40 protein-coding genes are annotated in these 46512 nt (G+C 63.5%); 12 read left to right on the top strand and 28 right to left on the bottom strand.

The genetic code is table 11. The features are described from left to right. The first annotated feature begins 191 nt into the window (after positions 1-191). Together pdxY and ACVOLS_RS15090 are read left to right on the top strand one after the other, a co-directional pair. Positions 192-1100 (top strand): pyridoxal kinase, encoded by a 909-nt coding sequence (gene pdxY, locus ACVOLS_RS15085; protein ID WP_303746656.1) that lies wholly within the window; start codon positions 192-194, stop codon positions 1098-1100. Beyond that, entirely contained in the window at positions 1097-2212 is a 1116-nt protein-coding gene (locus ACVOLS_RS15090; RefSeq protein WP_481546273.1) for a prephenate dehydrogenase, read from the top strand. The genes pdxY and ACVOLS_RS15090 overlap by 4 nt, the downstream gene beginning before the upstream one ends. 419 nt (positions 2213-2631) lie before the next feature. Here the strand turns inward: ACVOLS_RS15090 and ACVOLS_RS15095 are convergent, their stop codons facing one another. The 5 genes from ACVOLS_RS15095 to ACVOLS_RS15115 form a co-directional block, all read right to left on the bottom strand. After that, a complete protein-coding gene (locus ACVOLS_RS15095; protein ID WP_481546274.1) occupies positions 2632-2844 on the bottom strand; it encodes a hypothetical protein in 213 nt (70 codons plus the stop codon). 99 nt (positions 2845-2943) lie between these two features. After that, positions 2944-4713 (bottom strand): ABC transporter transmembrane domain-containing protein, encoded by a 1770-nt coding sequence (locus ACVOLS_RS15100; protein ID WP_481546275.1) that lies wholly within the window; start codon positions 4711-4713, stop codon positions 2944-2946. Then, positions 4706-5302, bottom strand: a complete 597-nt coding sequence (locus ACVOLS_RS15105) for an IMPACT family protein (protein ID WP_481546276.1) — start codon at positions 5300-5302, stop codon at positions 4706-4708. The genes ACVOLS_RS15100 and ACVOLS_RS15105 overlap by 8 nt, the downstream gene beginning before the upstream one ends. Before the next feature lie 46 nt (positions 5303-5348). After that, positions 5349-6410 (bottom strand): hypothetical protein, encoded by a 1062-nt coding sequence (locus ACVOLS_RS15110; protein ID WP_481546277.1) that lies wholly within the window; start codon positions 6408-6410, stop codon positions 5349-5351. Then, positions 6407-6964: an RNA polymerase sigma factor gene (locus ACVOLS_RS15115; RefSeq protein WP_481546278.1), complete on the bottom strand. Its 558-nt coding sequence runs from the start codon at positions 6962-6964 to the stop codon at positions 6407-6409. Before ACVOLS_RS15115 ends, ACVOLS_RS15110 begins: the two co-directional genes overlap by 4 nt. Before the next feature lie 181 nt (positions 6965-7145). Here ACVOLS_RS15115 and ACVOLS_RS15120 point away from each other — a divergent pair, with 181 nt between their 5' ends. Then, positions 7146-10046: a bifunctional diguanylate cyclase/phosphodiesterase gene (locus ACVOLS_RS15120; RefSeq protein ID WP_481546279.1), complete on the top strand. Its 2901-nt coding sequence runs from the start codon at positions 7146-7148 to the stop codon at positions 10044-10046. 181 nt (positions 10047-10227) lie between these two features. Here the strand turns inward: ACVOLS_RS15120 and ACVOLS_RS15125 are convergent, their stop codons facing one another. The 7 genes from ACVOLS_RS15125 to purB all read right to left on the bottom strand — a co-directional run bounded on the left by ACVOLS_RS15125 (position 10228) and on the right by purB (position 20998). Beyond that, the gene (locus tag ACVOLS_RS15125; protein WP_481546280.1) at positions 10228-10821 is read right to left on the bottom strand and encodes an LOG family protein; all 594 of its coding nucleotides are present in this window, start codon (positions 10819-10821) and stop codon (positions 10228-10230) included. Positions 10822-10946: 125 nt separating this feature from the next. Next, positions 10947-12371: a dihydrolipoyl dehydrogenase gene (lpdA, locus tag ACVOLS_RS15130; protein ID WP_481546281.1), complete on the bottom strand. Its 1425-nt coding sequence runs from the start codon at positions 12369-12371 to the stop codon at positions 10947-10949. Positions 12372-12500: 129 nt separating this feature from the next. Next, the gene (gene sucB, locus ACVOLS_RS15135; protein WP_282272073.1) at positions 12501-13700 is read right to left on the bottom strand and encodes a dihydrolipoyllysine-residue succinyltransferase; all 1200 of its coding nucleotides are present in this window, start codon (positions 13698-13700) and stop codon (positions 12501-12503) included. Positions 13701-13742: 42 nt separating this feature from the next. Beyond that, the gene (locus ACVOLS_RS15140; protein ID WP_481546282.1) at positions 13743-16574 is read right to left on the bottom strand and encodes a 2-oxoglutarate dehydrogenase E1 component; all 2832 of its coding nucleotides are present in this window, start codon (positions 16572-16574) and stop codon (positions 13743-13745) included. A gap of 174 nt (positions 16575-16748) precedes the next feature. Beyond that, complete coding sequence (locus ACVOLS_RS15145; RefSeq protein ID WP_481546307.1) at positions 16749-17630, bottom strand: GNAT family N-acetyltransferase; 882 nt, start codon at positions 17628-17630, stop codon at positions 16749-16751. 11 nt (positions 17631-17641) lie between these two features. Beyond that, positions 17642-19120: a ribosomal protein uL16 3-hydroxylase gene (locus ACVOLS_RS15150; RefSeq protein ID WP_481546283.1), complete on the bottom strand. Its 1479-nt coding sequence runs from the start codon at positions 19118-19120 to the stop codon at positions 17642-17644. 495 nt (positions 19121-19615) lie between these two features. Then, entirely contained in the window at positions 19616-20998 is a 1383-nt protein-coding gene (gene purB, locus ACVOLS_RS15155) for an adenylosuccinate lyase (protein ID WP_481546284.1), read from the bottom strand. 202 nt (positions 20999-21200) lie between these two features. Between purB and ACVOLS_RS15160 the strand changes: the two genes are divergently transcribed. Beyond that, positions 21201-22610 (top strand): class II fumarate hydratase, encoded by a 1410-nt coding sequence (locus tag ACVOLS_RS15160; protein ID WP_481546285.1) that lies wholly within the window; start codon positions 21201-21203, stop codon positions 22608-22610. Positions 22611-22745: 135 nt separating this feature from the next. Here ACVOLS_RS15160 and ACVOLS_RS15165 read toward each other — a convergent pair whose 3' ends face one another. The 7 genes from ACVOLS_RS15165 to ACVOLS_RS15195 all read right to left on the bottom strand — a co-directional run bounded on the left by ACVOLS_RS15165 (position 22746) and on the right by ACVOLS_RS15195 (position 27166). After that, positions 22746-23162 (bottom strand): hypothetical protein, encoded by a 417-nt coding sequence (locus ACVOLS_RS15165; RefSeq protein WP_481546286.1) that lies wholly within the window; start codon positions 23160-23162, stop codon positions 22746-22748. Between the two features lie 83 nt (positions 23163-23245). Further along, positions 23246-23836: a DUF2884 family protein gene (locus ACVOLS_RS15170; RefSeq protein WP_481546287.1), complete on the bottom strand. Its 591-nt coding sequence runs from the start codon at positions 23834-23836 to the stop codon at positions 23246-23248. Between the two features lie 29 nt (positions 23837-23865). Beyond that, on the bottom strand, positions 23866-24690 hold the full coding sequence (locus ACVOLS_RS15175; RefSeq protein WP_481546288.1) for a DUF4097 family beta strand repeat-containing protein: 825 nt from the start codon (positions 24688-24690) through the stop codon (positions 23866-23868). Between the two features lie 21 nt (positions 24691-24711). Beyond that, positions 24712-25692, bottom strand: a complete 981-nt coding sequence (locus ACVOLS_RS15180; protein ID WP_481546289.1) for an ABC transporter permease — start codon at positions 25690-25692, stop codon at positions 24712-24714. Continuing rightward, positions 25689-26561, bottom strand: a complete 873-nt coding sequence (locus ACVOLS_RS15185; RefSeq protein ID WP_481546290.1) for an ABC transporter ATP-binding protein — start codon at positions 26559-26561, stop codon at positions 25689-25691. Before ACVOLS_RS15185 ends, ACVOLS_RS15180 begins: the two co-directional genes overlap by 4 nt. Next, positions 26558-26920, bottom strand: coding sequence for a GntR family transcriptional regulator (locus ACVOLS_RS15190; protein WP_282269510.1), 363 nt, complete (start codon positions 26918-26920; stop codon positions 26558-26560). The genes ACVOLS_RS15185 and ACVOLS_RS15190 overlap by 4 nt, the downstream gene beginning before the upstream one ends. A gap of 3 nt (positions 26921-26923) precedes the next feature. Beyond that, the gene (locus ACVOLS_RS15195; RefSeq protein WP_481546291.1) at positions 26924-27166 is read right to left on the bottom strand and encodes a hypothetical protein; all 243 of its coding nucleotides are present in this window, start codon (positions 27164-27166) and stop codon (positions 26924-26926) included. 149 nt (positions 27167-27315) lie between these two features. Between ACVOLS_RS15195 and ACVOLS_RS15200 the strand changes: the two genes are divergently transcribed. The 6 genes from ACVOLS_RS15200 (at position 27316) to ACVOLS_RS15225 (ending at position 33335) form a co-directional block, all read left to right on the top strand. Beyond that, positions 27316-27861 (top strand): glutathione peroxidase, encoded by a 546-nt coding sequence (locus ACVOLS_RS15200; RefSeq protein WP_481546308.1) that lies wholly within the window; start codon positions 27316-27318, stop codon positions 27859-27861. An 85-nt stretch (positions 27862-27946) separates the two neighbouring features. After that, entirely contained in the window at positions 27947-28927 is a 981-nt protein-coding gene (locus tag ACVOLS_RS15205; RefSeq protein WP_481546292.1) for an FKBP-type peptidyl-prolyl cis-trans isomerase N-terminal domain-containing protein, read from the top strand. Positions 28928-28953: 26 nt separating this feature from the next. Beyond that, a complete protein-coding gene (locus tag ACVOLS_RS15210; RefSeq protein ID WP_481546293.1) occupies positions 28954-30303 on the top strand; it encodes a UDP-glucose dehydrogenase family protein in 1350 nt (449 codons plus the stop codon). Beyond that, complete coding sequence (locus tag ACVOLS_RS15215; protein WP_481546294.1) at positions 30296-30535, top strand: SlyX family protein; 240 nt, start codon at positions 30296-30298, stop codon at positions 30533-30535. Before ACVOLS_RS15210 ends, ACVOLS_RS15215 begins: the two co-directional genes overlap by 8 nt. A gap of 8 nt (positions 30536-30543) precedes the next feature. Then, positions 30544-31209 carry a DUF2058 domain-containing protein gene (locus tag ACVOLS_RS15220; protein WP_481546295.1) on the top strand — a complete coding sequence of 222 codons (666 nt, stop codon included), beginning with the start codon at positions 30544-30546 and terminating at the stop codon, positions 31207-31209. Positions 31210-31271: 62 nt separating this feature from the next. After that, positions 31272-33335 carry an acyltransferase family protein gene (locus ACVOLS_RS15225; RefSeq protein ID WP_481546296.1) on the top strand — a complete coding sequence of 688 codons (2064 nt, stop codon included), beginning with the start codon at positions 31272-31274 and terminating at the stop codon, positions 33333-33335. Between the two features lie 173 nt (positions 33336-33508). On the opposite strand, the gene ACVOLS_RS15230 is transcribed toward ACVOLS_RS15225, so the two are convergent. From ACVOLS_RS15230 to ACVOLS_RS15245, 4 genes are all read right to left on the bottom strand, one after another. Further along, positions 33509-34051: an NMCC_0638 family (lipo)protein gene (locus ACVOLS_RS15230; RefSeq protein ID WP_481546297.1), complete on the bottom strand. Its 543-nt coding sequence runs from the start codon at positions 34049-34051 to the stop codon at positions 33509-33511. A 63-nt stretch (positions 34052-34114) separates the two neighbouring features. Further along, a complete protein-coding gene (locus ACVOLS_RS15235; RefSeq protein ID WP_481546298.1) occupies positions 34115-35299 on the bottom strand; it encodes an MFS transporter in 1185 nt (394 codons plus the stop codon). 420 nt (positions 35300-35719) lie between these two features. Continuing rightward, the gene (locus ACVOLS_RS15240; RefSeq protein ID WP_481546309.1) at positions 35720-37177 is read right to left on the bottom strand and encodes an amidohydrolase family protein; all 1458 of its coding nucleotides are present in this window, start codon (positions 37175-37177) and stop codon (positions 35720-35722) included. Between the two features lie 52 nt (positions 37178-37229). Continuing rightward, positions 37230-37901, bottom strand: a complete 672-nt coding sequence (locus ACVOLS_RS15245; protein WP_481546299.1) for an ankyrin repeat domain-containing protein — start codon at positions 37899-37901, stop codon at positions 37230-37232. A 91-nt stretch (positions 37902-37992) separates the two neighbouring features. On the opposite strand from ACVOLS_RS15245, the gene ACVOLS_RS15250 reads away from it, so the two are divergent. After that, entirely contained in the window at positions 37993-38892 is a 900-nt protein-coding gene (locus ACVOLS_RS15250) for a LysR substrate-binding domain-containing protein (RefSeq protein WP_481546300.1), read from the top strand. Between the two features lie 39 nt (positions 38893-38931). Here the strand turns inward: ACVOLS_RS15250 and ACVOLS_RS15255 are convergent, their stop codons facing one another. The 5 genes from ACVOLS_RS15255 to ACVOLS_RS15275 form a co-directional block, all read right to left on the bottom strand. Continuing rightward, the gene (locus ACVOLS_RS15255) at positions 38932-39615 is read right to left on the bottom strand and encodes a hypothetical protein (RefSeq protein ID WP_481546301.1); all 684 of its coding nucleotides are present in this window, start codon (positions 39613-39615) and stop codon (positions 38932-38934) included. Between the two features lie 72 nt (positions 39616-39687). After that, complete coding sequence (gene metH, locus ACVOLS_RS15260) at positions 39688-42495, bottom strand: methionine synthase (RefSeq protein WP_481546302.1); 2808 nt, start codon at positions 42493-42495, stop codon at positions 39688-39690. Then, entirely contained in the window at positions 42495-43097 is a 603-nt protein-coding gene (locus tag ACVOLS_RS15265) for a short chain dehydrogenase (RefSeq protein ID WP_481546303.1), read from the bottom strand. The genes metH and ACVOLS_RS15265 overlap by 1 nt, the downstream gene beginning before the upstream one ends. 10 nt (positions 43098-43107) lie before the next feature. Further along, entirely contained in the window at positions 43108-44187 is a 1080-nt protein-coding gene (locus ACVOLS_RS15270) for a homocysteine S-methyltransferase family protein (protein WP_481546304.1), read from the bottom strand. Between the two features lie 21 nt (positions 44188-44208). After that, the gene (locus ACVOLS_RS15275) at positions 44209-45138 is read right to left on the bottom strand and encodes an ArsR/SmtB family transcription factor (protein ID WP_481546305.1); all 930 of its coding nucleotides are present in this window, start codon (positions 45136-45138) and stop codon (positions 44209-44211) included. 127 nt (positions 45139-45265) lie between these two features. Here ACVOLS_RS15275 and ACVOLS_RS15280 point away from each other — a divergent pair, with 127 nt between their 5' ends. Then, positions 45266-46414 carry an acyl-CoA dehydrogenase family protein gene (locus ACVOLS_RS15280; RefSeq protein WP_481546306.1) on the top strand — a complete coding sequence of 383 codons (1149 nt, stop codon included), beginning with the start codon at positions 45266-45268 and terminating at the stop codon, positions 46412-46414. Positions 46415-46512: the final 98 nt, after the last annotated feature.

Below are 46512 nucleotides of genomic sequence, written 5' to 3' on the forward strand. Positions count from 1 at the left end.
GGTTAATGTCCTGTGTGTCCCCATTGATGGCGTGTGGGGCCGCCGTGTGGCGGCGGCCTGGGTCGTCCTCGCCGTGCGGCTATACGCCCCGCCGCCCCCTGGCGGGGCACTACCTCGTTATGCCATCTGCTATTGGTTGCGCGCGCAAGCGTATGCAGTCGCGCCTTGTCCTGCGGACGTAGAATAGGGCGATGAACGAAGTCGACCATAGCCATCTCGTGCACGGTCGTCGGCAACGCCCGGATGGGCCGTCGCCGGTGGACGTGATTTCCGTGCAATCCCAGCTTGTGTACGGCCATGCCGGCAACAGCGCGGCAGTACCGCCGCTGCGCGCCCTGGGCCTGCGCGTCGCCGAAATTCCCACCACGCTGCTCAGCAACGCGCCGTTCTACGCGACGTTGCGCGGCCGTGTGCTGCCTGCAGACTGGTTCGCGGAACTGCTGCAGGGCGCAACCGAACGGGGCCTGCCGCAACGCGCCGGTGCCTTGGTTTCCGGTTACTTCGGCAGCGTCGCCAATGGCGCCGCGTTTGCTGATTGGCTGGACGAAGTACTGCCGCAATCGCCGAACCTGCGCTACTGCCTGGATCCAGTCATCGGTGATACCCATACCGGCCCTTACGTTGAGCCGGGGCTGGAAAAGATCTTCATCGAGCGCCTGTTGCCGCATGCCTGGTTGGTAACGCCCAATGCCTTCGAGCTGGGCCGGCTGACCGGCATGCCTGCATTGGAGCAGGACGATGCCATCGCCGCCTCGCGCAAGCTGCTGGAACGCGGCCCGGAATGGGTGATCGCGCATTCGGTGTCCGGTGATCCGGGCGAGTTGGTGACCTTGGCCATCGGCCGGGAACAGATCTGGCGTTGGACCTCGCCGCATCTACCGGTGGATGTGGCCGGTACCGGTGATGTGCTGATGTCGCTGCTGGTCGCCTTCCTGCTCAAGGGCCATAGCTTCGAGGACGGCGTGAGTCGCGCTATCGCTGGCGTGCACGCTGCGCTGGAAGCAACACTGGCTACTGGCGTGGAAGAGTTTGACGTGTTGGCGGCTGCACCAGCTGCATTGGGTACCCCCTACCGCTTCCGCGCCGAGCGTCTGGCGTGAGTCTGCGTCCGGTCATTGGCATCGTCGGTAGCGGCGGTGCCTTTGGACGTTGGCTGCGCGGTTTCTTCGAAACGCGCATGGGCTTGCAGGTGATCGGTCATGATCCGGTCGATGTGGACTCGCAGACGCCGGAGCAGTTGCTGGAACAGGCCGATGTGCTGCTGTTCTCGGCACCGATCCGACATACGCCTGCGTTGATCCGCGACTACATCCGGCAATCGGCCGGGCGTGAGCGCGGCAAGCTGTGGCTGGATGTCACCTCGATCAAAGCCGAGCCGGTCGCGGCGATGCTGGAATCGCAGGCGTCGGTCGCCGGCCTGCATCCGATGACTGCGCCGCCCAAGGCACCGACCTTGAAGGGCAGGGTGATGGTGGTCTGCGAAGCGCGGTTGGATGCGCATTGGCAGGCATGGCTGGATGAACTGTGCATCGCCTTGCAGGCCGAGTGTGTGCGTGGCACTGCCGAGCACCACGACCGGGTAATGGCGCTGGTGCAGGCGATGGTGCATGCCACGCACCTGGCCCAGGCCGGCGTGCTGCGCGAATACGCGCCGATGCTGGGCTCGCTGAGTGAATTGATGCCGTACCGCTCGGCCGCATTTGAACTGGATACGGCGGTGATCTCGCGCATCCTGTCGTTGAACCCGGCCATCTATGAAGACATCCAGTTCGGCAATCCCCATGCCGGCGAGGTATTGGATCACCTGTTGCAGCAACTGCAGCAGCTGCGCGGTCTGGTGGGGCAGGGCGATGATGCCGCGCGTGCGGCATTCCGTACGCAGTATCTGGCCGATAACAAGGCCGCGGTGGATGAGCAGACCCTGCGCGATGGCAACTACAGCTTCGAGCGGGTCGGTTACCTGCTTGCGGATCTGACCGACCAAAGTGCGATGAGCGTGCATCTGCCTGAAGACCGAGCGGGTTCATTGCGTGAGCTGCTGCATGTGTTCGAACGCCATGGCATCAGCCTGGCCTCGATTCATTCCTCGCGTACGCCGAGTGGGGAGGTCCACTTCCGCATGGGCTTCGTGCAGGCCTACGCGGCTGAGGTGATTTCAGCGGCAAGCGACGAGATCAACAGCAGCGGCATAGGCAGGGTGCTGGAGCGCTAAGCCTGCAGCAATGGTGGGAGCTGTGGGAATTGTGGGAGCGGCGTAAGCCGCGAAGCCAGATCACTGGCTGAAGCCGGTAGCGCACTGCAGTTGCCAAGGTGCCATAGTGGTTCAGGATCACCAGCTTCGCGGCTTACGCCGCTCCCACAAAAGCCGAGGTGGCCAGAACACCCAAGAGGGAAGGGGCTCCACCCCCATCTGCGTCTCACCAGCTGCGACTTAATCCACAGCGGCGTGTGTGCAAGCATGTGGATAATCGCTTGCATCCCTTGGGGCACAAGGCTGTCAAGATGGTTGGTGAAAAATTGATCAGCCGCAGGCCGGATCGGCAAAGCGTATTCAGAATTATCCGGCCAGCCGGCAGCGGGGCTTCCTGATGCGCGCCGGTAATGATCACGGCGCGCTGCAGAAGCTGGGAATCAGGCCCGGTAGGGCTGGTTCATCGACAGGCTGACCTCGCCATCGGCACTGAACAGGTTGCTGCCACGACGCAGCAGCGGCCGGCCATCGGCAAGCTCATAACGCGGCGGACGGTTGGTGTTGGCTTCGGTGCTGCCGGGCTCATCTAGAAACTCGATGACGATGCAGCTTTCGCCATCGCGGGTGGTCGCTGGAAATTGTCGGAATGCCATAGCTCGGCTCCAATGCTGGGAAGGTGGTCGCAGTGCATCAGTACGACCACCCCGTGAGCTTGCCGCCGGCGTTGTTAGCGATGCGTTACCGCAGTGTTCTCAATCTATGAATTGCAGCCGCGCCAGCTCGGCATACAAGCCGTCCTGTGCCAACAGTTCAGCATGCGTGCCCTGCGCAACGATCCGGCCATGGTCCATCACCACAATGCGGTCGGCCTTGAGCACGGTTGCCAGGCGATGCGCGATGACCAGCGTCGTGCGCCCAGCCATCAGCCGTTCCAGTGCCTGTTGCACCGCGCGTTCGCTCTGTGCGTCGAGTGCACTGGTGGCTTCGTCCAGCAGCAATACCGGCGCGTCCTTGAGCAGGGCGCGAGCGATCGCCACGCGCTGCTGCTGGCCGCCAGACAGGCGCGCGCCACGTTCGCCCAAGTCGCTGGCATAGCCTTCTGGTAGCTGCATCAGGAAGTCATCGGCCTCGGCAGACCGGGCAGCTGCACGAACTTCCTCGTCGCTGGCTTCCAGTCGGCCGTAACGGATGTTGTCGGCGGCGCTGGCGGCAAACAGTGCTGGCTGTTGCGGTACCAAGGCAATGCTTTGACGCAGCTGCGCTGGGTCCAGCTCGCGCAGATCAATGCCGTCCAGACGCAGGCTGCCACTGTCCGGGTCATGGAAGCGCAGTAGCAGCGACAGCACCGTACTTTTGCCGGCACCTGAGGGGCCGACCAGAGCCACGGTTTCGCCCGGCGCCACCGTCAGGCTGAAATCATCCAGCGCCGGATGATCCGGCCGTTGCGGGTAATGGAACGACACCTGCTCGAAGCGGATCTCGCCGCGGACCGGCGAGGGCAGGGGGTGTGGCTGCGCCGGTGCGGTGATCTGCGGGCGCTCGGCCAACAGTTCACCAATACGGCCCATGCCGCCGGAAGCACGCTGTAGTTCGTTCCAAACTTCGGCCAAGGCACCGACCGAGCCGCCGCCGATCAAGGCGTACAGCACGAACTGGCCCAGCGTACCTGCCGTCATGCGGCCGTCGACGACGTCGTGTGCGCCAGACCACAGCACCGCCACGATGGCGCCGAACACCAGCACGATGGCGATGGCGGTGACGAAGGACTGGGTGCGGATGCGGCGCTTTGCGGTGGCCACGGAGATGTCCAGCGCGGCCTCGAAGCGGCCACGCTCGTAGGGCTCGCGGGCATGCGCCTGCACCGTGCGTACCGCGCCCAATGTTTCGGAAGCCAATGCATTGGCATCGGCGACACGGTCCTGGCTGGCGCGCGAGATCTTCTGCAGCTGGCGGGCACCCAACACGATGGGTAGCACTGCCAGCGGGATGCCGATCAAGGAGTACACCGCCAGCCGCGGACTGGTGACGAACAGCATCACCATCGCACCAATCACGGTGACGCTGCTGCGCAGCGCGACTGACATGGTCGAGCCGATCACGCTGCGCAGTAGTTCGCTGTCGGCAGTCAGCCGCGATACCAGCTCGCCGCTGCGGGTGCGGTCGTGGAAGCCGGCATCCAGGCCTATCAGGTGCGCATACAGCTTGCCGCGCAGGTCGGCGACGACTTTCTCACCCAGCAAGGACACGAAGAAGAAGCGCGCGGCAGTCGCCAATGCCAGTACCACCGCGACGATGAACAACAGCATGAAGGCCCGGTTGATTTCGCCACCACCGGAGAAGCCGTGGTCGATCATCTGCTTGACCGCCATCGGCAGACTCAAGGTCGCCGTCGAGGACACTGCCAGTGCGACCAGCCAGGCGCTGAACAGGCCGGCGTGACGGCGTACGAATGGCCACAGGGTTTTCAGGCTGCCGAGTTTCTGCAGCTTGCGTTGCGGCGGTGTGGAAGGGGCTTCAGTCATGGTCGACGGGTTCGCTCAGGCGTAGGCGGTCGCGGGTGGCGTCGCGCAGGCGCAGGGCCAGCGCATCGATCTGGTCTGCCGGCAGGCGCACATGCAGGCGCAGGCCTTCGGGCAGGAAGTGTTCTTCAAGTTTCTCGGCACAGGCAGTGCCGAGCAGGGTATGCACGATGCCCATGTCTTCAAAGCCGCATTGCAGGATGCGCTCGGTCATCGGTACCAGCGGACTGCGTTGGGCCAGCCGCAGGCATTCGGCAGCTGCGCCGCCGTAAGCCCGTACCAGGCCGCCTGCGCCGAGTTTGATGCCGCCATACCAACGCGTGACCACCACGGCGATACGGTCGTAGCCCTGGCCATCAATGGCGGCCAGAATCGGCCTGCCGGCGGTGCCTGCCGGCTCGCCGTCGTCGCTGGAGCGGTAGTCATTGCCATGCCGGTAGGCCCAGCAGTTGTGGGTGGCATCAACATCCGAGACCGACTGGATGAACGCCAGCGCTGCGCCGGCATCGCTGATCGGCGCCGCCTGCGCGAGGAAGCGGCTGTGTTTGATCTCCAGCTCGTGGCTGGCGGGTGCGGCGAGAGTGTCGAGCATTGCCGTCATTCTAGTGGCAGCGCTGCAAAGCGGTAGCCGATGTAGCTCAATCCTTGAGCAGTGGGCGCAGATCGCGCGGAATGCGTGCTTCCGGGTAGTCGTGGGCAAAGCGCCGCAGGCTGGCCTTCGCACCTTCCAGATCACCGGCCTCGTGGCGTTCGCGGATGCGCTTGATCCATTGGTGGCGTGACAGCGTGGCGTCGGCCTCGATATCGGGAGTGCTGTCCGCAGCAATGGCTTCGGCACGTTGGCGCCGCGCTTCGGCGGCCTTGCTTACCGCCTTGGTACCAGCATGCGGAATCGGCGTGGAACCAGAAGATGTCGGGCGTGGCGCTGCGGCGCGGGCTGGCGCGGCTTCGCTGCGATAGAGGTCAGGTTGCGCGCCAGCAGTACTGATGGTCTGCTCGGCTTGAACCGGGGCAGCCATCGGTGCCGGAGCCATCATCGGCATCGGCGGAGCGGGAGGCGCGGGCGGTGCCGGCGGCGTAACCGGCGCATTGGAGAAGGCGCGTGGCGATTGCCCTGTTTGGCTGGTGCTGGGTTTTTCGATGACGTTCGCCTCGTCATTGCCCGCAACATTTGCCTGCGCAGCTTGCGGCGCATCGGCACGACGTTCCTTCGCGCTTGCCATGGACTGGGCTTGCGGCGCTGCGGGTGCCGAGGCAGCGGCAGCATCCGCATCCTCGGCTGTCTGGCTTGGCATTGGCGCTGCAGCCGGAACAGCCGCTACTTCTGCGGCTGCCATATCGGCAGCAGGTGTTTCCACTTCGGCCTGCTGCATTGCTGGCTGGGGCGGCAGCGGGCGCAGCTGCCAGGCAAGGCCAACCACCAGCACCAGCGAGGCGGCCACGGCGAACGAAGATACCAGCCCACGGCGGCGACCCCAGCCGCGATTCCGCGGTGCTGGGGGCAAGTTCGCTGTGGGCGCTTCGCGATGCGCAGCCTGTGTCTCCAATTGGGGCTGAACCGGTGCCTGCGGGGTGCCGTGGGCCATGGCCAGGATCCGGGCGTCCAACTGCGCGCTGGGCCCGGCGACACCAGCGCCAGGGCGGCCGAGCAGACGGGCCAGCTCTCGCTCTTCGGGAGTCAGCATGTCTGGGATGTTCATTCGCTCAACCTCGCGCGCAGCTTGTCCATCGCATAGCGCAGCCGCGACTTGACGGTTTCCCGGCCAACGCCGGTGATCTGCCCGATCTCCTCCAGGCTCAGTTCCTGTTCCAGTCGCAGGATCACGACTTCCTGTTGTTCCGGCGGCAATTCGGCCAAGGCCTGGCGTAGCTGCAGGCGCTGGGCTTGTTCGTCGGCCAACAGCTCGGGGGTGCGGTTGTCGGCCAGGCGTGCGGTGCGCTCGTCGGCATCTTCCGGCGCTGCCGGACGATGGCGGGCGGCTCGCCAATGGTCGTTGAGGCGGTTGTGGGCAATGCGGAACAGCCAGGTGGCGAAGGCCGCGTCGGGCTTCCAGCCGGCACGGGCGTTGATCATCTTCTGCCAGACGTCCTGGAACAGCTCCTCGGCCAAGGGCCGATCGCGCAGCTGCCCCAGCAGATAGTGGAACAACCGCGCGCGATGCCGGGCATAGAGCTCGGAGAACGCGTCGCTGTCGCCGTCGGCATAGGCCAACATCAACACTTCATCGGTAGGGGTTTGGACAGCGGTATCCACCTGCCAAGCGTAGTGGTTGGGGTGGGTTCTGCCTAGCTCGGCGCTCTGACGGAATGCCGCTCATTCATAATCATGAAAGACAATCTTTTTTTTGCGACCCACTGCTCTTGACCGCTGCTGAAGGTATGCTGCGGGATCAGGGGGGAGTTCCGGGAGACCGGAACCCAGAGAGAACGGATACATGTCGCATAGCGAGTTTGACGCGAAGGCCGAAACCCAGCGCGCCGATACATTTTCGCCGGTCACCAACGTGGTAGGGACATTGCAGAGCTTGTTGCCTCCCGTCAGCACGGTTGCGCTGGCGTGGCGCGATGGTTTGCTTGGCGAGGGTAGCTGCAGTTTTCCGGATTCGGCCGATGGCCTGTGCCAGCGCGCTCGTGATTGCCTGGCGGGCAGAAAGGATGGCCTTCCTACCTCCGTGCATCTGCTGGAATGGAGTCACGACAGCGACGCGGATTACGTGCTGCTGATCGATCCTGAACAGGCGCTGCCGGTGGCGCGCCGTGAAGCATGGGAGGGCACGGCACGGGTACTGATCTGCTCGGCCATGGAACTGATGCGCCAGCGCATGCAGATTGAAGAGCTGCAGCGCTCCAAGCAGCTGCAGAAGGCCTTGTTCGAAATTGCCGATCTTGCCGGTGCCGATCTGGCGATGACCGAGATGATGGCGCATTTCCATCGCATCCTCGGTTCGCTTATGTATGCCGAGAACTGCTACATCGTGGAGTGTGATGAAAACCAGCAGAGCCTGGAATTCCTGTATTTCGTTGATACCCATGACAGTTATCTGCCTGAGCCCGGGCGCCGCTATCGCTACGAGGAGATGCCGGCCAGCTTGACCTTCGCGGTGCTGCGCAATGGCCGTGCACTGAGCGGGCCGTCGCGTGAGCTGGCCAAATATCTGGAACAGCCTTGCGAGGTGTCGGAGGGCGAGGAGAGTACCGACTGGCTGGGTGTGCCGATGTGGCGGGACAACCGGGTGTGCGGTGCGATCGTGGTGCAGAGTTATGTCGCCGATGCCTGCTATGGCGAGGAAGAGCTGGCGCTGCTGAACTTTGTTGCCAAGCACATCCTCACCGCGATGGATCGGCATCAGGCACACGCGCAGCTGGAACAGCGGGTCTGGCAGCGCACCCAGGATCTGGAGCACATCAACGACCACCTGCAGGGCGAGATCATCGAGCGTCGGCGCGCGGAATTGCTGCAGGCGGCGCTGTTCAACATCTCAGAGCTGGCGATGAGCGGCAAAGCCACGGGCGATTTCTACGCGCAGGTACACGAAATCATTGGCCGGCTGCTGGATGCCAGCAATTTCTACGTGGCGATGGTGACCGCAGATGCGACCGGCATCGAGTTTGTCTACTCCGTCGATCGCTTCAACCGCGAACGCGCAACCCGGATTTTCAGCGATGGCTTGACCGAATACGCGCTGCAACGACGCGAACCGGTGCTGCTGACGCGGGCGGACATTGACACGCTGATCGCATCCGGGGACTTGAAGGAATTCGGTGCCAAGTCGCAATGCTGGCTGGGCGTTCCCTTGTTCAGTGATGACGAAGTAGTAGGCGTCATCGCGGTGCAGAGCTACAACCCGGAAGTCGTGTTCACTGCCGATGATCAGCGCTTGTTGGTATTCGTTGCCCGCGCCATAGGCAACAGCCTGGCCCGCCAGCGCGATCAACAGCGTTTGGTACAAGCCCATGCCGACCTGGAATTGCGAGTGACCGAGCGCACCCGTGAACTGGGCGAGGTGAACCAGAAACTACTGGGACAGATTGGCGAACGTATGCGTGCCGAGCAGCGTTTGACCCACCTGGCCATGCATGACGTGCTGACCGGACTGCCTAATCGCCTGCACCTGCAGGATCGGCTGGAACGTGCGATCGAGAATGCGGAATTGGGTGTCGCCCCGAATTTTGCCTTGCTGTTCCTGGACCTGGACCGCTTCAAGTGGGTCAACGACAGTATTGGTCATGCCGCTGGCGACCAGATGCTGGTTGAGGTCGCGCGCCGACTGGTGGGTCTGGTCCGTGGCGATGACGTGGTGGCGCGGCTGGGCGGTGATGAATTCGCGCTGCTTGTGCACTCTGATCGCGGTTCGAACGCGGCGATGGACCTGGGGCGTCGCCTGCTCAGGGCGTTGGAAGCGCCGATGTGGGTGGACGGGCGCGAGCTGTTCCCTTCCGGCAGTATCGGAATCGCGGTATGGGATGCGCGCTATACCTCTGGCGCGGACCTGCTGCGCGATGCGGATGCTGCCATGTACCGGGCCAAGCTCAAGGGCCAGGATCGCTGCGTGATGTTCGACGGCGCGATGCACGATGAAGCCATGCGCAGCCTGGAGTTGGAAGCGGACCTGCGAAGGGCGATCAAGAAGCGGGATTTCCTGCCGTACTACCAGCCCATCGTTTCCTTGCTTGATGGCCAGGTGGTCGGTCACGAGGCGCTGTTGCGTTGGCAGCATGAGCGTCGCGGTGTGCTGGCGCCGGGCGAGTTTCTATCGTTGGGCGAAGAGAGTGGCCTGATCGAGCAGGTGGACTGGCAGATCTACGAGCAGGTGATGCAGGACATGGCCGCATCGGCAGTCGGCTACATTTCGGTGAACGTGTCGCCGCGGCATTTCCGTTCGGCTGAGTTCGCACCGCGTTTGCTGGGGATGCTGGATGCTGCGGGAGCTGACCCGGAGCGGCTGCGGGTGGAGATCACCGAGATGGCCCTGCTCGATGACGAGCCGCGCACCCTGCGTGCCCTGCACCAACTGCGTGAGCGCGGCGTGGTGGTGCAGCTGGATGACTTCGGGACTGGTTATTCGGCGCTGTCCTATCTGCATCGTTTCCCTATCAGTGCGCTGAAGGTGGACCGCAGCTTTGTTGCCGGCCTGCACGATGAAGGCGGCAACAGCACGCTTACCCTGGTGGAAGGCGTACTGTCGCTTGCGCGCACGCTGGGCATCGAGACGATAGGCGAGGGCATCGAAAACGAGCGGCAGCTGCAGACGCTGAAGGAATTGGGCTGCAACTTCGGCCAGGGTTACCTGCTGGGTTACCCGGCACCCCGCGAAGAGACCTTGCAGCGCGCATAAGTGCCTGCTTTCTTGTAGGAGCGGCGTGAGCCGCGAAGCCAGAAATGCATCCGTCGCGCATCGTCTGCAATTGCACGATGCGCGTTGGATGTTGCCGTTGCGGACTTTGAATGCCGATGATCTGTGTGGTGTATGAGCCTCGCGGCTTACGCCGCTCCTACAAAAAAAGACCGCCGGTGCCTCAACGCAACGCGTTGCGCTTCTTCTCGTCGAACCACTTGTCGGCCTGTGCCGGCGAGTAGTTGCGCATCCACTCCAGCATCTGCGTGGCGTCGTCGCCGTACCACAGGTCTTCGCGCTGCTCCGGGTGCAGGAAACGCTCGGTGACCATCGTGTCGATCATGCCGATCAGCGGCTGGTAGAAACCGTCGATGTCGAGGAAGGCGCAGGGCTTGTGGCCGATGCCGAGCTGGCGCCAGGTCAACATCTCGAAGATCTCCTCGGCGGTACCAAAGCCGCCGGGCAGGGCGACGAAGGCATCGGACAGGTCGAACATGCGCGACTTGCGCTCGTGCATCGAGCTGACGATCTCCAACGAAGTCACGCCCTTGTGCGCGACTTCCATGTCCACCAGGTGCTGCGGGATCACGCCGGTGACTTCGCCACCTGCTGCCAGCACGCCATCGGCCACCGCGCCCATCAGGCCGGTACGGCCGCCGCCATAGACCAGGCGCAGGCCTTCATTGGCGATGCGCGTGCCCAGTTCGGTGGCGCGTTCGACGTAGATGGGCTTGGCGCCGGGGTTGGAGCCGCAATAGACGCAGATGGACTTCATGTGTTGTTCCTGATGGATGGGAAGAGGTGGTCGCTCTGCTGCCGATGAATGCGCGTGCAGACCGGGGACTACAAAAGCAAGAAGGCTCCGCCGGAGCGGAGCCTTCAGGTCACAGGCCGTGGAGCTTAGTTGGCCTTGTGGATGGCGCGCTTGGTCACTGCCATCGCCGCGTCGTGCACTGCCTCGGACAGCGACGGGTGGGCGTGGCAGATGCGGGCCAGGTCATCGGACGAGCCGCTGAACTCCATGGTCAGCACACCTTCGTGCACCAGCTCGGAGACATTGGCGCCAACCAGGTGCATACCCAGCACGCGGTCGGTTTCGGCGTGTGCCAGCACCTTGACGAAGCCAGCCGGCTCCACCATGGCGACGGCGCGGCCGTTGGCGGCGAACGGGAAGCTGCCGGCCTTGTACGGGATGCCCTCGGCCTTGAGCTGGGCTTCGGTCTTGCCGACCCATGCCAGTTCCGGCTCGGTGTAGATGACCCACGGGATGGTGTCGAAGTTGACGTGGCCCGGCAGGCCAGCGATCAGCTCAGCCACGGCGACGCCTTCTTCAAAGCCCTTGTGGGCCAGCATCGGGCCGCGCACGCAGTCACCCACCGCCCAGACGCCATCGACGCCGGTGTGGCAATGGTCGTCGACCACGATCTGGCCGCGCTCGTTGATCTGCACGCCGGTGCCATCGGCCAACAGGCCCTTGCTGGCAGCGCGACGGCCGACGGCCACCAGCAGCTTGTCGACGGTCAGGCTCTTCTCGCCTTCGGCATCGGTGTAGCTGACGATGACTTCTTCGCCCTTGATCTCGGTCTTGGAGACCTTGGCGTTGAGCAGGATGTTCAGGCCCTGCTTCTTGAATTCCTTGGCGGCAACCTTGGCGACTTCCGCATCGGCAGCAGCCAGGAAGTCCGGCAATGCTTCCAGGATGGTGACTTCCGAGCCCAGGCGCTTCCAGACGCTGCCCAGTTCCAGGCCGATCACGCCGGCGCCGATCACGGCCAGGCGCTTGGGCACTTCGGTGAAGTCCAGCGCGCCGACGTTGTCGACGATGTGCTTGCCGTCAAACTTGGCGAACGGCAGTTCGATCGAATCCGAACCGGCGGCGATGATGACGTTGGTGCCCTTGAGCTCGACTTCCGAACCGTCGTGCTGCTTGACCTTGACCACGTTGCCGGCCTGCAGCTGGCCGAAGCCGTAGTAGGTGGCAACCTTGTTGGCCTTGAACAACTGGGCGATGCCGCCGGTGAACTGCTTCACGATGGCGTCCTTGCGGCCGACCATCTTGTTCACGTCGATCTTGGCGTCGTTGAAGCTGATGCCGTGCTGATCGAAGATGTGGCCCATGTTCCAGTACTGGCGCGAGGAGTCCAGCAGCGCCTTGGACGGGATGCAGCCCACGCGCAGGCAGGTGCCGCCCAGTGCCGGCTTGCCGTCCTTGCCCAGCGCTGCATCGATGCAGGCGGTCTTCAGGCCCAGCTGTGCGGCGCGGATGGCAGCGTGGTAGCCGGCCGGACCAGCACCGATGACGACGACGTCGAATTGTTCAGCCATTTGAGATTCCTTGTTGCCTGTCCCTTCTCCCGCCGGGAGAAGGTGGCGCGTAGCGCCGGATGAGGGTGCGGGTGAGGCTTGCCCTCACCCCAACCCCTCTCCCGCGAGCGGGAGAGGGGCTCAGAGCAATTACAGACCGAACAGCATGCGGCCCGGGTTTTCCAGCTGGTTCTTGATGTCCACCAGGAACTGCACCGAATCCTTGCCGTCGATGATGCGGTGGTCATAGGACATGGCCAGGTACATCATCGGGGCAATCACGACCTGGCCGTTCTCGGCGATCGGACGGTCCTTGATGGCGTGCATGCCGAGGATGGCGCTCTGCGGCGGGTTGACGATCGGGGTCGACATCAGCGAGCCGAAGGTGCCACCGTTGGTCACGGTGAAGGTGCCGCCCTGCAGTTCTTCCAGCGACAGCTTGCCGTCACGGGCCTTCTTGGCGTAGTCGGCAATGGCCTTCTCGATGTCGGCGAACGACATGCGCTCGACGTTGCGCAGCACCGGGGTCACCAGGCCCTTGTCGGTGGACACGGCGATCGAGATGTCCGAGTAGCCGTGATAGATGATGTCGTCACCATCGATCGAGGCATTGACCAGCGGGAAGCGCTGCAGTGCGTTGGCGGCAGCCTTGACGAAGAAGCTCATGAAGCCCAGCTTGATGCCGTGGGCCTTGACGAACTCTTCCTGCAGTTCCTTGCGCGCAGCCGACACCTTGGACAGGTTGACTTCGTTGAAGGTGGTCAGCATGGCGGTCGAGTTCTTCGACTGCATCAGACGCTCGGCAATGCGCTTGCGCATGCGGGTCATCGGCACGCGTTCTTCCGGACGTGCACCGCCGGCCTTGCCGACGCCGCCGTTGCGGGCGAAGTTGACGATGTCTTCCTTGGTCACGGCGCCATGACGGCCGGTGCCGGACACGTCAGCCGGGTTCACGCCCTCGGTAATTGCCGAGAAGCGGGCGCCCGGGGGCAGGGCGTCGGCGGCCGACTTGGCAGCCGGGGCCGGTGCAGCGGCAGCAGCCGGAGCGGCGGCGGCCGGGGCAGCAGCCTTCGGTGCCTCGGCGGCAGCGGCCGGAGCGGCAGCGGCAACCGCGCCTTCCTCGATGATGGCCAGGATCTGGCTCGAGGTGACGGTGTCGCCTTCCTGGAACTTGATTTCCTTCAGCACGCCATCAACCGGCGCCGGTACTTCCAACACGACCTTGTCGGTTTCCAGGTCGAGCAGGTTCTCATCACGCTTGACGGCCTCGCCAGCCTTCTTGTGCCAGGTGGCGATGGTGGCGTCGGAGACGGATTCGGGCAGTACCGGTACTTTGACTTCGGTGGCCATTTGGCTGATTTCCTGGTTTCGTTTTCTTGTGGAAAAGGGGGCTTATTCGGCGTAGTTATCGTCGATCTTGTTGACCAGCGCGTCGGCGAGCAGCTGTGCGAGTTCGCGCAGGTGATCGGACATGTGGCCAACAGCAGGCGACGGAGAACGCGGGCGACCGGCATAGTGCAGCGCCTGGCCATCGGCCACGCATGCCTGCAGGTGGTGCTTGATCTGGTACCACGCACCCTGGTTCATCGGCTCTTCCTGGCACCACACGACGTCGGTTGCCTTGCCGTACTTCTTCAGTTCGGCAGCCAGCGCCGGGCGCGGGAACGGGTAGAGCTGTTCAACGCGAACCAGTGCCACGTCGTCCTGGCCGCGCTTGGTCACGTCTTCCAGCAGGTCGTAGTAGACCTTGCCCGAACACACGACGACGCGCTTGACCTTCTTGACGTCCGCGGTGGCGTCGCCGATCAGGTGCTGGAACTCGCCATTGGCCATTTCGTCCAGGCTGGACACGGCCAGCTTGTGGCGCAGCAGCGACTTGGGCGACATGACGACCAGCGGCTTGCGGGTGGCCATGCGCATCTGGCGACGCAGCATGTGGAATGCCTGCGCCGGAGTCGACGGCACGCAGACCAGCATGTTTTCCAGTGCGCACAGCTGCAGGAAGCGCTCAAGGCGCGCCGAGCTGTGCTCCGGACCCTGGCCTTCATAGCCATGCGGCAGCAGCAGGGTCAGGCCGGAGATGCGGCCCCACTTTGCTTCGCCGGAGGCGATGAACTGATCGATCACGACCTGGGCGCCGTTGGCGAAGTCGCCGAACTGGCCTTCCCAGATGCACAAGGTGTTCGGATCGGTGGTGGAGAAGCCGTACTCGAACGCCATCACCGCTTCTTCGCTGAGCAGCGAATCGATGATGGTGGCCTGTTCCGGCGACTCGACCAGCTGACGCAGCGGCAGGTAGTAGTTGTCGGTCTTCTGGTCGTGCAGGATCGCGTGGCGGTGGGTGAAGGTGCCGCGGCCCACGTCCTGGCCGACCAGGCGCAGTGCGTTGCCTTCGTCCAGCAGTGTTGCGTAGGCCAGGTTCTCGGCAAAGCCCCAGTCGCCCAGGATTTCGCCGGCCGCCATCTTGCGACGGTCGTCGTACACCTTGGCAACGCGCGAATGCACTTCCACGCCTTCCGGAATGGTGTTGATCATGGTGGCCAGCTGGGTCAGCTTGCCCATGTCGACCTTGGTGCTGACCGGATCGGACAGCTTGCCCGACAGGTACTTTGACCAATCCACGTACATCTTGCTGGTGGCCGGGGTCTTTTCGACCTTGGCCAGCTCGGTGGTGACTTCACCGGAGTCCAGCTTGTTGCGGTAAGCGTCGACCATGTCCTTGCCGGCACCGGCAGCGATGACGCCTGCGGCTTCCAGCTGCTCTGCGTAGAGCTCGCGGGTGGTCTTGTGCTTGCGGATCACCTGGTACATCAGCGGCTGGGTGATCGCCGGTTCATCGGCTTCGTTATGGCCCCAGCGGCGGTAGCAGACCAGGTCGATCACGACGTCCTTGTTGAACTGCTGGCGGAAGTCATAAGCCAGCTTGGCCGCGAACACCACAGCTTCGGGATCGTCGCCGTTCACGTGCAGGACCGGTGCCGCGACCATCTTGGCGATGTCGGTGCAGTACAGGGTCGAGCGCGAGTCGTCGCGGTTGGAGGTGGTGAAGCCCACCTGGTTGTTGATGACGATGTGCACGGTGCCGCCGACCGCGAAACCGCGGGCCTGCGACATCTGGAACAGCTCCATCACCACGCCCTGGCCGGCGAATGCAGCGTCGCCGTGGATCAGGACCGGCATCACCTGCTTGCGCGCGGTGTCGTTGCGGCGTTCCTGGCGCGAGCGCACCGAGCCGACAACCACCGGATCGGCGATTTCAAGGTGGGACGGGTTGAACGCCAGGGCCAGGTGCACCGGGCCGCCATCGCTGGCGACGTCGGCCGAGAAGCCCATGTGGTACTTCACGTCACCGGCAACGGCGCGGTCGTCGTGCTCGAACTTGCCTTCGAATTCGTCGAACAGCTTGCGCGGGTTCTTGCCGAGGGTGTTGACCAGCACGTTCAGGCGGCCGCGGTGGGCCATGCCGATGATCACGTCCTTGACGCCTTCCTTGCCGGCATCACGGATGATGGTGTCCATCATCGGGATCAGCGAGTCGCCGCCTTCCAGCGAGAAGCGCTTCTGGCCGACGTACTTGGTGTGCAGGTAACGCTCGAGGCCTTCGGCCGCGGTCAGGCGCTCCAGGGTGCGACGCTTGGTGTCGGCATCCAGGTTGTAGTTGCCACCGGCAGCCTCAAGGCGCTGGTAAAGCCACTGGCGCTGTTCGACTTCGGCGATATACATGAACTCTGCGCCGATCGAACCGGTATACGTTGCCTTCAGGCGCGCAAACAGGTCACGCAGCTTCATCCGCGGCTGGCCGCCGACACCACCGGTGCTGAACTCGTCGTTGAGGTCGGCATCGCTGAGGTGGTGGAAGGGCAGGCCCAGATCCGGCGGGTTGACCGGCGGGGTCAGGCCCAGCGGATCAAGATTGGCGCCGAGGTGGCCGCGCGAACGGTAGGCGGTGATCAGGCGGCCGACATTGCGCTCGCGCTCGTCGCCGGAACCGGCATTGGCGCCGACCTTGCCAGCATTCTTCGCGGCTTCGGTGATGTGTGCGATGGCGGCAGAGTGCGGCACATCGCCAGCTTCGCGGCCTTTGAAGCCGTCAAAGTAGGACTTCCACTTGGGGTCCACACTGTCCGGGGAGACGAGGTACTGTTCGTACAGGTCCTCGACATAGGAGGCGTTGCCGCCGGCGAGCTGCGATGATTGCGCAAACTGCTTCAGTAGATTGTCCACGATGGAGAGTCGGATTCACTTGTGGGGTAGTTCTGGGAACCGGCGGACCTGCTACAGCGTCACGCGCGGGCGTGTTCTAACCACGAAATTATACCCCTCACTGGACAGGAAGGGGCACCTACACTGTCCCGCGCATTAATACCTGACTGCGGCTTGTCCTGCCCAGGTCAATGCTCAGACACCTAGTACGCGAAGCCCGTTGCAATCACGTGAACGCTCCCAGATACGCTTGAACAGCGCTTCCTGCTGTTGCGCGCGGGCGGGGCTGTCCAGCGAAAGCTCGCCTTCGACGCGGGCGCCCATTGGACGAAAGTAGCAGTCGCCCTGATCGTTGCTGATGGCGGCCGAGCTGACCTCGCAGTCCACCGGGTCTACCGGCTCACGTAGCTGGAACACACTGGGCAAACGCTGCGCCAGGGCGATGAAGGCCGCGGGCAGGTCAGCCTCGTGCAGCAGCACTTGCACCTGCTTGTCGTGACGGGCGGTGGCAAAACGGCGCAGCGCGTTCAGGATCAGCGGCTGGCCGAGCAGGGCATCGTTGCCACGTAGTTGCAGATGCAGATGCCGGCGTGCGCCGTGGATCACCGCAGCCATGGCGGCGCGGGCCTGATCCGGGTCCTGTACCCGCATTGCCCCGTCCAGACGCCGGCGCATGGTCTGGTGACCGATGCCGGCCTCTTCGAACTCAACCCCTTCCGGCAGGAACCCATTGCAGGCGTAGAAGTCGCGGGCATGCAGCTGGGCGTGCAGGCTGACTTCGCCCCAGCCGTGCTTGCGGGCGGCGGCCAACAGCGCATTCAGCAAGGCCTGGCCAACACCTTTGCCACGCCAGGCGGCAAGTACGGCCATGCGGCCGATGCGCTGATCCGGGGTCAGGCGGGCAGCACCGATGGGCTGGCCGTGCTCATCCAGCGCCAGGGCGTGGTCGCTGAGCGGGTCCAGCGCGTCTATTTCCAGCTCGGCCGGGACGTTCTGCTCGCTGACAAATACGGTATGACGCACGCCGTGCAGCAGGGTCTGCTGCACGGCGTAGTCGGCGATCTCTACATGGAAGATCGCGGTTTGGCTCATGCCGACGGGGTTTCCGCGTCGTCTTCGTCTTCTTCCTCGGCGTCGTCGCAGATCACCACGACTTCGACGCCTTCCTCATTGACCAGTACGGTCTCGATGCTGGCGCTGGACGGCTCGCCTTCGCCGGCTTCGCTGTACTCGATGACTTCGATCTCGACTTCCGGGGCATCGGCTTCGTCGTCGAAGTCCTCGTCCTCGAAATCTTCCTCGGCCACGTCTTCCATGGCTTCCAGCGCGTCCTGCTCGGCGAGCATGGCGGCAATGGTTTCCACGTCCAGCAGCTGGTAATGGCCGCCGACGATCAGTTCCATCAGCGCATCACGGCCCTTGTTGCCGAGCTTGTTGAACAGGGCGATATCGATCTGCTCGGTACCGGCAAGGGTCTGCGCGTCCTTGATCGACAACTGGAACGCCAGGCCGGAGCAGTACAGCGAGGCACCACGGGTGGCGCGACGCCAGGCCAGACGGGCCCACGGGTGGCGTTCAAGCACGCCGCCATTTTCCAGCTCGGCGACGACTTCTTCCGGCGACGGCGGTGCCTGCGACGGCAGGATGTCGCCGGCAGCGCGGTAGGTGGTGATGAAGCGGCCAAACCAATTGCCGAGGCGATCCGGGTCGTTCATGCGCAGCGCATTGAGCGCGGCGACAACGCGCTTCATCGCGGCCTCGTCGATCTCGTTCGGGTCTTCCGGCAGCTTCAGGTCCGGGTCCTGGAAGCGGATGGATTCGTCGGCATCGGCGACCAGGTCGTCCAGGTAATCGCTGATCAGTTCGGCCGAGGACGGCGCACGCATGCCGAACGAGAAGGTCAGGCAGGGATTCACGGCAACGCCGTTGTGCGGCACGTTCGGCGGCAGGTACAGCATGTCGCCCGGGCCCAGCACCCAGTCGTGGGTCGCCTTGAACTTCTTCAGCAGCTTCAGTTCCACGTCGGGGCGGAACTCAAGCGACGGGCGCTTGCCCTTGGTCGACTCGCTGGCGTCGATCTGCCAGCGGCGCTGGCCATGGGCCTGCAGCAGGAACACGTCGTATTGGTCGACATGGGCGCCAACCGAACCGCCGGTGGCGGCAAAGCTGATCATCACGTCGTCCATGCGCCAGCGCGGCAGAAAGTTGAAGTAGGAGGTCAGGGCGCGGACTTCCGGGTCCCACTTGTCCACGTCCTGTACCAGCAGGGTCCAGTCGTGGTCGGGCATGCCGGGGAAGTCTTCTTCCTGGAACGGGCCGGTGCGCAGGGTCCAGCCGTCGGTGGCGCGGTCATGGCTGACGATGCGCGCCAGCGCGCCTTCTTCACAGGCCAGACCGGCCAGGTCTTCAGGCAGCACCGGGGTTTCGAAATCCGGGAAGGCGGCGCGGATCAACAGCGGGCGCTTCTGCCAGTAATCGCGCAGGAAGGTGGCCGGGCTCATGCCCAGCGGCAGGCCGGGCTTGGCCTGGACTTCGATCGGATAGGTCTTTTGCTTGCGTGCAGCCATGGGGGAAATCCTTTGCAACGGAGGTCGAACAGGGGCGCGCCGGGCGCGCAGACCTCCATTGTCCCCTTGTTCGCGGCAATGCGCACCGTAGGCGACTGATCTGGATCAAATTCAGCGAAAAGAATGCACCCGTGGTGCCGAGCCATGCTCGGCAGGGGCGTTACCAGTAATGCATCTGTAGTGCTGAGCCATGCTCGGCAAGGGGCGTTACCAGTAATGCATCTGTAGTGCTGAGCCATGCTCGGCAAGGGGCTTTACCAGCAATGCATCTGTAGTGCCGAGCCATGCTCGGCAAGGGGCTTTACCGGGAAAGCTTCTGCCGAGCATGGCTCGGCACTACATCCAGAAGCTTGCCCTCATCCCAACCCCCGCTGCGCGCCCCGGCCCTTGCGCTGGCGCAAGGGCGTTCGAGCAGCAGCGAACCAATGGTTCGCAGCCTGCTGCTCTCACCCCGTGAACGGGAGAAGGGCTTCAAGCACTCAGCATTTCTGCGGCTCAGATCGCCTTGGCCAGCTCAGCTGCCAAACCGGCGTAGCCGCCCGGGGTCAGCTCACGCAGGCGCTGCTTGGCGTCGGCCGGCAGTTCCAGGGTCTCGATGAACTCGCGCATCGAATCGGCGGTGATGCCGTTACCGCGGGTCAGTGCCTTGAGCTGCTCGTAGGGATTCGGCAGGCCGTGGCGGCGCATCACCGTCTGCACGGCTTCGGCCAGCACTTCCCAGGCAGCGTCCAGATCGGCGTCCAGGCGTTCCGGGTTCACGGTCAGCTTGCCCAGGCCCTTGGCCAGCGACTCCAGACCGACCTGGCTGTGACCGAAGGCGGTGCCGACGGCGCGCAGTACGGTGGAATCGGTCAGGTCACGCTGCCAGCGGCTGATCGGCAGCTTGGCGCTGAAGTGCTCGAACAAGGCATTGCCGATACCAAAGTTGCCTTCAGCATTTTCGAAATCGATCGGGTTGACCTTGTGCGGCATGGTCGAGGAGCCGACTTCGCCTTCCTTGAGCTTCTGCTTGAAATAGCCCAGCGAGATGTAGCCCCAGATGTCGCGCGACAGGTCGATCAGGATGGTGTTGGCGCGGCGTGCGGCATCACCGATCTCGGCGACGTTGTCGTGCGGCTCAATCTGCGTGGTGTACGGGTTGAACACCAGGCCCAGCGAGGTGACGAAGCGCTCGGCGAAGGCCGGCCAGTCGATGTTCGGGTAGGACACGACGTGGGCGTTGTAGTTGCCGACGGCGCCGTTGATCTTGCCGGTCAGCTCGACCGCGCCGATCTGGCGGATCTGCCGTTCCAGGCGAGCGACGACGTTGGCCAGTTCCTTGCCCAGGGTGGTCGGCGAGGCGGTCTGGCCGTGGGTGCGCGACAGCATCGGCTGTTCGGCCTGGGCGTGGGCGAGCTGGCGCAGCGAGGCGGCGATGCCGCTGTAGCCGGGCAGGATCACCTTGTCGCGGGCTTCAGCCAGCATCAGGCCGTAGGACAGGTTGTTGATGTCCTCGCTGGTGCAGGCGAAATGCACGAACTCCAATGCCGGTGCCAGCTCGGCGTCGTCCTTGAGCTGCTCCTTGATGAAGTACTCAACGGCCTTGACGTCGTGGTTGGTGGTGCGCTCGATCTCCTTGACGCGGGCAGCGTTCTCGACCGAGAAACCATCAGCCAGTGCACGCAGCTTGGCCTTGCCGGTGGCGCTGAAATCGGCCAGCTCGGTGATGCCCGGCTCGGCGCCCAGCGCCAGCAGCCATTCGATCTCGACCTTGACGCGGGCCTTGATCAGGCCGTACTCGGAGAAGATCGGGCGCAATGCGTCGACCTTGCCGGCATAACGGCCATCAAGCGGGGACAGGGCGAGCAGGGCGGCTTCTTGGCGGGACGTATCCGTCATGGCGGCAGGCGGTTGGGCAGTGGCGGGGGCGCATATTCTACGCTGCCGGGGCAACGGCCGCTGGCGGGCCATTGAATCCCGTCGGCCGCAGGTGCCATTGCCGCATATGACGGGTATGGTGTGCGCAGCCGCCAGCCAGGGAAGCCTGCCCATTGCCAGCCGCAGCTTCCTTTCCCCCCAATGAAGAAGTGCGGAGTAAATGATGAGCAAGGGTTCCAAAAGTGGTTTCCGGACCGAACACGACAGCATGGGCGAGCTGCAGGTGCCCGCCGAGGCCCTGTGGGGCGCGCAGACCCAGCGCGCGGTCGAGAATTTCCCGATTTCCGGGCAGCGCATGCCACGCGCTTTCATCCGGGCGCTGGGCCTGATCAAGGGTGCCGCGGCCGAGGTCAACACCGGCCTGGGGCTGCTGCCAAAGGGCGTGGGCAAGGCGATCCAGTCTGCCGCGACCGAAGTGGCCATCGGTGCGCATGACAGCCAGTTCCCGATCGATGTCTACCAGACCGGCTCGGGTACCTCGTCGAACATGAATGCCAACGAGGTCATAGCCACGCTGGCCAACCACGGCGGCAAGGCCGGCAAGACAGCGGTGCATCCCAACGATCACGTCAATCTGGGGCAGAGCTCCAATGACGTCATCCCGACTGCCATCCGCGTCTCGGCCCAGCTCGAAGTGGTGGAATCGCTGCTGCCGTCGCTCAAGCACCTGCGCAAGACCATCGACAAGCGCGCGCGCACGCTGGGCAAGATCGTCAAGACCGGCCGCACCCATCTGATGGATGCGATGCCGCTGACCTTCGCCCAGGAATTCGGTGCTTGGTCGGCACAGCTGGCCTCGGCCGAAGGGCGCATCGAGGATGCTTTGAAGCGCCTGCGCCGCTTGCCGCTGGGCGGTACCGCGATCGGCACCGGCATCAATGCCGATCCCCGCTTTGGTGGCAAGGTGGCTCGGGCGTTGTCGGTCAGCACCGGAGTCAAGTTCGAGAGTGCCGCCAACAAGTTTGAAGGGCTGGCCGCGCAGGATGACGCGGTAGAGCTGTCAGGCCAGCTCAATGCGCTGGCGGTGGCCCTGATCAAGATCGCCAATGACCTGCGCTGGATGAATTCCGGTCCGCTGGCGGGTCTGGGTGAGCTGGAGCTGCCGGCCTTGCAGCCGGGCAGCTCGATCATGCCGGGCAAGGTCAATCCAGTGATTCCGGAGGCAACCGTGATGGTGGCCGCGCAGGTGATTGGCCACCACGCCGCGATCACCGTGGCTGGGCAGACCGGCAACTTCCAGTTGAACGTGGCGCTGCCGCTGATTGCGGCCAATCTGCTGGATTCGATCCAACTGCTATCCAACGTGATGACGCTGCTGGCCGACAAGGTGTTCGTGGGTCTGGTGGTGAAGCAGGAGCGGGTGCGCGAGGCCTTGGCGCGTAATCCCATCCTGGTGACCGCGCTGAACCCGATCATCGGTTATGAGAAGGCGGCTGCGATTGCCAAGCGTGCCTACAAGGAGCAGCGGCCGGTGCTGGAGGTGGCGCTGGAGGACAGTGGGCTGTCCGAGGCTGAGCTGAAGCGTCTGCTGGACCCGGCGGCGCTGACCCTGGGTGGCATCCACGATCATTGAGGAACGTGATGTCGGCCAATGGTCGGCAGTGCGGCCTGAGCCCCTCTCCCGTGTACGGGAGAGGGGTTGGGGTGAGGGCGGCTTTCAGGTATTGGCGGTAAAGCCTTTGCCGACCATGGGTCGGCACTACAGGGCTCAGCGCAATGCGCGCAGGTTAGCCAGGGCTTCGCCATACCTTTCGAACTCGGGAATCTGCTGCGCCAGGTCCGGCGGGAACGGTGATTGGCCCTCCGGGATCTGCAGCGGCAGCGTGCGCTCCTGTGCCAGTGCCGGGTCGGCATCCACCAAGGTGTTCTGGCGCAGGATCTGCAGTTTGACGAAGCTGGTCTGCAGCATTGCCTGCTGCTCGGCATTCAAGGGAATGACGATGTCATCCACGCGCAAACGGCCGTCCGGCAGGATGTCCAGGTTGGGGTAGGGCGCGCGGCGGATGGCGATGCGCTCCAGGGTGACTTCGGTCTTGGGCTTGCTGCGCTCGCTGCGGTGCTCGGCGTACTTCTCACGGTCACAGCCGGTCGCGAGGGTGGCGAAGGCAACGAGGATTAGCAACAACAGTCTTTTCATGGCAGCGGGGCAACAACGACGGGGGCGGTCATTCTACCGCCCCCCGCCAGAGTGCAGGTCAGGCCCCCGGATCAGGGGATCTGGACATTGCCGTTGCCGTTGCGGCAATCGTCGATATCACCCTGGTCCATCTTTGCGTACGGCTTGAACTCGGGCACCGCCGCAGCCAGTTGCTGCTGGGTGGCCAGCAGAGCCGGCAACTGGTCGCAGAGCTTGGCTGCACTGGCCTTGATCTTGTCCGCTTCGGCATTGATGCGTTGTTCGATCTGCTCGGAGTTGCCGGAGAAGATGCCCTTGATTGCTTCGCCAGCAGCCTTCGCGCCCAGGTTGGCACCTTGCACGCCGATATCGATGCCGGCTTCGGCGATGCCGATTGTCTGCGCGCGGTAGCGCAGGGTGATGGCGCGCTGGCTGTCGTTGAGCGGGATGGAGGCGCCGTTGATCAGCAGGTCGCCGGTCGGAGTGACCTCCACCTTGGCGCCATCGGAGCCGATGCTGATATTGCCCTCCGCCATTTCCTTACGGGCTTTGTCGGTGGCTTCGCGGACTTTGGCGCCAACGGTGGTGTCGGTCGCCGGCCCATTGGCGGCCGGCTTTTCTCCGCAGCCGGCCAACGGGAGTGCCAGCGCCAAGGCGAGCAAGGATGCGTTGAGGATCTTCATGGTGTGCGTTCCGTTGCGATTGGAAGGAGTCAGCGTTTTTTGGGCAGATCGAGGCTGCCGCTGATGCCGGAATGATTCACCGAGCCACTGCCGAGGCTATCCACCTTGAGACTGGCGGCGCCACGGACGTCCAGGTCACCCGAACCCAGTGAGCCCAACTGCACGGCGCCGCGGCTGTCGCGAATGTCGACGTCACCGGAGCCGATGCTTTCGATGCTTACCGCACCCTGTACACCGCGCAGCTCGACGTCGCCGGAGCCGACAGTGCCAACCCGTGCGTCGCCGCGGACGCCGTCGATCCTGGCATCACCCGATCCCACCGAAAGCACGTGAAGCGAGCCGATGTTGTGGAACTCGACATCGCCTGACCCCACTGCCGCCGTTGCCAGGCCCTTGATGTCACGCGCACTGACATCGCCAGAACCCACGTCGGCGCTCATGCTCTTGGCACCGACCAGAGAGGCATCACCGGAACCGACCTTGAGCTGTACCAGGATGTCATCCGGCAGGCTGCCGGTCAGGTCCAGGTAGGCGTAGGTGTGGCCCATGTTGATGTTCAGCCCCTGGTTTCGGCGCTCCAGCGTCACCACCAACTTGTCGCCAACCTTGCGCTGGCTCAGCGAGAGCTGGTCCAGCAGTTCCTGGCTGGAAGCGCAGCCACGTCCGCTGACGGCCGCTCTTGCACCCGGGCTGGCCTGCAGGCGCAGATCATGGCTGTTCACTTCGAACATCACGGTCTTGCTGCCGCCCAGGTCCAGGTTCAGCGACTGCGGTGCGGTAAACGCGCAGGGCTGGCTGGCGAAGGCTGCGCCCGGCGCAGCCAGCAATGCGGCCAGTACAAACGTCTTGTGCATGAACATTCTCCTGATCGAGCTTCAGATGTCGTCGCGACGGCGGCGCAGGTAAACAGCTGCGACGATGAGGGCGATGCCGACAACCGCGCCAATCCAGATATCGGGATTGGCCAGCACTTTGCTGAGGCTGTGATGCTGCAGCAACCACTGCACCAGATCGGCCGGCGTCTGCAGATCATTGTCACTGATGTTGGTGTCGGTCAAACCGCGTGGCAGCCACGATGACGGGAACACGCTGAGCAGGCCGCGGTAGGCAACGGTGTACCAGATCCAGCCCAGCGGCAGCTTCACGCCCGGCATGGCGCCGAGGATGCTGATCATGGTGCAGGCCAGCAGCGGTATCAGTACCGCCCACAGGAACGGCTTGGTCCGCACCAGCGCCGAGCAGAACATCAGCCAGCCCACGGTTGGAAGCGCCCAGAGCAGACTTACCGGCAGGGTGCTAAGGACCAGGCCCAGGATACGGAACGGGTGGGAGTGGGTGGCGATGGCCCAGGGGCTGGTGGCGCCAGCACCGGCCGCGCCGAGCATGGCGACCACCCAAAGCACCAGGCCGACAGCCAGGCCGATAGCCATCGCGATCAGCGGCGCCAATACCAGCGCCCACAGTGCCTTGGACAGCACGGTCTGGGTGTCGGATACCGGTAGCGATTTCCAGAACAGCACGCTGCGGTCGCGGCGGTCGTCGTAGAGACTGCCCAGTGCATAGAAAAACACGACGAAGGCCAGGATCAACGAGGCCAGGAAGATGCCTGCCAGCAGCAGGCCATCGCCGAACGCGCCCATGACCTTGAGGTATTCGCTGACATCACCGGTATGGTTGATGCCATCGGAATTGCGTGCAGCGAACACGCCAATCAGCGCGCCGATGATGGCGAACAGGATGGCGATGCCGCCGGTGATGACCTGGGCCCAGACGAAGCCGCCCCGGTTTTCCCAGTACTCACGCTTGAGCAGCCATTTAAACTTGCCGAGCGGGGTGATGTGGTGAGCGGCGTTCATGCGTAGGTTCCCTTCATGGTGGCCACGAACAGGTCGGCCAGGCCGGGGGTGCGGATTTCGCCCATGGCGGCGAGTTGGTGGCGGTTGGCGCCATCAAACAGCAGCACGGTCTTGCCGAATGGCAGGGCGCGTTCTTCGATCGGACCCAGGGCGCGGGCGGCCTGCAGCGTGTCGGCCGAGGCCAGCAGCTCGGTGTAACGCTCGGCCAGTGCTTCCATGTCGGAGGACAGCACGATCGAACCGTCGCGGATGAACAGTACGTCGGTCAGGATGTGCTCGATCTCTTCCACCTGGTGGGTGGTAATGATGATGGTCTTCTGCTCGTCGAAGTAATCCTCCAGCAGGCGCTGGTAGAACTCCTTCCGGTACATGATGTCCAGGCCCAGGGTGGGCTCGTCCAATACCAGAATTTTGGCGTCGATGGCCATCACCAGGGCGAGGTGCAGCTGCACGACCATGCCCTTGGACATCTCCCGCACGCGTTGCTTCGGGCTGAGCTTGGTGTTGGCCAGGAAGCGTTCGCAGCGGGCGCGGTCAAATCGCGGGTGCACACCGGCGACGAAGTCGATGGCTTCCTTGACCCGCAACCAACGCGGCAGCACTGCAACATCGGCGATGAAGCAGACATCGTTCATCAGGTCATCGCGTTGGCTGCGCGGGTCCATGCCCAGTACCCGCAGGTCGCCGTCAAACGAGGTCAGGCCGAGCAGGGCTTTGAGCGCCGTGGTCTTGCCGGCGCCGTTGGGGCCGATCAGGCCGACGATGCGGCCCGGTTCGATGGTGAAGCTGGTGTTGTCCAGCGCTGGTTTCTGCTTGTAGGCCTTGCGCAGGCCCTTGGCGGAAACGACGGCTTCGACGGCGGCGTTCATAGAGTGGTCCCCGGTGGCAGCAAATCTTCCATGGTCAGGCCCAGGCGCTGGATGCGCTCCAGCACGGCTGGCCATTCGTCATTGAGAAAACGATCACGCTCGTTGCCGCGCAGCTTCTGGGCGGCCTCCTCGGTCATGAACATACCAAGGCCTCGGCGTTTCTCGACCAGGTTCTCGTCGGCCAGTTCCTGATAGGCGCGCGAGACGGTGATCGGGTTCAATTGGTACTCGGCCGCTACCTGGCGTACCGAGGGCAGGGCGTCGCCCGGCTTCAGGATTCCGTCCAGCATCATCGCAATCACGCGATCCTTCAGCTGGCGGTAAATGGGAGCGCCATCGCTCCACTGGATATCGCTCATGGGTCAGCTCCGCGAATTCAGCTGTGCGAAAGAAAAATAAGGCATCGAAAGGCTGGTCCGCATACGCCGGACCGGTCGTTTCGCTTTGGGGCTTTCGTCGGCATCCTGTCCATCACCGCGCACCTGGGCTGCATAATCCCTGGCGTCGGCAAGGCCGTTGCCGAGGGAGCTGGAGCAGCCCAGCAACAGCAAGGTGCCTGTGACCATCAGTGCGTGGAGAGCGTGTCTGCCGTGCTTGGTGTTCATGGGGCCCCTGTGTAGGGTGGCTGGTGTTGTATGCAACTATAACACCGACACGCCGACATGCAACTGATTCTGACCAAACTAATGGCCTATGCCGCTCCAAACTTGCTTGTAGGGCTCGGGAGAAACCAGTGAACATTCGTAATTTATTGATTTCAATTGCTTTTGTGGCAGCCGCTGGCAGTGCGCTGGATGGGGTCGCAGGTCCGTTGCTGGACCGCAACTACCGCTCGCTGGCCGGAAAAGACGAGGTGAACCTGAATCGCGCGTATGGCGGTAAGGTGTTGTTGGTGGTGAATACGGCCTCCAAATGCGGATTCACCCCGCAGTACGAGGGCTTGGAGGCATTGCAGCAGGAACTGTCACCACGTGGTTTTGCCGTGTTGGGCTTTCCGTCCAATGATTTCAAAGGCCAGGAGCCGGGCAGCGAGGCGCAGATCCAGGAGTTCTGCACACTTACGTATGGGGTGAAGTTCCCCATGTTCGAAAAAGTGCATGTGATTGGTCCGGAGGCAACGCCGCTGTACCAGGACCTGACCCGCCTCAGCGGCGTCGCACCGGGCTGGAACTTTCATAAGTATCTGATATCGCGCGATGGGCGCGTGCTGGCGCAGTTCCCAAGCAAGGTGAAGCCGGATGACCCGGAACTGCGTGCGGCAATCGATCGCGCGCTGGTCGCACCAGCACCACAGCGCTGACGCGCCTCGACATCTGCGGCGCGCGTGCGACAATATCGCCCCTCGCGCCGCCGGTGGCGTTTGTTCACTTCCAGGAATGCAGCGAATGAAGATGGGAAAGCGTGGCGCGGTTGCGTCGCTTCTGATTTTGGCGATGGCGGCCCCCGGGGTCGTTTTTTCGCAACAACCTGCCGCTGCTGCGGCGACCAAGGAGAAGTCTGTTTTGACCTCGGATCGTGAAAAGATTGGTTACGCCATCGGCATCGACGTGGCCAGCTCGTTTGAGCCGGTTGCTTCGGAAGTAGACGTGGCCGCAATGCGCCGCGCTGTTGAGAACGCCTTTGCTGGCGGCCAGCCGCTGTTGTCGCAGGAAGATGCGCAGAAGACCGATCAGGCACTGCGCACCGTGATGATGGCCCGTTCCGGCCAGCAGGTTCCGGGCATGGCCCCGGGCAGTGCACCGCCGTCGGTTGACCGTGAAAAGGTCGGCCTGATGCTGGGCAGCTTCGCCGTTGGCCCGTCGCTGGCACGCATCAAGAATGAGATTGATCTGGATTCCGTGTTCCAGGCCATCAGCACCGTGTTCGCCAAGGGCACCCCGCTGATGACCCGCGAGCAGGCGCAGGGCGTGCTGCAGGCATTCAGCGCCACCAAGGAAGCTGAAATGAAGGCTGAGGCCGGCAAGGCTGCCCAGACCAACCGTGAAGAAGGCAATGCCTTCCTCGCCAAGAACAAGACCCAGCCGGGCGTGGTGACCACCGCTTCGGGCCTGCAGTATCAGGTGATCCGCGCCGGCAGCGGCGAGCGCCCGATGGCCAGCAGCCGCGTGCGTGTGAACTACGAAGGCAAGCTGCTCAACGGCGAAGTGTTCGACAGCAGCTACCAGCGCGGTCAGCCGGTTGATTTTGGTCTGGACCAGGTCATCAAGGGCTGGACCGAAGGCGTGGCGCTGATGCCGGTCGGTTCCAAGTACCGTTTCTGGATTCCCGGCGAACTGGCCTATGGCGAAGCCGGCACCCCGGGCGGTCCGATCGGCCCGAACGCGACGTTGAGCTTCGACGTCGAGTTGCTGGGCGTCATGCCGTAAGGCTGAGTTACGGACTAGGTGCAGCCATGCGTGTAGCTATTTTCGGAACCGGCTATGTGGGTCTCGTGACCGGGACCTGCTTGGCGGAAGTAGGGCACGATGTGGTCTGCGTCGATATCGACCAGGCCAAGGTCGATGGTCTGGAGCGGGGCATCATCCCGATCTACGAACCTGGCCTGGAGCCGATGGTGAAGGCCAATCACGCCTCCGGGCGTTTGGCCTTCACCACGGAAGCGGCGAGGGCGATCGACCACGGTGAAGTGATCTTCATCGCGGTCGGTACGCCGCCGGATGAAGACGGCAGCGCCGACCTGCAGTACGTGTTGGCGGTGGCCCGCACGATCGGCCGCCATCTGGCACGGCCCGCTGTGGTGGTCAACAAGTCGACGGTGCCGGTGGGTACCGCTGACAAGGTTCATGCTGCCATCGCGGAAGAGCTGGCCGCGCGTGGCCAGGAGATCGCCTTCGATGTGGTCTCCAATCCCGAATTCCTGAAAGAAGGTGATGCGGTCGCAGACTGCATGCGCCCGGACCGCATCGTCATTGGCGCTAAAAACGCCCATGCGGTGGCGGTACTGCGGCGGCTGTACGCGCCGTTCAACCGCAACCGTGACCGTGTTGTGGAAATGGACGTGCGTTCGGCCGAGCTGACCAAGTACGCCGCCAATGCGATGTTGGCGACCAAGATCAGTTTCATGAATGAAATTGCCAATATCGCCGAGCGCGTAGGCGCCGATATCGAGCAGGTGCGTCAGGGCATAGGTTCTGATCCCCGCATCGGCTGGCATTTCATTTATCCAGGTGCCGGTTACGGCGGCTCCTGTTTCCCCAAGGACGTGCAGGCGCTGGCGCGTACTGCCGCGCAGCACGGTCACCAGCCGCAGCTGCTCAACGCGGTAGAGGCGGTGAATGCCGCGCAGAAAGGTCATCTCTTCGAGCTGATCCAGCGTCATTACGACCGCGGTGAAGACGAAGGTGTGCGCGGTAAGACTTTCGCGGTATGGGGCCTTGCATTCAAGCCGAACACCGACGATATGCGCGAGGCACCGAGCCGGCGTGTATTGGCGCAGTTGTGGGAAGCCGGCGCCAAGGTGCAGGTGTTCGATCCGGAAGCGATGGATGAAGCCCGTCGTGTTTTTGGCGAGCGCGAAGACCTGGTTTTCTGCGACTCTGCCTTTGCAGCACTGCATGATGCGGACGCTCTGGTGGTGGTCACCGAGTGGAAGCAGTTCCGCAGCCCGGACTTTGCACGCATGCGCGAAGCGCTGGGTGATGCGGTGGTATTTGATGGCCGTAACCTCTACGACCCGGCTGAAATCGAAGCCGCAGGCCTGGCGTATTACGGCATAGGTCGAGGACGTTCCGTACATGCATGAAACAACTCCCGAGCAGCGCGAGCAAGCGCTGGAAGCACGTCTGGTTGAACTGGAGATGCGTGTCTCCTTCCAGGAGCACGCGTTGGCGGAGATGAGCGAAGCATTGGCTGATGCCCGCATGCAGGGCTCGCGCAACGCTGATCTGCTGCGCCACCTACTTGATGACCTGGGCAAGGTGCGCACGGCGTTGTACGCCGACGCCGCCGATGAACCACCGCCCCCGCACTACTGATATTTCCCATGAGTGACAATATTCGCGACCAGCTGCTAGGGCTGGGTTTCAAGCCTGCTCCCAAACCGGAGCGCAAGCCGGAAGTGCGTCGTGACGGCCGCCCGCAAGGCAAGCCAGGGCAGGGCCGACCACAGCAGGGCAACAAGCCCGCGCATGCCGGCAAGCCTGCACAGCAAGGCAAACCGCCCCATCCGGGCAAGCCCGGGCAAGGTCGGCCGCAGCAGGGGCCACGCAAGCCGCGCTCGCAGGAAGACATCGACCTGGCCAAGGCCTATGCGATCCGTGCGCAGAAGGAAAAGGACGAACGCATCCAGGCCGAACAGGCCAAGCAGGAAGAAGCACGCCTGCGCCGTGAAGCGCGGGCCAAGCTCGATGAGCTGATCAAGGACAAGGGGCTGAATGATCCCAACGCCGACATTGCCCGTCACTTCCCGTACGGCGGCAAGATCAAGCGCGTCTACGTCAACGCTGATCAGCTCAAGGCGCTCAACGCCGGTCAACTCGGCGTGCTGCAGCAGAACGGTCGCTACCTGCTGGTGACAGCCGAAGTGTTGGCGCAGGCCGAGGAGATTTTCGCCCAGGCCGTGGCGTTGAAGGTCGACCCGAATGCTCCGGCAGATGCTGATCCGTACGCGGACCCGCAGTACCAGGTGCCGGACGATCTGGTCTGGTAAACGATTGGCTATGATGCAGATAACGGGCGCCGCTGGCGCCCGTTTTTTTAACGGGGAAAATGATGCAGGGACAGTTGAAGCAGGAAGGCTATCTCCCCCACGTTGACGGCCTGCGGGCCATTGCCGTGCTCGCTGTCATCTTCTACCACCTCAATCCGAGCTGGTTGCCGGGCGGGTTTGCCGGCGTGGATGTCTTCTTCGTCATTTCCGGCTATGTGGTCAGCGCCTCGGTGGCGCGGTCTTCCGGGATCATCGGCTGGAAGGGGATGTTGGCCTTCTATGCGCGACGCATGCGCCGGATCATGCCGGCGCTGCTGGTGTGTCTGCTGGCAACCGGTCTGCTGAGCACTTTGTTCATTCCCGAATCCTGGCTCAGCGAAACCAGTGGCAAGACCGGGCGCATGGCCTTTGTCGGGTTGAGCAACTGGGTGTTGGCGGGTACGGGCAATGACTATTTCTCGCCACGTAGTGAGTTCAACCCTTACACCCATACCTGGTCGCTGGGTGTGGAGGAGCAGTTCTACCTGCTGTTCCCGTTGTTGTTCATGACCTGGTCCAAAGGCGGGCGGGGCCGGGGCTTGTCGATGCTGCTGTTTGGCTTGGCCACGGCCGGCTCGCTGCTGTTTGCCATCAGCCGCGCGTTGCAGGGCGGGCAGGAGATCGCCTCCTTCTATCAGACCACCACGCGGTTCTGGCAGTTGGGCGCAGGCGTGCTGCTGTTCCAGCTGCTCGATACGCGTGGGCGTGTGAACAGTGAAGCGCGTCCAACAGGGCTTTGGTCCCTGCTGTTGCAGTTGGGCAGCACCGGCTTGCTGGCTTACGGGTTGTTGGCTGCGCGCCCCGGCCACTCACCGTGGATCGATGGCTTGTGGCCGGTGCTCGGCACGGTGGGTTTGCTGGGGTTGTTGCACCGTTCCGCCGCCGGCTGGATTGGTAGCAGTCTGTCGGCAAAGCCGATGCTGGTGATAGGGCGGATGTCGTACTCGCTGTATCTATGGCATTGGCCGGTATTCGTGCTGTTCCGCTGGACGCTTGGTCTGGACTCGCTGTTCACCGGTGCACTGGCATTGGCTTGCACGGCGATGTTGGCTTGGCTGTCTTGGCGCTGGGTCGAGCAACCGCTGCGCTTTGGCAGGCGCTGGCGTGGCCCGGATCTGCGCTGGGTGGCCGGCGGCGTGATGGTGTTGCTGCTGGGTATGGGCGTGCAGAAACAACTGGAGCGCGCTGCCAAGCACATCTCCCTGAGTACGGTCAGTCGCCACCCGCTGGACTGGTACCCGTATGCCAAGGGTCTGAAAAAGGAATTCCCCGGTTGCGAACTGCTGGTCTCGCGCTTGCCAGTGGCGGGTGGACAGGTGCAACAGTTCGAGCGTGGCAAGTGCGCTGCGGGGCCTGGGGACGAGCGGCGCCTGTTCGTGGCTGGTGACTCGCATGCGCTGGCTTATGGTGAAATGCTTCGCCGCGTGGTTCTGCTCGATGGTGGACAGGCCCGCCTTTACGCCAACGCCGGTTGTGCGCTGGTCGGATTGCAGGGCAGGCAACAAGTCGATCCGGGCTGCAATGCCTACGTGCAAAGCACGCTCGCCGATGTTACTGCACAGGCGCGTGCCGGTGACGTCTTGTTCCTGCCCGGTTTGAGGGTGCCAAGGCTGGTTGAGCAATATGGCCTGTTCGATCAGCAGCAGGCGTATGCATCGGTGCTGAGTGAGGCATCTGCCGCGCAACGTGCTGCCGACGTGCAGGCTGCAATCGTAGAGCTGAAACCCCTGGCTGATCGCGGCGTGCGGATCGTACTGGAAGCACCGAAACCGGTGCTGTCCGCGCCACCGTTCCGTTGCTCGGATGCGTTCAACCGCGGCAATCCGATCTGCGTGAACGGCATGGCGGTTGCGCGCGAACGTATGCAGGCACTGCGGGCACCTGCGTTGTCCAGTTTGCAGCAGGTGGTGCAGGCACTGCCGGGCGCAAGCATGTGGGACCCGTTGCCGGTGCTGTGCCCAGGTACGACGTGCCAGCCCGAGCAAGCGGGCAAGCCGCTCTACTTCGACGGTGACCATTTGAGTGGTCACGGCAATCGAGCGCTACTGCCCTCATTCCGCAGTCATCTGGCGACGGAAGTGCATTGAGTCGGGTGCATCCTGCGTTCGGGCGTGGGGAATATGATCTCCCACTTGCCGCGAAATCGTCGGCTGAACGTTCTTGCTTGCCAGTGCCGCGCGATCACGCACCACGCAGTCGTGGCGAGGTGGCGTGATCGGGTATCAGCTGCCCGATTCCAACGGCCTGCCAGGTGACTGGCTCAACGGGGTGCTGCAACGTAACTGGCGCTGGCATTGCCGCGTAAACCCGTTCCGGGTTCGGGGTTGAGTGACAGACGCATCTGGATGGCGCGGTTTTCGCCGTCACCGTGCCAGGTGTAGGTGTGGACCGTCCAGCCCCTTTCGTCTATGGAAGTAAGTTCCGCCGCCGAGGTGTAGCCCGCCGGGGCCATCCGGCCAAGGTCGCCGAACTCTTTGGCGAGTCCTTTGGCATTGCCGCTGAAAATGGTTATCCGGCAGGTGCCATCATCGGCCCAGGAGAAGCCATAGGGGACACCTTCGTAGCTGACATACCAGGCCTTGCCGGGTTTGTGGCCGAGGAACTCCTTTGCCTCCGCATCCTGCACGCGGTTGCCCCGGTTGCTCATCACCTCGGCGAACGTATCGGGCTTGTCGAGCAGATCGATGCAGACCCCGGCGAACATGCCGATCGGGGCAAGCGAGTCGTCGCTGGCGTGCGCGGTGCCGGTCGCAATCAGCGGTATAGCCGCCAGCAAGGTGTACAAGCTGGAACCGTATTTCATGACAGAGCCCCCTGTGCCGTGAGATGGCGCAGTTATAGCAGGGGTTTGGCCTGTCTGCAGGATTCAGCGCAGGAGCCGGGCCTGGCGTGAAGGCGGCAGCCAGTACCAGGCGATCAGGGTGCCGAGCAGGGCGAAACAGCCGCCGACGATGAAGGCGACCTTGCCGTCACCGAACTGCCAGAGCTGACCAGCAATCAGGGCGCCGAGCACGCCGCCCAGCCCGGACGAAAAGCCATAGAACAGCCCTTGGCCGTGTCCATTGAGGCTGCCCGGGAAGTAGCGCGCCAGCAGCTGCATGGCCGAAGCGAAGAACGCGGCGAAGCCCAGGCAATGGGTGGTCTGCGCGACCAGCATCACCGGCAGGTTCTCCGGCCACAGCGCCGTGGCCCACCAGCGCAGAACGGCGCTGCCCATGGAGATGATCAGCAGCCAGCTGGCATCCCAGCGACGGAAGAAGCGGGCGATCAGGAAAAACACGGCGACTTCGAATACCACGCCGACGGTCCACATCAGGCCGAGCAAAGAGGTGCTGTAGCCGTGCTGGTCCATGTACAGCGAGAAGAACGTGTAGTACGGGCCGAACGACAGCTGTTCGAGGAAGGCGGCGATGAAGAAGGCCATGACCGGTTTCTGTCGCACGATGCTCCAGAAGCCTGCGTCGTGTTGGCTGCGCGAGCCAATATTGCGCGCGTAACGATTGAGGAAGGCTGAGCCTGTCATCAGTACGAACAATGGCAGCATCAGCCACGGCAGTTTGTCGGCGCCATGCTTTTCGATCAGCCAGCCGAACAGGGTGACCACGATGATGAAACCCACTGAGCCCCAGACCCGGATCATGCCGTAGCGATGGCTGTCCGCGCCCAGATGGGTGAGGGTGATCGATTCGAACTGCGGCATGACCGCGTTGTAGAAGAAGCAGAAGGCGATCATCACCGCGTACAGCGTCCACGGCGGTGCGGGCACCAGGAAGCCGACGAAGCAGGCGATGGTCAGTACACAGCCCACGCGCAGCCAGCGGATCGGACGGGGCGAAACGGCCGCCAGCGAGGTCCAGGTGCTGGGGGCGATCACCCGCGTGGCGTACCACAGGCTCATCATCACACTGATGGCGGTGACGGTCATGCCGCGCGACTGCAGGTACAGGCTCCAGTACGGCGTAAACGCGCCAAGCGCGGCGTAGTAGAAGAAGTAGAAGCTCGACAAGCGTGCGGTCGGCACGGCTTGTGATGGCAAGGCAACGGGCGTCATGGGAAGGCGCTGGAGGCGCTGGATAGGCAGGGGGAGGCGGCATGCGCCACGATGCCTATTGTGCCTTTTGCGGGCTTTGGATGGCAGGTCGGGGCGAGGCTGTCGCGTAGCTTCCAAGTGTTTCGGGCCGGTTCCGCTCGCGAACAACGGCAGGCCGTGGTTTGTAGGAGCGGCGCCAGCCGCGAAGCCGATGCTGCTCCATTTCTCGAGATATATGCCAGCTGACAATCCGTTTGCTTCGCGGCTGACGCCGCTCCTACAAGCAGCAGGTTTTTACGCCTTGCAGGCAGCCCGGGTAAGCGCAGCGCACCCGGGGATAGGGGCTGACAGATCGCTTGCTTCGCGGCATACGCCGCTGCTACAAACAGCCGGGCTGCGACTGTTTGAGTTGCGTTGCCGCGCTCTGCCTGGTTGCAGAGGTCAGGGCTTGGCCTTGGCCTTGGCGTTCCACTCGGCGACCTGCGCCTTCGTCTCGGCCAGCATGGCGTCCAGCGCGGCACGGTCATAGACCTTGCCGCGCATCACCACGGTATTGATCGCGCGCGTGGCCGCGATGTCCTGCAGAGGGTTGCGGTCCAGCAGCACCAGGTCCGCGGCCTTGCCTTCGGCGACCGCGCCGTAGCGGTCCAGCTTACCGAACCAGGCGGGGCCGGCACGGGTGGCTGACTGTAGTACCTGAGCCGGCGTCAGCCCTTCGCGGACATACAGTGCCAACTCGTTGTGCAGGCCAATGCCGGGGAAGTTGTAGGAGTTCAGAAAGCCTGCATCGGTGCCGGCCATGATGCGCACGCCGGCTTCCTGCAGCATCGGCAGTACCGCTGCCACCTGGGCGTAGTGGGCGTGGCGGGCTTCGATCTGTGCGGGCGTTGCCTTGGCCGCACGTTCGACGCGCCAGGCATAGGTGGCACGCAAGCCCGGGCCGATGTAGGCCAGGTACGGATCGTTGTCGCGCGGCTCCACGTCGAGGAAGTCGATGATGCGGCCGCCGTCCAGTGTCGGGGTGACGGCGACGCCGAGTTCGGCAAAACGACGGTACGCCACCATCGCGGTGGCGCGGTCGAATCCGGCATGCAGCCTGCGGTTGGCTTCGGCGCGGTCGATGTTGCCGGCCGCGAAATCGGCAGCAATCGCAGCCTCATCCTTGACTCCGGCCTTGAAGGCGTAGTCCAGGTGCTCGATCGAACTCATGCCGGCCTCGATGGCCTGGCCCACGGTCAAGGCCATCGGTACATGACCGGAACTGCGCATGCCGCGCGCCTTGGCCTGGCTGACGGCGTACAGGAACAGCTCCGGCTTCAGCGTGCTGTCGGTGATCTTGACGAAGTCGACCTTGTCGCGCTGCTCGCGGTCCAGCGCTGCATCCACACCGGCCTTGTCACCGGCCTCGATCGTACCTTTCCACACCGGTGCCAGACCTTCGATCTTGGCACCTGAAGTGAACAGCTGCGGCCCGAACAACTGACCACTTGCGATCTGCCCGCGCCACGACAAGACCTGCTCGGCCAGATCACCCGACGCATCACGCACGGTGGTGATTCCATGTGCGACGTATAGCGGCAGCAGGGCCTTGTTCTCTTCGATCAGCGCCGGGCCGCCACCAAAGTGAACGTGCATGTCCCACAGCCCGGGAATCAGATAGCGGCCGCGGCCATCGATGGCGGTGGTCGCGCGCCACTGGGTGCCCACGCGCGCATCGTCACCGACGGCGACGATGCTGCCATCGCGGATGGCGACGCTCTGGTCGGGGATCGCGCGGCCATGTTCGACATCGATCACGGTTGCATGGCGGATCACTACGTCCGCCTGGGATTGGGCGGCGATTGCGGGCGAGATGGTTGCTGCGAGTGTGGTCAGCAGCAGGCCGAGCGTGGTCTTCATCGGTGGTTCCAGTGGTGGGCGGTTGCCGGTCAGTACGGGTGCGTGGAGTGCTTCAACGAGCACCTGCTGCGCGTAGCAGGTGCTCAACAGCGGTTTGCCGACGTTGTTGCGCATGTGTCAGCGGCGTGACGACCTGCGCATCGGCAAGGTTGACGTCGGCACCGGCGGCAATGAGCAATTGGGTGATCTGCGCGTAGCGTTGGCTGCCATCACCAAGAATGACGGTCTCCAGCAATGCGGTCCAACCCAGATTGTTGACGTGGTCGACGTCAACACCGGCCTCGATCAGCAACTGCACCGTGCTGACATGGCCGCGTTCGGCAGCTGGTATCAAAGCAGTGCCGCCGTAACGGTTGGTACTGCGCAGGTCAGCGCCGTGCGCCAGTGTCATGCGCAGGATATTGGTCTGCCCGCTGGCGCCGGCGTAGAGATAGGGGCTGTCCTGCAGGCGATCCTTGGCGTTGACATCAGCGCCAGCGGCAATCAAGACGCGGGCAGCTTCTACCTGCCGCGCACGGATGGCGATCAGCAAGGGCGTGCGTCCATTGGCATCGCGGCTGTCGATGCCGCTGCCCTGGCTGAGCAATAGGGCGATGCGCTGGCTATCGCCGGCTTCGGCCGCCTGTTGCAGATGCTCCGCGATGGCCGTGCTGGCGCCGACCACGCTGGATGTGAGTAGCGCGGCGGCCAATGCCGGGGCGGCGATCCAGTTCTCCACGCTCATTACCTGCCTCTGTCCGGGTTGCTGTGTGCCTGCAGTGGGGGAGGGCGTTTGCCCAAACCTGCACGCGATGCTACAAGTGCGGCGAGCTATCGTGAAATTAAATGTCGTGGTCGAGTCCAGTTCAAAAACAAATAGAGCCTACTTCGACCTGGATCTGCTGCGGGCGTTGGTGATGGTGGCCGATTGCGGCAGTTTCACGGCTGCGGCCGCGCGTCTGCATTCCACCCAGTCCACCATCAGCCAGAAAGTACGGCGGCTGGAGGACCTTGCCGGGCACCGCCTGCTGGATCGCGGGGTGCGCGATGTGCGACCGACGGACATCGGTGAGACCGTGTTGGGCTATGCCCGGCGTATGTTGTCGCTCAACGAGCAGCTGGCAGAAGCCTTGTCGGGCGATGGTGCGGCGGTGGTGATACGGCTGGGTGTGCCGGAAGATTTCGCTGCCGGGCGTACCACGCCGGTACTGGCTGAGTTCACCAGGGCCTATCCGCGGGTGAAGCTGGAAGTCAGCAGCGGCCTGAGTCGTGCCTTGGCCGAGGGCTATGACCGCGGCGAGCTCGACCTGATCCTGGTCAAGCAACGGCGAGGCAGTCGCGAGGGCGTGGCATGCTGGCCGGAACCGATGTGCTGGGTGGACAGCGCCAGCAGTCCCTCGTTCGGGACAGAGCCGGTGCAGCTGGTGGCGTTTCCGCCGCGTGGCATGTACCGCGAAGACACGATCGACGCGATTGAAAGCCTGGGTCGGCGTTGGCGCATCAGCTTCACCAGTTCCAGCCTTGGCGGCATCCAATCAGCGGTTGCTGATGGTCTGGGCATCAGCCTTTTGCCAGCGCGGGCGATGACAGCCGGACATGTGGAGCTGGGGGTGGAAACTGGCTTGCCGCGGATCGACAGCGTCGAGCTGGCCGTGCTGCAGCGCCCGTCAGCGGACCCGGAAGCCAAGGCGCTGGCCGCGTTGCTGATCCAGATGCTTGAGCAGGAAATGGGCTGAGTTCGGCAGCAGCTGGGCGGCTGCCCATCGCCAACTGCGTTAGAACAGGTCTTCGACCGGCGTATCCAACAGCTCTTTGGCGCCATGGGTGAAGCGGCGCAGGCTGGAAATGCCCAGGTCGCGGATCAACGAGTGCGTGGTGTGGGGCAGGGCGGCGTCGTAGATGTCCTGCGGTGCGACGTTCTTGCCGTGCACACCTGGCAGCAGATCGATACCGGCAGCTGCATAGCAGTGCTGCACCATCGCCGAGCAATACAGTGCGCCCTCCTTGGACAGCAGGTTGCTGCGCCGGCGCAGGCGGGTGCTGTGCATTGCAAACAAGGTGCCGACCAGTTCGCTCAGCGAATAACTGGACAGCCCTGACAGCAGATCCAGTGCGGCAATCTGCACCTTATGGGTTTGTGCGGCATCCAGGCCGAAGTCGAGGATGGCCAGGTTCGGGAAGGCTTCGTCGTCGAAGTAGCGATCGGCGCGGTTCTCCTGTGCACCTAGCCGCAGCTGGCGATTGCGCAGGTCCAGATCCGATTCCAATACCCACCATTGGCCGTCCAGTCGTTGCTCGCTGAACAGAAACGCGTGCGACCACAGGCTGCGGTGGCCGTCCTGGGTCAGTGGCGCCTGTGCCTTGCGGATGGCCTTGCCGACCCAGTCATCGGTGCCACACAGGCCGATGCGGCCGGGGGCGGCGTGCTTGCGGATCAGCTCGGCATTGCGGCTATGCATGGGATCTGGGCTTGGAGGGCTGCGGGCAGGATAGGTGCTGGCGGCGCTGTTGTCGCCGCCTGCAGTTGCTGGTTATTCCGGATCGTAGTCGAGATTGGAGGCCAGCCAGCGTTCTACCTGCGCCCGCTCCACGCCCTTGCGCTTGGCGTAGTCGGTGACCTGCTCGCGCGATACCCGGCCAACCACGAAGTACTGGCTTTGCGGGTGGCTGAAGTAATAGCCGGACACCGCAGCGGTTGGCAGCATGGCGAAGCTTTCGGTCAGCGACATGCCGATGCCTTCGGCGTCCAGCAGCTGGAAGATGGTCTGCTTTTCACTGTGCTCAGGACAGGCCGGGTAACCCGGGGCAGGGCGGATGCCGCTGTACTTCTCGGCGATCAGCGCCTCGTTGTCGAGTTGCTCGTCCTTGGCGTAGCCCCAGAACTCGGTGCGTACGCGCTGGTGCAGGCGCTCGGCCATGGCTTCGGCCAGGCGGTCAGCCAAGGCCTTGAGCAGGATGGCGTTGTAGTCGTCGTGGTCCGCCTCGAAGCGAGCAACGTGCTCATCGATGCCGATGCCGGCGGTGACCGCGAATGCACCAATCCAATCCTGCTTGCCACTGTCTGCTGGCGCGATGAAATCGGCCAGGCAGAAGTCGGGGCGCTCGGCTGGCTTGTCGACTTGTTGGCGGAGGAAGTGGAGGGTTTGCTTTTGACCCTGATTTAGCCCCTCTCCCGCTTGCGGGAGAGGGGTTGGGGTGAGGGTGGTTGGCACAAGCGATGGAGTGAGAAGCTTGCCCTCATCCGCCCTTCGGGCACCTTTTCCCGCATGCGGGAGAAGGGAAAGCACCACATCGTCGCCATCACTATTCGCCGACCATATCCCAAACACAGCCCGCGCCGTCAGCCACTTCTCATCCACAATCCGCTTCAACATCGCCTGCGCATCGGCGAACAGATCACTTGCCTGCGGACCCACGATTTCATCGGTCAGAATCGCCGGGTACTTGCCAGCCAATTCCCAGGCTTGAAAGAACGGCGTCCAGTCGATCACCGGGACCAGGTCTTCCAGTGGATAGTTGTCGAACACATGCACGCCAGGCTGGTTTGGCGTCGGCGGGGTGTACTGGTTCCAGTCGCAGGTGAAGCGCTGACCACGCGCATGCTCCAGCGAGACCAGACGTTTGGCGTCACCGCGGTTGCGATGGCGCTGGCGGATGTCGGCATAGTCGGCATCGTTGGCGGCGACGAAGCTGGCGCGCAGTTCGCGCGAGATCAGCGACTGGGCCACGCCGACGGCGCGCGAGGCGTCCTTTACCCACACTGTCGGCGCACTGTAGAACGGGTCGATCTTCAGCGCGGTATGCGCGCGCGACGTGGTGGCGCCACCAATCATCAACGGCATCTCGAAGCCCTGGCGCTGCATTTCCTTGGCGACGTGGCTCATCTCCTCCAGCGAAGGAGTGATCAGCCCGGACAGGCCGATGATGTCGGCATTCTCGGCACGCGCGGCGTCCAGGATCTTCTGCGCCGGCACCATCACCCCAAGGTCCACCACTTCAAAATTGTTGCAGGCAAGCACCACGCCGACGATGTTCTTGCCGATGTCGTGCACGTCACCCTTCACCGTGGCCATGATGATCTTGCCGTTGGACTTGCCGATATCGCCGGTGCGCGCCTTCTCTTCCTCGATGAAAGGCAGAAGATAGGCCACGGCTTTCTTCATCACGCGCGCCGACTTCACCACCTGCGGCAGGAACATCTTGCCGGCGCCGAACAGGTCGCCGACCACGTTCATGCCATCCATCAGCGCGCCTTCGATCACATCCAGCGGACGACTGGACTGCTGGCGGGCTTCTTCGGTGTCTTCCTCAACCCAGGCATCCAGACCTTGCACCAGCGCGTGGGCAAGGCGATCGCGTACTGGACGCTCACGCCAGGCCAGGTCTTCGACCTTCTTCTCGCCCTTCTTGCCCTTGTAGCGCTCGGCGATTTCCAGCAGTCGCTCGGTGCCGTCGCGGCGACGATTGAGGATCACGTCCTCCACGCGTTCGCGCAGTTCCGGGTCGAGCTGGTCGTAGATCGGCATCGCGCCGGCGTTGACGATGCCCATGTCCATGCCTGCCTTGATGGCGTGGTACAGGAACACCGAGTGGATCGCCTGCCGCACCGTTTCATTGCCACGGAACGAGAACGAGACGTTCGAGACGCCACCGGACACATGGCAATGCGGCAGCGTGCGCTTGATGATGCGGGTGGCTTCGATGAAGTCCACCGCATAGTTGTCGTGTTCCTCGATGCCGGTGGCCACGGCAAAGATGTTGGGATCGAAGATGATGTCTTCTGGCGGGAAGCCGACCTGCTCGGTCAGGATGCGATAGGCGCGGGTGCAGATTTCCACCTTGCGCTCGCAGGTATCGGCCTGACCGACTTCATCGAATGCCATCACCACCGCAGCGGCGCCATAGCGGCGCACCAGGCGAGCGTGTTCGATGAACAGTTCTTCGCCTTCCTTGAGCGAGATTGAGTTGACCACGCTCTTGCCCTGCAGGCATTTCAGGCCGGCTTCGATCACGCTCCACTTGGAGGAGTCGACCATCACCGGGATGCGGGCGATGTCCGGCTCGGACATGATCAGATTGAGGAAGCGCGCCATCGCTTTCTCGGAATCAATCAGGCCTTCGTCCATGTTGACGTCGAGGATCTGCGCGCCGCTGGCGACCTGCTGGCGGGCAACGTCAACGGCTTCCTCGTAGCGTTCTTCCTTGACCAGCTTGCGGAACTGCGCGCTGCCGGTGACGTTGGTGCGCTCGCCGACGTTGATGAACAGCAGGTCAGGGGTGATGACCAGCGGCTCAAGACCGGATAGTCGGGTGTAGCGGGGTGTTGTGTCGTTGCTCATTACCAGACCTTGAAAACCTGTCCATTGGCGATGCCGTCGATGCTGCGCTGGTAGGCCAGTGCGGCGCGGGCGGCGGTGACCGGTTCAAAGCCGGGGAAGAAGTCGCCGTACGCATCCAGTGCTTCGGTCAACACGCTGGGGCTTACTGCGTTGATGCGCAGCCCGCGCGGCAATTCGAGCGCAGCAGCACGAACGAACCCCTCAATGGCGGCGTTGACGCTGGTAGCGCTGGCGCCCTGGGCGATGGGTTGTTCGGTGAGGATGCCGGTGGTCAAGGTGATGCTGCCGCCATCGCGCAGATGCTGCTGGCCCAGCAAGGCCAAACGTACCTGGCCGAGCAGCTTGTCATGCAGCCCCTGCGCGAACTGCGCCGTGCTCATTTTCGTCAATGGTCCGAAGTGGACGCTACCGGTGGTGGCGACGATGGCGTCGAGCGGACCGACTGCCTGCAGCAGTGCGGTCACGCTGTCATCGTTGCCCAGATCAACGCTGTGCAGCGGGTCCGATCGTGAGGCATTGATGACTTGATGCTGTTGTCGCAGATGCTGCGCAACCGCCGAACCGAGGGTGCCACTGGCACCGACCAGCAGGATCTTCTTCATCGTGTGGTCCTCAGGCAGCCTTGTCTGCAGCGAACGGCAGCGCACGCGGCGGCAAGCCGGCAACGGCTTCGGCAATGGCGCGGATGTGATCGGGTGAGGTGCCGCAACAGCCGCCGACCAGGTTCAACAGGCCGGACTGGGCGAACTCTTTCAGCGTGGTCGCCATTTCCTCGGGCGTCTCGTCGTACTCGCCAAAGGCGTTGGGCAGGCCGGCGTTCGGGTGGGCGCTGACATAGCCGCTGGACACCTGCGACAGCGTTTCCACGTGCGGACGCATGTCGGTGGCGCCCAGCGCGCAGTTGAAGCCGATCGAAAGCGGTTGGCTGTGCGAGACCGAGGCGTAGAAGGCTTCGGCGGTCTGCCCGGACAAGGTGCGGCCAGAGGCGTCGGTGATGGTGCCGGAGATCATGACCGGCAGGCGCCCACCGCGCGCATCGAACACTTCTTCGATGGCGAACAAGGCAGCTTTTGCATTGAGCGTGTCGAAGATGGTTTCCACCATCAGCGTATCGGCGCCACCGTCGATCAGGCCATCGATGGCCTCTCGATAAGTCGCGCGCAGCTCATCGAAGCTGGTGTTGCGGAAGCCAGGATCATTCACGTCCGGGCTGATCGACGCGGTACGGCTGGTCGGGCCCAGCACGCCGATCACGAAGCGTGGTTTGTCCGGGGTTGTGGCTTCGACCGCGTCGCAGCATTGGCGGGCGATCTGGGCGCCGGCCTTGTTCAACTCGTAGACCAGATGTTCAAGGCGGTAATCGGCCTGGCTGACCGAGGTGGCGTTGAAGGTATTGGTTTCGAGCAGGTCCGCGCCGGCATCCAGATAGGCGCTGTGGATGCCGGCAATCACGTCCGGCTTGGTCAGCAGCAGCAGGTCGTTGTTGCCCTTGAGGTCATGCCCGCAGCCAGCGCCATGTGCATGCTGGCTGTCAAAACCGCCACTGAAGCGCGCTCCCCGGTAGTCGTCTTCTTCAAGACGATGGCGCTGGATCATCGTGCCCATCGCACCATCGATGATCAGAATGCGCTTGGCCAAGGCGTCGAGCAATTTGCCGACGCGTTCAGGGTGGAGCCAGGGGAGGGCTTGCATAGGGCGGGCCGGGTTGTGGGGTCAGGGTTGGTGCGCGATCAAGGAAATCACTTCGAAATGCGGCGGACGCTTTTCGCGGGTGACTGTCTCCAGGCTGGACACTTCAAGGCCGGCCTTTTCGACGAACTTGCGCAGTTCCTTGCCGGTGAAGCCAAGGTTGACGTGGCCATAGGCCTCGACTGCGGCCTTGTGCTCGTGGCGGGCCAGGCTGCACAGCATCAGCCGGCCTTGCGGGCGCAGTACGCGAGCGCATTCGGCAACGGCCTTGGCTGGTTGGGCGGCATAGGTGAGGGCGTGCATCATCACCACCAGATCGAAGCTGCCATCGGCGAACGGCAGCTTGTGCATGTCGCCCTCCAGCACTTCCACATTGGGCAGCTTGCGCAAGCGTTCGCTGGCGGCGGCAACGACACGGGCACTGGTGTCGATACAGACGTAGCGCTGTGCGTGCGGAGCCAGCAGCTCGGCCAGCACGCCGTCGCCGGAGGCGATGTCGAGCACGTCACCGGTTTCCAGCAAGGGGAGGGCGCTGCGGGCCATCGCTTCCCAGGTGCGGCCCGGCGAGTAATGGCGCTCCATGTCGCCGGCGACGCTGTCGGCCCAGTTCTGGTCGGCGGCGCGCATGGCAAGCACGGACGGCACGCGTTCGGCGTCCTGGCGCAGCAGCGGGTCGTCGCTGCCGCTGCTCAAGGCATGCCACAATGCGCGCTGTGCCGGGTCCAGTGCGGCCTCGTCAAAGCGGTAATACGCCGAGACGCCTGCACGGCGATCACGCACCAAGCCGGCTTCCTTGAGCCTGGCCAGATGGGTGGACACGCGCGGCTGCGCCAGCGTGGTGATGGCCGACAGCTCGGCCACGGTCAATTCTTCCTGTTCCAACAACGTCAGCAGACGCACGCGCGTCGCATCGGCGAACACTTTCAGACGGGTTGACCAGTCTTCCAGATCCATAAATATCTACCTATCGCGATATAGAGATATTTTCCCTGTGTTACCAGTTTCGGTCAAGGCGATGCATAGGCTGAATGGGGTTGCGATGGTTACAATCGCAACTTGATCAGGCCCTGGGAGGGGTGTTGTGGATTTCAGTTATTCCGACGAGCAGCTGATGCTGCAGGACGTCGCGCGTCGTATCGCCAAAGAAAAGATCGCCCCCAGCGCCGAGCACTTCGACGCCACCGGTGAGTACCCGCTGGAAAACATCCGTCTGTTGGGTGAGAACGGCTTGATGGGCATCGAAGTGCCGGTCGAGTACGGTGGCTCCGGCATGGACCCGATTTCCAGCGTGCTGGCGATTGTCGAGGTGTCGGCTGCCGACGCCGCGCATGCGACCATCATGTCGGTCAATAATTCGCTGTTCTGCAACGCTGTGCTGGGCTACGGCACCGAAGCGCAGAAGCAGACCTATGTGCGTGCGATTGCCGAAGGCAGCGAGATTGGCGCGTTCGCGCTGACCGAATCACAGTCCGGTTCCGACGCGACCGCGATGCGCTGCCGCGCGGTCAAACAGGCTGATGGTTCGTTCGTGATCAACGGCCAGAAGAGCTGGATCACCTCCGGCCCGGTCGCGCGTTACATCGTATTGTTTGCGATGACCGACCCGGAACAGCGCTCGCGCGGCATCACCGCTTTCATGATCGATACCAGCAAGCCCGGTTTTGGCCGTGGCAAGACCGAGCCCAAGTTGGGCGTGCGTGCATCGGCGACCTGCGAGATCGAGTTCCAGGACTACGTTGCTGCGGCCGAAGATGTGATCGGCAAGGAAGGCGAGGGTTTCAAGATCGCGATGAGCCTGCTGGATTCAGGGCGTATCGGTATCGCCTCGCAGGCGGTGGGTATCGCCCGTGCCGCCTATGAAGCCTCGCTTGCCTATGTGAAGGAGCGCAAGTCGTTCGGCGCACCGATCGGCAGCTTCCAGATGATCCAGGCCAAGATCGCCGACATGAAGTGCAAGCTCGACGCAGCCATGCTGCTGACCTTGCGCGCAGCCTGGACCAAGTCCCAGGGCAAGCGCTTCTCGACCGAAGCGGCGGTGGCCAAGCTGACGGCTTCGGAAGCGGCGATGTGGATCGCCCACCAGGCGGTGCAGATCCACGGCGGCATGGGCTATTCGAAGGAGATGCCGCTGGAGCGTTACTTCCGTGATGCCAAGATCACCGAGATCTACGAAGGCACCTCTGAGATCCAGCGTCTGGTCATCGCCCGCAACGAAACCGGCGTGCGCTGAGGGTACTGTAGTGGGGGGGGGGGGGGCAGCGGGGGGGGGGGGAGGGGGGAGAACAAAAGCAAAAAGAGACACAGCAACCAAAAAAACAAAAAAAAAAA

The organism is Stenotrophomonas sp. STEN038, assembly GCF_056759895.1.

What these genes read in the sequence shown, in the direction of transcription:
- pdxY (WP_303746656.1), top strand. Translation starts at nt 192, where the DNA reads ATGAACGAAGTCGACCATAGCCATCTCGTGCACGGTCGTCGGCAACGC.
- ACVOLS_RS15095 (WP_481546274.1), bottom strand. Translation starts at nt 2,844, where the DNA reads ATGGCATTCCGACAATTTCCAGCGACCACCCGCGATGGCGAAAGCTGC.
- ACVOLS_RS15100 (WP_481546275.1), bottom strand. Translation starts at nt 4,713, where the DNA reads ATGACTGAAGCCCCTTCCACACCGCCGCAACGCAAGCTGCAGAAACTC.
- ACVOLS_RS15105 (WP_481546276.1), bottom strand. Translation starts at nt 5,302, where the DNA reads ATGCTCGACACTCTCGCCGCACCCGCCAGCCACGAGCTGGAGATCAAA.
- ACVOLS_RS15110 (WP_481546277.1), bottom strand. Translation starts at nt 6,410, where the DNA reads ATGAACATCCCAGACATGCTGACTCCCGAAGAGCGAGAGCTGGCCCGT.
- ACVOLS_RS15120 (WP_481546279.1), top strand. Translation starts at nt 7,146, where the DNA reads ATGTCGCATAGCGAGTTTGACGCGAAGGCCGAAACCCAGCGCGCCGAT.
- ACVOLS_RS15125 (WP_481546280.1), bottom strand. Translation starts at nt 10,821, where the DNA reads ATGAAGTCCATCTGCGTCTATTGCGGCTCCAACCCCGGCGCCAAGCCC.
- lpdA (WP_481546281.1), bottom strand. Translation starts at nt 12,371, where the DNA reads ATGGCTGAACAATTCGACGTCGTCGTCATCGGTGCTGGTCCGGCCGGC.
- sucB (WP_282272073.1), bottom strand. Translation starts at nt 13,700, where the DNA reads ATGGCCACCGAAGTCAAAGTACCGGTACTGCCCGAATCCGTCTCCGAC.
- ACVOLS_RS15150 (WP_481546283.1), bottom strand. Translation starts at nt 19,120, where the DNA reads ATGGCTGCACGCAAGCAAAAGACCTATCCGATCGAAGTCCAGGCCAAG.
- purB (WP_481546284.1), bottom strand. Translation starts at nt 20,998, where the DNA reads ATGACGGATACGTCCCGCCAAGAAGCCGCCCTGCTCGCCCTGTCCCCG.
- ACVOLS_RS15160 (WP_481546285.1), top strand. Translation starts at nt 21,201, where the DNA reads ATGAGCAAGGGTTCCAAAAGTGGTTTCCGGACCGAACACGACAGCATG.
- ACVOLS_RS15170 (WP_481546287.1), bottom strand. Translation starts at nt 23,836, where the DNA reads ATGAAGATCCTCAACGCATCCTTGCTCGCCTTGGCGCTGGCACTCCCG.
- ACVOLS_RS15175 (WP_481546288.1), bottom strand. Translation starts at nt 24,690, where the DNA reads ATGCACAAGACGTTTGTACTGGCCGCATTGCTGGCTGCGCCGGGCGCA.
- ACVOLS_RS15180 (WP_481546289.1), bottom strand. Translation starts at nt 25,692, where the DNA reads ATGAACGCCGCTCACCACATCACCCCGCTCGGCAAGTTTAAATGGCTG.
- ACVOLS_RS15185 (WP_481546290.1), bottom strand. Translation starts at nt 26,561, where the DNA reads ATGAACGCCGCCGTCGAAGCCGTCGTTTCCGCCAAGGGCCTGCGCAAG.
- ACVOLS_RS15190 (WP_282269510.1), bottom strand. Translation starts at nt 26,920, where the DNA reads ATGAGCGATATCCAGTGGAGCGATGGCGCTCCCATTTACCGCCAGCTG.
- ACVOLS_RS15195 (WP_481546291.1), bottom strand. Translation starts at nt 27,166, where the DNA reads ATGAACACCAAGCACGGCAGACACGCTCTCCACGCACTGATGGTCACA.
- ACVOLS_RS15205 (WP_481546292.1), top strand. Translation starts at nt 27,947, where the DNA reads ATGAAGATGGGAAAGCGTGGCGCGGTTGCGTCGCTTCTGATTTTGGCG.
- ACVOLS_RS15210 (WP_481546293.1), top strand. Translation starts at nt 28,954, where the DNA reads ATGCGTGTAGCTATTTTCGGAACCGGCTATGTGGGTCTCGTGACCGGG.
- ACVOLS_RS15215 (WP_481546294.1), top strand. Translation starts at nt 30,296, where the DNA reads ATGCATGAAACAACTCCCGAGCAGCGCGAGCAAGCGCTGGAAGCACGT.
- ACVOLS_RS15220 (WP_481546295.1), top strand. Translation starts at nt 30,544, where the DNA reads ATGAGTGACAATATTCGCGACCAGCTGCTAGGGCTGGGTTTCAAGCCT.
- ACVOLS_RS15225 (WP_481546296.1), top strand. Translation starts at nt 31,272, where the DNA reads ATGCAGGGACAGTTGAAGCAGGAAGGCTATCTCCCCCACGTTGACGGC.
- ACVOLS_RS15230 (WP_481546297.1), bottom strand. Translation starts at nt 34,051, where the DNA reads ATGAAATACGGTTCCAGCTTGTACACCTTGCTGGCGGCTATACCGCTG.
- ACVOLS_RS15235 (WP_481546298.1), bottom strand. Translation starts at nt 35,299, where the DNA reads ATGACGCCCGTTGCCTTGCCATCACAAGCCGTGCCGACCGCACGCTTG.
- ACVOLS_RS15240 (WP_481546309.1), bottom strand. Translation starts at nt 37,177, where the DNA reads ATGAAGACCACGCTCGGCCTGCTGCTGACCACACTCGCAGCAACCATC.
- ACVOLS_RS15245 (WP_481546299.1), bottom strand. Translation starts at nt 37,901, where the DNA reads ATGAGCGTGGAGAACTGGATCGCCGCCCCGGCATTGGCCGCCGCGCTA.
- ACVOLS_RS15255 (WP_481546301.1), bottom strand. Translation starts at nt 39,615, where the DNA reads ATGCATAGCCGCAATGCCGAGCTGATCCGCAAGCACGCCGCCCCCGGC.
- metH (WP_481546302.1), bottom strand. Translation starts at nt 42,495, where the DNA reads ATGAGCAACGACACAACACCCCGCTACACCCGACTATCCGGTCTTGAG.
- ACVOLS_RS15265 (WP_481546303.1), bottom strand. Translation starts at nt 43,097, where the DNA reads ATGAAGAAGATCCTGCTGGTCGGTGCCAGTGGCACCCTCGGTTCGGCG.
- ACVOLS_RS15270 (WP_481546304.1), bottom strand. Translation starts at nt 44,187, where the DNA reads ATGCAAGCCCTCCCCTGGCTCCACCCTGAACGCGTCGGCAAATTGCTC.
- ACVOLS_RS15275 (WP_481546305.1), bottom strand. Translation starts at nt 45,138, where the DNA reads ATGGATCTGGAAGACTGGTCAACCCGTCTGAAAGTGTTCGCCGATGCG.